Below are 57,671 nucleotides of genomic sequence, written 5' to 3' on the forward strand. Positions count from 1 at the left end.
CCCTACGCGGAAACTTGGAATGGCCTGCTTCTCGTGATTGTCGTAAACCCCTGAGACGGGCTTCTGCAGAAATTCGGCCAGGGCCATCACGGTCCACATCGGTTGGTCCATCGGTGTCCACTTCCATTGGTCTGGAGCGCGACATGTTAGGGATGGATCGCGGCCGTACCAAACGACTCCGTGCGATGGCGCGCCCAGAAGACTGGGACTTGCTGGAACAGGTCGCTGAAATCCCACCCGAATCGCGTTGAGTGAACACCGCGGAGATTCCCGTCGCGCTGTGCATCCTTGGGTGCCCGGCTCGACGGGGCCCGGCGAGTCGTCAATTACGAGCCGGTCGAAGACTCCGGCCTTCTGCCACCGCTCCGACCGCCGCCGGCCCGTCTGCTCGGAACCGAACCCGGGCTTCAGCACCGGGAGTTGCCGGGGATGTCGATGTAGAGGTCGATGTAGAGGACGTACAGGATGCCGTGCAGGCACAGGCGGTCGGGCGCAGGCCGGGCCCGGGTGCCCCGGCGCTTCGGTACCGGCTTTCCCGCTCAAACGTGAACGGGAGCCGCTGACGTTTCCTTTACAGGTGGCGAGATCGCCTATCAAGATCAGATCGGCATCGGGGATTGCAGTAGTTGTGCTGAATGCCGCTAGGTATATTGCTACCCGATTCCTGACTCTGGCGGTATGTGCTGTGCTACACTTTCACCTCAACGTACCCTCGACGAGTCTCGCTTGACCTGAAGAGCGGAACGCCTAACGGAAAGAATTTTCTCGTTCAGGAGGCCGCCATGAATCGAAGAGATTCTCTGGAGCATGACGACTAATAACTTTGGGCAGAAGCTGAGGTCGCTTCGACTCCAGCGGGGTCTCTCTCAAAACGACCTGGCCGAACCGGGGTTGTCCGCAGGTTACATCAGCTTGCTGGAGAATGGAAAGAGGCCGCCGACCTCAGAGGTGATATTGAGGATCGCCGCACGGCTGGACGTCTCCCCGGAAGTTCTGTCCAGCGCCCAAGAAGCCTCGGCGCAGCCGCGCGTACCCGATAGCGCCGAATCTGATTACGCCACTCAAGTAACTCTCTTGCGAGGCGACTTGGCGTTTGCTGACGGCGATATTTCAGCGGCTTGCGACTTGTTCGCGGCGGCGTTGGGGAACGCCGTTCATTCGGCGGCGGACCAAATGGAAGCAGTGCATCGGCTGGCGCACGCTTGTGAACATCTCGGTGAGTTGGACAGGGCGGCCGAACTCTATCGACAGTGGCTCGAGCTCCATCAACAGCAGCACACTTCGGGATGGGCTCACAAATGGCTCGTCTGTGCAACGTCCCTGACGAGGTGCATGCTGGAGCTTGGCAGGCTGGACCAAGCGGTGGCATTCGGTGTTGAGTCCCTGGCGCGGGCACGGACTCTTGGAGTTCATGGCATACCTCCTGCCATTGAACTGGCGAGCAGTGTGCAGTACGCCCATCATTGCCGTGGAGACAACGGCCGGACGGATATCGATTCCGGAGCCGTTGAAGAGGCTGCCACGGGGTTCCTCTCCCGTGACGTTCAGGTGGCGGCGTATTCCGAGGCCGCCGAGGCCGCGGAGGAGAATGGCGATCAGGAGAGCGCTTACGCCCTTCTCGTCGAGGCCTTCCATACGAAGGTCATGGACACCCGTGCAGTTGCCGTCGATCGCGTCGCGGTAACCGCTATGGCGCACATTTCGTACCAGGGTGGGCGGCTTCCGGCGCAGCTGCAGTTGGATGTGCGCCCGGCCGTGCAACGCCTTCAGGAATTCGGCACCGCAGTCGACGCATCGCTCGGCACAGCGGGGTTCGCCAACATCCTGCTGAACAGCGGGGAGTCGGAGGAGGCTCACCGCACGGCCGTCGACGCGCTGGCCACCATGCCCGCGGCATACCGGCTGAGCCGGGCGCAGACGGCATTGACCGTTGGCCGGGCGCTTCGTGATCTGGGCCAGTACAAGCAGGCCCGGGACTCCTACGAGAGCGCATCCACCCAGTTGATCGATATGGGACTCGGCCGGCTGGGAGCGAACGCACTGTTCGAGCTTGCGGAAATGCTGGAACAAGCGGGTGACGCCTCCGGCGCACTGTCGGTCTACCGGACTGCGTCGAAGACGCTGAGAGTCCCCCGCGCTACCTGAACTTCAGCACCGTATTCGCAGGGGACAGATCCGCTTCGCATGACCTATCTGTTCCGCTGTACCTCGAACCGGGATATAACGGTGGCTACCCTGGCCAGGACACTCCCGGACGGAACCATCCCATGCTCGACTTGGCAATCATGGGCTTCCTCGCTGAAGCCCCGCTCCATGGCTATGAGCTGCGCACGCGCGTTGCTCAGCTCACCGGTCACGTGCGCCCGGTCAGCGACGGGTCGCTCTATCCGGCGATCAATCGGCTGGAACGTCTTGGATTCGTGACGCGTCATGTGGAACAGGGATCGAAGGGGAGCGTACGACAGCGGCATACATTGTCGCTGACGAGCCAAGGCAAAGATCAGCTGCTCGAGCAATTGCGGCACCCGGGCGAGAAGTTCATCACGGATCGCAATCGGTTCAATGTGGTACTTGCCTTCCTCGGTCTCGTGCCGGACGTAAGGGAGCAAGCCGCGGTCCTGCAACGTCGCCGGGAGTTCCTCGACCAACCCGCCAGCTACTTCACCCAGGGCGGCAAGCTGGTCCGCGCAGCGGATACCCCTGACAGATACCGGAAGGGCATGCTCAAGATTTCCAGGGAATCGCGGGGGGTCGAAATCGCGTGGCTGGCCAGCACACTTGCCGAACTCTCCAGTGAAGCGAGCGGTGTATGAGCCGCCACGGCCGAGGATTCTCCGCAGCCACCTGAGGCCCGTGCATGGCCGCCATGGAGCCACGATTTCCTGGACGTCGACGTCAGTTCGAGCGGTGCCAGTCCTGGAGGGTCCGTACTTTGGGTTCCGTTGCGCTGGCCTCTTCGATGCCTCGGACGACTGCCTCGGCGCCCTCGATGGTGGTGACGTAGGCGACGCCCCGCGAGACGGCCGCGGTGCGGAGTTCGCTGTCGTCGGCGCGCGAGGGGTGATTGCCATGGGACGTGTCGATGACCAGCTTGATGTCATTTTCCTGAATGCGCCGGGCGTGCTGCTCTTCGCTGTCACCGTCCTTCGCCACGGTGATATCCATCCCGTTGCGGCGCAGGAATGCTGCGGTGCCCTGGGTAGCCAGGATGTGAAAGCCCAGACCGGCGAGGCGCTCGGCGAGGAGGATGCCGAGGCGCTCGTCCCGGCCGGCCAGTGAGAGCACTACGGAGCCCTTCATCGGCATCGCCCCGTGAACCGCGATCTGGCTCTTCGCATAGGCGTGTCCGAAAGTGGTGTCGATGCCCATGACTTCGCCGGTCGATTTCATTTCCGGGCCGAGCAGGGGATCGATGCCGTGACCTTCGGGGGTGCGAAAACGGTGAAACGGCAGGACGGCTTCCTTGACGGCGACCAGGGCACGGGCGGGCAGGGCCGCGCCGTCTCCGGTGGCCGGGAGGACGCCTTCCTCGCGAAGGTCGGCCAGGGTGGCGCCGAGCATGATGCGTGAGGCGGCCTTGGCCAGGGGCACGGCCGTCGCTTTGGACACGAACGGCACGGTGCGGGAAGCGCGCGGGTTGGCCTCCAGGACGTACAGGACGCCGTCCTTGAGGGCGTATTGGACGTTGAGCAGGCCGTGCACACCGATGCCGCGTGCGAGGGCTTCGGTGCAGCGGCGGACCGCTTCCACTTCCTGCCTGCCGAGGGTGGGGGGAGGCAGGACGCAGGCGGAGTCGCCGGAGTGCACGCCGGCCCGTTCGATGTGCTCCATGATGCCGCCGAGGTAGACCTCGCGGCCGTCACAGAGCGCGTCGACGTCGATCTCGATGGCGTTGTCCAAGAAGCGGTCCACCAGCACCGGGTGTTCGGGGGCGATCTCAGTTGCCCGGTTGATATAGCTCTCCAAGGAGGCTTCGTCGTGGACGACTTTCATCCCGCGCCCGCCCAGCACATAGGAGGGGCGTACGAGCACCGGATAGCCGATGTTGTCGGCTATGCGCTTCGCCCCGGCGAAGCTGGTGGCGGTGCCGTACGGGGGAGCGGGCAGCCCGGCGGCGGCCAGGACCTCCGCGAACGCACCACGGTCCTCAGCGAGGTCGATCGCCGTGGGCGGGGTGCCCAGGACCGGTACTCCGGCGTCGGCAAGCCGCTGCGCCAGGCCGAGCGGAGTCTGGCCACCGAGCTGGACGATGACGCCGGCCACGGTGCCCGAGGCCTGTTCGGCGTGCACCACCTCCAGCACGTCCTCGAACGTGAGCGGTTCGAAGTACAGGCGGTCGGAGGTGTCGTAGTCGGTGGAGACCGTTTCGGGATTGCAGTTGACCATCACCGTCTCGTAACCGACCTCGTGCAGCGCCATGGCGGCATGCACGCAGGAGTAGTCGAACTCGATGCCCTGGCCGATGCGGTTGGGCCCGGAGCCGAGGATGATCACCTTGGGCCGCTGCCGCTGCGCGGCGACTTCGCTCTCGGCGGCGGGGTCGGACTCGTAGGCCGAGTAGTGGTACGGAGTCCTGGCGGGGAATTCGGCCGCGCAGGTGTCGACGGTCTTGAACACCGGTCGCACGCCCAGCCGGTGCCGCAGCGACCGTACCCGGTCCTCATCGGCCAACTCGGGGCGCAGCAGCGCGATCTGGCGATCGGAGAGGCCGATGCCCTTGGCGCGGCGCAGTAGCGCGGCATCCAGCACCGGTGCGTGGACGACCTCGGCACGCAGTTCGATCAGGGCGGCGATCTGGTCGAGGAACCATGGGTCGATGCCCGAGGCTTCGTGCACCTGCCGCACGGTGGCGCCCTGCCGCAGGGCTCGTTCGACGGTGTACAGCCGGCCGTCGTGCCCTGTCCGCAGTGCCTCCAGGGTACTTGCGAGCGCGACGCCCTCGGGGTCGGGCTTGGCCCACATCCCCGCGCCCGGGGTGTCCATCGACCGCAGTGCCTTGCCGAGCGCTTCGAGGAAGCTGCGGCCCATCGCCATGGCCTCGCCGACGCTCTTCATCGTTGTGGTCAGGCCCGCATCCGCGCCGGGGAACTTCTCGAACGCGAACCGGGGCACCTTGACGACCACGTAGTCCAGGGTCGGTTCGAAGGAGGCGGGGGTTTCGCCGGTGATGTCGTTGCGTATCTCGTCCAGGCTGTAGCCGATCGCCAGCTTCGCGGCGATCTTGGCGATGGGAAACCCGGTGGCCTTCGACGCCAGCGCCGATGACCGCGACACCCGCGGGTTCATCTCGATGACCACCATCCGCCCGGTTTCGGGTTGAATGGCGAACTGGATGTTGCAGCCGCCGGTGTCGACGCCGACCTCGCGCAGCACCGAGATGCCCATGTCGCGCATCTGCTGGTATTCGCGGTCGGTCAGCGTCATCGCGGGTGCCACCGTCACCGAGTCGCCGGTGTGCACGCCCATCGGGTCGACGTTCTCGATCGAGCAGACCACCACCACGTTGTCCCGGTGGTCGCGCATCAGCTCGAGCTCGTACTCCTTCCAGCCGAGCACGCTCTCCTCGATCAGCACCTCGTGCACCGGGGACTCACTGAGCCCCAGCGCCGCCATGCGCTCCAGCTCCCCGGTGGAGTGCGCCATGCCGGAGCCGAGGCCGCCCATGGTGAACGACGGCCGGATCACCACCGGCAGAGCGTGTTCGGCGACAAAGGCCCGCACCTCGTCCATCGACCGGCACAGCGCCGACTCCGGCACCTGGCCCCTGACGGCGCGCACGATGTCCTTGAACCGCTGCCGGTCCTCGCCCCGCCGGATGGCCTCGATGTCCGCGCCGATCAGCTCCACCCCGTATTTGGCGAGCACCCCGCGCTCGTGCAGCGCCACCGCGGTGTTCAGCGCCGTCTGACCGCCCAGAGTTGCGAGGAGCGCATCCGGGCGTTCCGCCTCGATGACCTTCTCCACAAACTCCGGAGTGATCGGCTCGATATACGTGGCATCGGCGAATTCCGGATCGGTCATAATTGTCGCCGGGTTCGAGTTCACCAGCGATACGCGGATGCCCTCGGCGCGCAGTACTCGGCACGCCTGTGTGCCGGAATAGTCGAATTCGCACGCCTGTCCGATCACGATCGGACCTGAGCCGATGACCAGGATGTGCTTGACGTCGGTCCGCCTAGGCATCCATGTCCCCCTCCATGAGCTGTACGAACAGATCGAACAGCGGCGCGGCGTCGTGCGGGCCGGCAGCGGCCTCCGGGTGGTACTGGACGGAGAACGCCGGACGCTCCAGCAGGCGCAGGCCCTCCACCACTCCGTCATTGGCGCAGTAATGCGAGACCTTCGCCCGGCCGAATGCGGTGGCGAATTCCTCGCCCGGTTCCCCTTCCACGGCGAATCCGTGGTTCTGCGCCGTGATCGACACCCGGCCCGTGGCAGCGTCGATGACGGGAATGTTGATGCCACGATGCCCATAGCGCAGTTTGTAGGTACGGCGCCCCAGAGCGCGCCCCAGAACCTGGTTTCCGAAACAGATCCCGAACAGCGGCAGCCCACGGTCGAGGACCTGCTGCGCCAATGCCACCTGTGCATCGGCGGTCGCCGGATCTCCCGGCCCATTGGACAGGAACACACCGTCCACGCCGAGTGCGAGCACCTCTTCCGGCGTCGCCGTTGTCGGCAGCACATGGACCTCCATACCGCGGGCCGCCATCATCCGCGATGTGCTGGTCTTGATCCCCAGGTCCAGCGCAGACACCGTGAAGCGCTTCCGGCCTTGGGCGGGCACCACGTAGGACGCGTCCGTGGTGACCTCTCCCGAGAGATCCGCGCCGGCCATCGCCTGCCCGGCCCGGACCCGCGCGACCATCTCCGTCGGCGGGGCCAGGGCGGCACCGGAAAACACTCCGCCGCGCATCGCGCCGAACTGCCGCACATGCCGGGTCAGTGAGCGGGTGTCGATTCCGGCGATGCCGACCACTCCCTCGCGGGCCAGTGCGTCTTCGAGAGGGCGACGTGAGCGCCAGTTCGACGGGGCCCGCGCCGGCTCCCGCACCGCGTAACCGGCCACCCAGATGCGCTGCGACTCGTTGTCCTCGTCATTCCACCCCGTATTGCCGATGTGCGGCGCGGTGGCCACCACTATCTGCCGGTGGTACGACGGGTCGGTCAGCGTCTCCTGATATCCCGTCATTCCCGTGGTGAACACGACCTCGCCCAGGCACGACCCCTCGCGTCCGAATGCCTCACCACCAAAGACCCGGCCGTCCTCCAGCACCAGTGCCGCTGCGGCTCTAGCCATTTCCATCCTCTTCACAGACGGGGTTCAAGGAATCTCCATGAGCCATGTGAGATGAGTTACGAGATGCCAGCGCAAACGGCCCTGATACGGGCCTGCGGCGGTCGCGACGTTACGCCGACAGAACAGTGTCGGAGTGGCGTTCTTCGGCCCGCTCCAGAACGCCGTTCTGTCGGCCGTAACGTCTGGGACTAGCTCGACACCTCGACCGGCCGTCGGCCCGGGTGGCTGTCGGGCAGCGAGCGGCCCGGCTTGCTCAGGAGCGTATTACCGAGGTACAGGTAATCGATCTCCGTGTTGAGGAAGGTCCTGATCGCGTCGGCCGGGGTCTCCACGATCGGCTCGCCGGCGTCGTTGTACGACGTATTCAGGACCAGGGGGACGCCGGTGATATCGGCGAAGGCGGAAATCAACGCGTGGTACGCGCTGTTGGTTTCCTTGTGCACCGTCTGCACACGGGCCGTTCCATCGACATGGCACACCGCCGGGATGACGTTCTCCTTGCCCTGCCGCACATGCGGGACGAGCAGCATGAACGGGCTCTCCCGATCGCTGTCGAACCAATCAGAGACCCGTTCGGCCAGCACCGACGGCGCAAACGGCCGGAACAACTCCCGGTGTTTCACCACGTCGTTGAGGTAATCCCGCATTTCCGGGTGCCGCGGATCCGCCACGATGCTTCGGTGTCCCAGCGCCCGGGGGCCGATCTCCGAGCCCGTCTGGAACCAGCCGACCGTGTGGTGCGAGGCGATGAGGCGGGCCACCTCGGATATCTCTGCCTGCCGCGCCTCAACGGCCCCGCCGGCCTCACGCACGGCCTCGTCGATGGCGTTCTGGCCATACGTCCGGCCCATGGACGCGGACTTCACCTGCTGCCGCTTCTCGCCGCCCGCAAGCGCGTAGTAGCCGTAATAGGCCGATCCGATGGCGACGCCGTCGTCGCCCGAAGGGCCGAAGAAATACACCTCGTCGAATCCGCTCTCATTGGCGATCCGCTCATTGGCGACCGAATTGAGCGCAACGCCACCGGTGAAGCACAGCCGCCGCCTGCCCGTGATCTTCCGTGCGTGCCGGGCGAGGTAGAGCAGGGCCTCCTCGGTTTCCTCCTGCACCTTGCGGGCGACGTCCTTCGCGAACGGATGGTCCCAGCTGTCACGCTGACTGCCGTCAAAACCTTCGCCGTCTTCCTTCAGCCAGCGGCGCCAGGCATCCTCCAGGTCCGCAGTACGCGCATTCACCTTGCCCGCGTCCAGCTGGAGCAGCTGCGGCCAGTCCGGACGGTGCTGCCCATAGGGCGCAAGGCCCATGGTCTTCCCGGCCTCCGGGTAACCGCCACACCCGAAGTCCCCGAAGGTGGGATGGCCGTACCGGGTCAGGAAGCTCAGCTTCGATGAGAAGAAGCTGTAGAACAGGCCGATCCCGACCTCGCTGTAATCCTTGGGGAACGAGTCGCCGTACACCCGCTTCATGGAGCGACCCTGCGCGTCGAATATCGTGTGCTTCTCAAATCCCGTGCCGTCCTCGGTGAGGCTGCCGACGCCGTCGACGACGAGGATCGCGGCATCGTCGTACGGCGACGCGAAGTACGCCGAGTAGGCGTGTGCGAGGTGGTGGGAGGGCGCGGGCAGGATCCGCAGCTTGCTCTTGTCCTTGATGGGGAACTCGAGCAGCATGCGCTTCAGGGCATTGTCGTGGATCGACTTGTTTCCGACTACCAGGTCCAGGTCGTCGATGCTCAAGCCCACTGCCTCGAGGCAGTAGTTGATGGACTTCATGGGAAGCACACGGGTGAGGTACTCCGACAGCTCGAGTCGGCCGCCGTAACCGTGCACCAGGAATCCAGGCGAGTGCTTCGACCGGTCGAGACGTTCCTCCTCGACGGCCACCACGATCTCGCCGTCTTTCACTATGCAAGCGGATCGATCGTGCCCGAGGTTGAGCCCCATCACGTACATTGAATTCTCCAACTGGGTTCAAGGACGACGGGTTTGTTCAGTGAACGGCGGTGAGCGCCGGCACATCCGAGCTTCGTCGGTGTTCGCCGATCGCACGCTTGCGGTGCTCACCACTGCGCTGTGCCGAGAGTTCTTGGTTCGGAACGGGGTAGATCCGCGGTACGGAGAGCCCGTCGACGAATGCGTCATGGACGCTTTGGGCCACGTCGGAAAGGTGGCTCTCGCCGATGAGCACCCTGAGCGCGTTGGGCGCGACGACGAGGTCGGTGCCGAGCGCATCGACGGAACGCAGCGCCTGCAGCATCGTCAGTACCGAGTCCGCTTCGCGGCCGAGCCCGATACCGACGACTGACAGCCGCGCGAGGTTGGACGTCCAGTGCAGTTCATCGAGAGTGCCGCGCAGGGCCGCACCGGTGAGTATGGAACGTGCCCTTTCCGAGTCCGCCGCGGACAAGGTGAACGCGACATCGCTGACGCCCTCGGTGCCCAGATTGCCGTACCGGCAGAGCTCCATCTCGATTCCATGCTCGGCAAGCGCGGCGAATGCCCGCCTCGCGGAATCCGCACTGATGCGCCGTAACACACACCGCACCAGGCCGTGTTGACTGGCGACCCCGGCGATCGGCCGACCACTCGGTGCCGCGATCCACGAGTCGTCGGTGCCGCGGACATTGCACGGCCGGGGGTTGCCCACCCAGGTACCGGGGTCCGAGACGGACCGGCACGAGCGCACCTTCAGGTCGACACCATGAGTGCGCGCGTATTCAACAGAGCTCGGCGCGAGGACTTTCGCACCGCTCGTGGCGAGCTCCGCCATTTCCTCGTACGAAAGAGCGGTATGCCGGCGGGCTCCTGCGACCTGGCGGGGATCGGCTGTATACACACCCGATACGTCCGTCACGATCTCGCAGTGATCGGCCGCGAGCGCGGCCGCCAGCGCCACGCCCGTGGTGTCCGATCCGCCCCGGCCGAGCGTCGTCCGCGCTCCGCCGACGCCGGCCTCGCCCTGGAAGCCCGCGACCACCGGTACGACGCCACTCTCCAGTGCGCTGCGCAGCCGCCCCGGTTCGATCTTCTCGATCGAGGCATCACCATGCCATTGATCCGTACGGATGCCCGCCTCGGGGCCACCGAACGAGCGGCTGGCGACGCCCTGCTGGTTCAGGGCGAGGGAAAGCAGCGCGGCCGACTTCGCCTCACCCGTGCACAGCAGGGCGTCCAGTTCGCGGAGATCGGGACGCTCCGACACGGTGGACGCCAGCGCGAGGAGCTCGTCGGTGGCGCCGCCCATGGCCGAGACGACTACGACGACGTCGTGCCCTGCCTCCCGCGTTGTCCGGACCTGCCGCGCCACTTCCACGACCTTCTCGGGGGTGGCGACCGATGTGCCACCGTATTTCTGCACAATGCGTGCCACGTTGTGCACTCTCCTTCGCCACCGGAAACGAGAACACCGAATGTGCGGCCGACGCGATGCGCTTACTGTTCGTACAGAAACTCACGGATGGCGTAGCCGACGTGCCGCTGGTCCGTGAGCGTGTGCCCGAGAATCCTGTCTCCCGGCCGGAGTTCGGTGATGTTGTGAACGCCGGCGCCCGGCCCGAGTGCACGAACGTGCCAGTCGTCCTGTGCCACCACGTCGACGAGCGTTCCGTCGGAGGTACGGGCCTCAATCTGGAGCATCGGGCGGGTTTCCATCTTGATGCGGCCCACAATGACGCGCCGTACATTTCCGTCCGTGCTGACCGCGAGAACCTCGGAGCCGCAGCGGAGCTCCGACAGGTATTGCGTGCGGTTTCCGGGCGTGAGCGTGTAGGAATGAAGTGCCGCCGCATTGACCCGGAACGGCCGTGTCGGCATGTAGGGGAGCGGATGTGTCTCGCTGCTGATGAGCATCAGCCCGGTTGAGTACGAACCGACGAGGATGCCCTCGTTCTGCCTGAGCCGAGTGCAGGTGTCCACGCAGACCCGATCACCGAGCCCGAGATGCGTCAGCTTGACGATCTCGAATTCCTCCATGGCGAGCGAGGCACTGTCCTCATGGCACACGCGCACCAGCTCGGAGACATCACCCACCCGGCGCGGCCGCAGCAGAATGCCATCGGATCCGCGTTCCAGCACACCGAGCGTCACGACGGCGTCCTCGAGGTCCTCGACAAACGTGACGATCGAGCCCGGGGCGCGGTCGGCAGCGGCCAACAGGATCTCCAGCGGAATCTTGCTGGGGTCCTGCTGGAATTCGACGAACGTGAAGTCCGCCTCGTTGGCGATCTTGCAGGCGAGGTTGAGCGTCTCCTCGCCGACCACCTTCACCAGGACACCGGTCTTCAGGTGGGGACGCAGCCCCTGGAACTTCTCGACGATGCTGTGATCGGCGACTAAGAGGTCGACCACGTCGACGAGCTGGTCGATCAGGGTGGTCGGGGTTTCCGGCGCCACGATTGCGACCTTGCGCAGCGTCGGCGGTACGTTTTTGGCGAGTTCCGGATCGTCGACGACGACGCCCTCGACTCCCAGGTGGGCGCTTTCTTCGATGACCGCATTCGCCAGTTCGCCGGTGCAGTCACGGAGATCGACGTAGGCAGACTTCATGTCTTCCCTCAACTCGTGTCCGATTGCCTATGGCTCAGGAAAATGTTGCTTCTCGCTCCATCTGACGTTCCGCCGGCAGGAAGTCCGGCGGGGGAGCGGTATCGTGCACCCGCTGCGCGATGAGGCGTGCCGTTTGCCCCGGGTCGGCGGCGGCGAAGACGTTGCGTCCGACGGCGACGCCGGCGACGCCGGAGGTCATTGCGTCCGTGATGCCGTCGAGGAGCTTCTCTGTTTCCGCGACCAAGCCACCGCCGGCGGTCACGATGGGGATCGGGCTGGCATGGACGACATCGACCATCGTGCTGACCGAACCGGTGTAGGGAAGCTTGACGATATCGGCCCCGAGATCGGCCGCGATATTTGCGGCGTGCGCCAGCAGAGCGGGGTCGGCGGGATTCGTCAGATGGGGGCCGCGCGGATAGACCATGGCCAGCAGCGGTACGCCCCAGTGCGCCGCCTGGTCGGAGACCTTGCCCATGTCGGTGAGTTGTGCGGCTTCGTTGTTGGAACCGATGTTGATGTGCACGCTGACTGCGTCCGCACCGAGTGCCACGGCTTCTTCCACGGAGCCGACGAGAATCTTCGCGTTGGCGTCCGGGGCATAGCGGGTGCTGCCGTTCAAGTGCACGATCAGGCTCAAGTCCCGGAGCAGGTCCGGGGGTAGGAACCGGACCCGCCCTTTGTGGACGATGAGTCCGTCCACTCCGTTGTTGGCCATCGCCTCGACCAGTGAAGCGAAATTCTCGGTATCCGCTACCGGACCATCAGCCAGTGAATGGTCCAGCGGAACCAGGAAGATCGCCCCAGAGCCCGGATGACGAAGGCGCTGTAAACGCCGGTGCTTTCCAGCCCAGCAGTATGCTTCGGCCATCTCTACAACACCTCACCCTTGTAAACGCCTTGGTAGGCGTCTTCGTGATGCATTTGCGGCGTCGCACAACCAAGAAGACCAGAGGCGAGCAGCCTTGTCAACACGCTTACAAACAGAGCTTGTTGAGACTTAACAGCCTGTCTCTACATGCGTCTTGACAGGTTGTCATGCCCGGCGTAGGTTGCTCCATGTTCCGCTCATGCGAGCCGGCCCATCAGAGGGTCGGTGCCACGCCGACTGGCACGAGCAGCATCGGTGGTTGCACCGGACACGGGTCAGCGGATGTGCGGCCGTACAGCAGCGTCCTTCATATGCAGCCCTCCGTTCACACGCAGCCGGAAGGTATTCGCACCATGAAATACGGCATCTCTTTCTTGCCAGACTGCCGTTGCAGTCAGCGTTCTGCGACCGAGTATCTCGACGATGCGCTCGCCCTGTCCTGCCTCGCCGAAGAGCTGGGATTCGACTATGTGAAGATGGTCGAGCATTACCTGCACGAGTACGGCGGGTACAGCCCGCACCCGCTCACCTTTCTGGCCGCGGTGGCCGCCCGGACACAGTCGGTCCGCCTGATGACCGGAGGCATCCAAGCCTCCTTCCACCATCCGGTGCAGATCGCGGCTCAAGCCGCCCAGGTCGACGCCCTCAGCCATGGACGACTCGATGTCGGGTTCGCTCGAGCCTTCCTTCCCTACGAATTCGACACCTTCGGCGTGCCCATGGAAGGAAGCCGGCAGCGGTACAAGGAAACGGTCGAGGCCGTCCTTCGGCTGTGGACCGAGAAAAATGTCTCGGAATCCAGCGAGTTCTTCCAGTACTCCGGTGTCAATTCCCTTCCGTCAGTGACGCAGACACCGCATCCGCCCACCTGGGTCGCCGGCCTGATGTCACCGGAGACCTTTTCCTGGGCAGGTGACCGCGGGCTGAACCTGCTTATGGCGTCTCCGCCGCGTGCTGAGGAATTGCCCAAGGCCCGCGAGAACGTGGAGCTCTACAAGTCGCGGTTCCGGGAGGCCTTAGGGAAGACCGCAGGATCGCCGCGGGTCGCGATGAGCATCCCGCTGATGATCGGCGAGACGGACTCGGACGCGGTGGACAGGGCACTGCCTCGACTCCGGGCGCACTGGCAGGTGTTCGGCGAAGCCGCCGAGTCTCTGCTGCATACCCATTCGTCGGATTACGCGAAGTACCCGCAGGCCGTGAAGAGCATCAAGGAGATGAGCGACGACGATCTCATCGAGACGGCGATCGTCGGTTCACCGGAGACGGTCACGGAGCGGATCGTCGAGTTCCAGCGTGCGCTGTCCGTGGACACGTTCCTGTGGCACATCGACTACGGCGGCCAGGCGTTCAGCGACATGGCCGGTAACCTCCGGCGATTTTGTGAGCAGGTGCTGCCGCGTCTCCCCAAGTGACGCAGCGGGCCTCTGCGTCAGCAGGCAAGTGATGCCGGCGGCTGGGGAGCGGCGCTCGATGGGCCTCCTCTCCGGCGGGTGGCGAACGGGAGCGGCCTGCCCCTTCGCCACCCGGGCGGCGGTGCCTGCACTTCCGCATACCCCTGCTGTCACGCCGTCAGGCTCTCGCTCCGGCAACCGTGTTGGGTGGTACATCGCTTCGAGGTATAGACTTCGAAACATCGCTTCGAGGTATACGATCCGGAAGCTTTTGATGTCACTCAGTAGTCGACGGCCCGGGGCTCGTCGAGCCCCGGGCGATGCTCGACTCGAAATGAGGACGGGAGATTCGTGACAGCAACTACGGGTGTCGAACCGACGGCACGAGTTGGCCATCCGCGTCGGCGCGGAGCTCGCCGCATCGCTTCAGGCGCAGCATTTCTGGTCATGGGAATGGTATCGGTGATGAATCTCGCGATACCGACGATCTCTACCAGCGACCTGCACCCGTCGGCGACCCAGTTATTATGGATCGTCGACGGATACACCATCGTCTTCGCCTGCCTATTGGTTCCGGCGGGCGCGCTCGCGGACCGTTATGGGCGTAAAGGTTTCCTGCTCATCGGCCTCACCGTATATGTCATCGGCTGCTTGGCTTCCGCGCTGGCCCCGACGATTGCAATGCTCCTGGCCGCGCGATGCTTCACCGGGCTGGGAGCAGCGTTTGTGTTTTCGACGACATTGTCGATCATCGTCAACATCCATACGGAGCAGGAACGCCCCAAGGCGGTCACGGGGTGGACGGTCGCTGTCCAGGCCGCCGGCATGGTGGCTGCCACAGCCGGCGGGGCTCTGGTGCAGTTCGGTGGCTGGCGCATGATGTTCCTGGTGTTCGCCGTCCTGGCGTCGTGCGCAACCATCTGTGTCGCGGCGTATGTGCCCCGAACGCAGAATGTGGACATGAAGGTGGATCTCACCGGATCGGCTCTTCTGATCGTCGGTCTGACCAGCCTTCTCTACATGATCATCGAGGGTTCCGAACTGGGCTGGACCTCATCGACCGTCATTGCCTCCGGAATCGTCGGGATCGCGGTCATCGCGTACTACACGGTGCGTAGCTGGGGCAAGAGGCATGCACTCCTCGACACGGCGCTCTTCCGCATTCCGACGCTCCGGGCCGGGACGGTCGGAGTAATGGTCGGCTTCCTGGCAATGTTTGCGCTCTTCTACGTCAATTCCCAGTATTTGCAGTTCGCCAAGGGGTACACACCGCTGGTGGCCGGCCTCGCCACGATTCCCATGCCCCTGTGGAATGCCGTGGTCTCGGCGAAAAGCCTGCGGGTCGCCGACCGTATCGGCGCGCGTGGGACCATCGCGTCGGGTCTGGCGATCCTGGTCATCGGCTTGTCTTTGCTGTCAACATTGACCGCGGCAACGCCGTACGCGGTTCTCATCGTGTACTTGCTGCTGATGGCAACGGGAATCGGGCTCTCCGCGCCGCTGCTGTCCAATGCCATCATCGGTTCCCTGCCCGCGAACCGTGTCGGGGCGGGATCGGGCCTCAACAGCCTTATGCGCGAACTCGGGGCAGCGATTGGCATTGCCACAATGGGGACGATCATCCAGGGGCACTTCTTCGCTCACATCGCGGGTGCCGAGTCGCATTCGTCCGTCTTCTCCAGATTGCTGACCAGCGGCAACACAGACATGGTTGACAAGTTCGTCAACTCGGTGGATCTGGGCTACCGGACGATCGGCATAGTTCTGCTGGTGGTGTCGGTGTTCGTCATCGCTTGGTTCCGGAACGAGAATCCAGCCGAATCCGCATAACCGCTGACCGAGAGCGCCGCGTCAGCTTGTGATGCCGGGCGGATGCTCGTGGCCACCACCCTCGCGATGGACGAGGCAGGAATGGATCTCGCCGTCCCCACCTCACCTCCGCCCGGCATCCGGCCCGAACCTTCACATCGAGGTGGGCGCGAGGCCATGCCCAACGGCGACACCGAGGACACCCCGATTTCCGTCGCCATCGAGACCTCCCGCGGCCCCCTGGCGGCGAAGCCGCGGACCGGGAACGACAGGTCTTCGCGATCAACCCGCTGTCCGCGCCACCCGCCACCGAGACCGCTACAGCGTGCCGCGAACCGGCTCGCCGACCTGTGCCGGCCGTCCACAACGGCCACATCCAACGCCGGCCGCCCCTGTGGCCCGGCATGCCCCCTGCGGCGACCTGGCCCCTGGACGCTTACCACGTCATCGTCCATCTCCCCAGGTCACCGCAGCCGAACCCGACGGCGCCGCTCGCGCCGACTCACCCCACGACATGCAGCAGGCATTTTCCCAGTGGACACGACGACGCCTTCGCCAACGGCCGGCCCTCCGGCCTGGGCAAGCGCGATGGCGGCCGCAGGTCCGACCAGCCCTCCGCATGAGTGTCGCGGTTGCGCCGGCGCGCAGCACCGGGGGCTTGTTGTTCGCTGTTCCCGGCATCGCCTCCTCATCCGAGTTCGGTGAGTTCGGCGAATTCGCCGGGTTCCAGTCGCACGGTGGCCGCGGCGAGGTTGTCTTCGAGGTGCGCGACCTTGGCCGTCCCGGGGATGGGCAGCATGACCGGGGAGGTGGCCAGTAGCCAGGCCAGCGTCACCTGGGCCGGAGTGGCCTGGTGGTTGGCGGCGATGCGGGCGAGCGGGCCGTCGGGGCCGGCGAGCGCGCCCGCGGCGACGGGGGCCCACGGCATGAACCCGATCCCGTTGACCTCGCAGTACTCGAGCACCGCGGCGGAGGAACGGTCGGTGAGGTTGTAGCGGTTCTGCACGGTGGCGATCTCGGTGATGGCGCGGGCCTGTTCGATCTGCTCGACACTTACCTGGGAAAGTCCCACCGCGGCGATCTTGCCCTCGGCTTTGAGCTTGGCGAGCTCGCCGACCTGGTCCTCGAGCGGGATCGCGGGGTCGATCCGGTGCAGCTGGAACAGGTCGATCCGCTCCAGGCGGAGCCGCCGCAGGCTCATTTCCGCTTGCTGGCGCAGGTATTCCGGGCGCCCGACTGGTGGCCAGGCCTTCGGTCCGATGGGGACCGGTCCGTCGCCGGTGTCGATGAGGTCCGGGCCATTGCGGGTCACTCCCGCTTTCGTCGCGATCAGCACATCCTCGGGGTACGGGTGGATCGCCTCGGCGATGATCTCCTCGCTGATGTGCGGGCCGTAGGAGTCCGCGGTGTCGATCAGTTGCACGCCCAGTTCGACCGCCCGTCGCACCACTCGCACGCATTCGGTGCGATCGGCGGGCGGCCCCCACACGCCGCGACCGGTCAGCCGCATGGCGCCAAAGCCGAGCCTGGCGACCGGTTTGCCGCCGATCTCGAATGTCCCCACGGCTTCGGCGGTTTCTCTCTTCACGAACGAGTACTTCCTTTCGCTGCAAGGGTTTCCGCTTCCGCGAGCAGGGCCGGCAGCGCCGGCGCGTCCGCACTCGGGCTGCCGGGTTCCGCCATCAGCACATACGTGATCGCGGCGAACACCGCCTCGTCGTTTTATGGAAGCCCGAGGTCAGATCACGCGCAGGTGTCGTAGATCCGAAAGGTACTTCTCAATCAGCGGCCGGGACAGGCGTGGAATGTCGTTCTCCGCCCCGATTCCGGCGGCTCGTACTGCTTCTTGGAACCGAATGGCGGGGACGACCGACCCGGCCAACGGTGTCGCTGGTTCGCGGTAGGTGTGCAGTAGGGGGAGGAGAGAGCGTTGTCGTTGCTTCTCCGGCAGCGCCCGCAGCGCGGCTTCGAACCGCTCGTGCCACTCCCGGTAGTCCTCGACCCGCTGGATTGATATGCCGGAGTCAGCCAGCCAGTCGACAACAGTGTCCAGCGAGATGCCGTCGTCGTGCGGGTTGACCACATTGAACGTGCGGTAGCCGGCCGCGCCGGCTCCCAGGGTGGCCACCGAGGCGGCGACGAAGTCACCCGGCAAGCCGTCGTAGTGCGCCCGCGGCTGCCGGCCCGAGTCGTCGGTGCGGTAGAACGACTGCGGAGCGATTCCAGTGGCGATCACGCTCAGCACGAGGCGGGTGAACGTGTCCGGCACGTTGAGCTGCCCGGCGTAGCGGCCGTGCGCCAGGATCATGTCCGAACGGAATACGGTTACCGGTAGCCCGCACAGGTCGTGGGCTTCCCGCAGCAGTACCTCCCCGGCCCATTTGCTGATGGCGTAGCCGCCTGCGTGGCTCTGGTCGATCGGTCGCACCGAGCTGGCCACTCTGATGTCGATGTCCTCATCCATCGTGGCTGCTCCGTGCGATGCGACGGCCACGGTGGACAGGTAGTTGATCGGCTTCAGCTGGGTTGTGAGGGCCATGCGGATGAGTTCGGCGGTACCGACGACGTTGGGGCCGAAGAGCTGCCTGTAGGGCAGGACATGGTTGACCAGTGCGGCAGGGTGCACGAGGAGGTCGACTGTGGCGGCCAGTCTTTGCCAAGTCTGCTTGGTCAGGCCCAGGTCGGCCATGCCGATGTCGCCGGCGAGCACCTGCAGCGTTCCGTTGGCGGCCAACTCGGCGAAACGCCGCTGGAGCTCGGTGTCCCCGCTGTCCAGCGCCTGTTCGAGGCGCTGTCGAGCGGCTGTGTTATCGGCGCCGCGTACCAGGCAGATCAGTTTGCCGCCGATCGGGGCCAGCCGCTCCAGCCATTCCAGGCACAGGAAGCGGCCGAGATAGCCATTGGCTCCGGTAAGCAGCACTGTCCTGGGCGTAGCGGTCGGCCGGGGGAGCGCCTTGGCTGCGGTCAGTGTGGCCTGGCCGATGAACTTGTCCAGGGTGAGATCGTCGGCCCGCGCTGCGGTGGCGTATTCGCCGTGCACGTCGGCGAAAGTGGGTCGTTCCGCGGACGGGCTGCGCAGCTGTTCGATGTGATCGGCGATCTGGCGCAGGCTGTTGGCCGGGCCGATGAGCGTGCCGACCGGGACCTCGGTGTCGAAGGTTTCCCGCAGCAGGTTGGACAATGACAACGCCGACAGTGAGTCTCCACCCAGGTCGGTGAAACGAGTCTCTGGGCTCAGCTCGCCCTCGGGCTTTCCGAGCAGCGCCTGCACGGCGCGGCCGACCGTCTCCACTACTGGGCGGCTCTTGTCATGCCGCAACCCGCGCAACTCGTTGGCCTGACCTTGCGCCAGCTCGGCGTAGCGCCGCTCGAGTTGCTCGGCATAGTGGTCTTTCAACCGTGGCCGTATGTGCTTGGTCGAGTCGGACAACAGGCCATTCTCCTGACTGAACGGCTCGGTCTCGATGAGCAGGTCACGTGGTATTTCGTAGGGGTTGAGCTTTGCCTCCTTTGCGATGCGTTGAAGCGACTCGCTGATCGTTGTTTTCAATGCCGTTTCGTCGGATGCCTGATCGATTGCCGTACGAGTCGGCACCACCACCGCGAGCAGATAAGCGCGGGAACTGTTCCCGTACAGGAATATCTGATGCACCAGCGGGCTGGCGGCAAAGACCGATTCCAGCTTCGCCAGTGCCACAAATTCACCCTGGGAAAGCTTGAGCACGTTGTTTCGCCGGTCGATGTAGACCAGCTTGTCCGGCTCGAGCTCGGCCATGATGTCGCCGGTGCGGTAGAACCCGTCCTCGTCGAATACCTCAGCGGTAAGCTCCGGGCGTTGATAGTAGCCGGAGGTGATCAGCTGGGTTTTTACCAGCAATTCTCCACGAGGGTGCGGGGAATCGGTGGCGAAATAGCCGAGCTCGGGAACATCCACGAGCTTGTAATCCAGTACAGGTGGCCGTTGCACGCGATGGTCCAGCATGAGGAACCCGGTTTCGGTGGTGCCGTATCCGTTGTGGAACGGAACCTCCAGACAGGATTCAAGGAAAGCGACCAGCTCCGGTGCAAGCGGGGCCGAACCGCACAGGATTCGGATGATGCGGCCGCCGAACAGTTCGTCCCGGAAGTGCGCAAGCACCTCGGCGTAGTCCGTTTCCCGCAACTCGGCACGCGTTGCCCGCTGGTCAAGCCGACTCCGGTAGCTCTGGAAGAGCATCTCGCAGACTCGTGGCACCACGGTGAGATCGGTCGGCCGTATGAGTGCGAGATCCTCCAGGAAAGTGGACAGATCGCTGTTGGCCACAAAGTAGGCGGTACCGCCTCGGGCGAGGGTCGTGGCCAGGATTCTCCTCGCAACGAGATGGCTTTGCGGGAGAAAGTTGGCTGTGATCACGGGGAACTGGTAATGGGTGTCCCAGTTCGGACGCCACATCAGGGAGACTGTCGACTCCGCGTACATGACGCCCTTGGGACTGCCGGTACTGCCAGAGGTGTAGATCAGTGCCGACAGAGTCTCCCCGGCACGGTCCTTTGACGGCAGGTTCGGCGCAGGGGGCAATGTGCGCCCACAGTCGATGACGTGGGAAAGGAGCTCCAGCGAAATCGGCGAACCGGCCTCGGCCAGCCGTCGGCGTGCGACCGCCACTCGTTCACGGTGCTCGTCGAGCTCGGGGTGGTAGTCGAAGACAATCAGCCGGCGGACGGCAGTGTCCCCGGCCAGCGCTTCGACCACCGTCTCCAACCGCTCCGCGCTCGTGGCGAAGACGCGTGGTGCTGCTTCCGCCACCAGGGGGCGAATATGGGCAACCGTGGAGTTGCTGTGCAGCGGTACGGCGACCGCGCCGACTTGGCTGCAGGCCAGGTCCACGGTGGTGTAGTCGGTGCCGGCAAAGCCAAGGACGGCTACGAAATCGCCGGCGCGCAGTGGGTGCTCGGGGTGGTGATACCAGTCGGCGGCGACCGCACATAACCGCAACCACAACTCGCCGTAGGTGAGGGTGTTGAAATGGGGCAACAGCCGTATCTCAGTGCGTCCGGCTACCGAGACGAACTCCTTGGCGCGCTCTCCGAGCGCGGGTCGGTCGGCGTATCCCGCAAGCGTTCTCTTGATGATCTCGGACAACCGCAGCCCGCGTTCCGCGGTTGCCTCCAAGACTTCTGGTAGCGGATTACGGTCAACGAGCTCCGGTTCAGCCGTCAACAGCTCGGCGATGAGCCGTTTACGGTTGGCTTCGAGTTGCGTGCGTGTGGTGTTGATCTGCGAAGATTTCTCCATTGCTACGCCTTTCCGGCCGTGACCGCTGTCCATTCGTACGTCCTGCCCCTCACTGGGCCTCTGGCTGTGTTCTTGTCAAGGTGAGTCACATTGCGGCGGGGAATCCGTCGATGAGGTCGCTGCGGTTTTGCCCACGGCGGAGCCCGCCTCTGAGTGCGCGGAGTCGACGTTCGGGGTCGGTGAAGGCGTCCGCGAGGGCCGCAGCACGCTCCAGTACGACAGAGCCCCCACGGCCAGCACCGCCGTTGCCACCACAAACGGCGCGTGGAAGGTCCCGCTTACGTCAGCCAACCAGCCGGTGAGTGCCACCCCACCCGCCGTGGCCGCTGTATTGGCGAAGTTCATCAGCCCAGTGGCCGCCCCCACCGCTCCGGTAGGGGCGAACAGGCCCGGCAGGCTCCAGGCGACCGGCGCCGCAATGGCGAGTCCGGCGAGAGAGAGGGACATCCAGCACACAGCGAGGGCGGGGGAACGCACCATCCCCGTGGCACCGACCGTCGCACCGAGCGTCATTCCGCAGATCAGCACGGTCCTGCGGACCAGCATGGGATCGCGGCCGCCACACACCAGTCTGTCGACCAGCCAGCCCCCGAGGAGAAGTTCCGCGACCGTGGCCACGCCCCACGGGACCATCGAATAGATGCCGGAGCTGACCAGCTGGAGGTGAAAATCGCGCTGGAAGAACTCCGGCATCCAGATGAGGACTACATTGACCGTATAGCCGTAGCAGCCAAAGCCGAGCGCGATCATCCAACTCGTACGGGAACGCAGCACTGTGCGCAGCTGCCCGGACTGTCCCCGGTCCGTGTCGCGCGCTCCGCCATGGAGGATGAACTCCCTTTCGGAGGCGCGCAGATTGGGGTGCGCGGACGGGTCCCGATAGCCCCACCACCACACGGCGGCGAACAGCAGGCTGGCCACCGCGGTGAACAGGAAGCCGGCTCGCCAGCCCCAGATGCTCATCACAAAGGCCAAGATGGGGAACGCCACCATGTTGGCGAGCTTGTGGGCTCCGTCGAACAGCGCTGTTGCCATGCCGCGTTCACTGAGCGGAAACCACGCTGCGGTCGCCTTGGAAGCACCGACCATCGACGGCCCCTCTGCCACCCCTAGCAGCAGACGGGCCACGATGACGCCACCAAGCCCACCGGCCACCGCCGTGAGCAGACTGGCGACGGCCCATAAGAGAGAAGCGATCCGGGTGAGGCGCGACACCCCGAACATGTCCACCAGCACACCGGCGGGCAGTTGCACCAAACAGTACGACCACGTGAATGCGGACAGTACAACGCCGAGCTGGCTCAGGTTGAGGCCGAATTCGTCGGCAAGGGGAGAGCTGGCCACCGATAAGGCCGTACGGTCGAGAAAATTGACGAGAATTCCTCCCGCCAGCAGTCCGCCGATTGCCCAGCGGGCGCGTCCGCGCGTTCGCACAGTTCCCCTCTCGTGTAGCGGCCGCGCAGGTGTAGGGGCGTTCCTCGTATCTCCGGGGTGGAGGTCCCACTACAGTGCGCCGCCACTGTGGTTGATATGAAGGCTGACCAGTCTGATCTGCGCGACCACGCACTCTCTCTGGCGTGCGTCAAAAACAACCGCTAAGGGATTGCCTGCTCCTGACGGGGCGCCATCGGGCCAGTCGTCTTCTCTTGCTGGTCCCAACAGAGTTGCAGCGCTACGAATCCCCGCGCGATCATGATGCGGTCCCGGATCCAAGAATCCGAACTCGCCAGGCGTAGGCCCGGGAGGCGTTCGAAGAGGCGGGGGATGGCTATCTGCAGCTGAAGCCTTGCGAGCGGAGCGCCCAGGCAAGCGTGGATGCCCCGTCCGAAGGCCAAGTTGTGCCGTGAAGTCTTGCGCTCGATATCGAAGGAGTCGGGATCGGCGATGACTCGCTCATCACGGTTTGCCGCTCCCCAGTGGACCATGACCCGGTCTCCGCGGCGCAGCCGTGCCCTGCCGAGTTCCGTGTCCGCCGTCACGGTACGGAACAGCCCTTGGACCGGTGATTCAAAGCGAAGGATCTCATCGGCCATCGTCTTTGTGAGCTGCTCGTCCAGCTGAGATTCTCGGACTTCGAGCCGGTGGTCCAGCAGCGTCACGATGCCGTTGCCGATCGCCCGGGTGACCGTCACATGGCCGGCGATGATCAGGTTCATCACCAGCTGCATTACCTGCACGGTGTCCATCGAGGCGTCCTCGGCAGACTGTAGGAGCAGTGAAATCAGATCATCCCCGTCGGCCGCTCCCTTGCCCTGGAACAGGTCCATGATGTAGTGCTGCATCGCAACAACACTGTGCGCATACTTCGCGCGATCCGATATTGCATGCGCCGATTCGGACAGGCGAAGCCAGTCGTAACTCCATTGGTGTAGCTGGGGGACATCGTCCTGCGGTATTCCGAGGATCTGTCCCATGGTGATCAGTGGCAGCGGCCACGCGTACCGCTCAATGACGTCGATGTGCCCGGCGTCGATGAATCCGTCAATCAACTCATCGACGGTCTTGCGGATGAAGGGCTCCAGCTGCGCTACCCTGCCGGGCGTGAAGACGCGGCCAACCATGGCGCGCAGTTGGCGATGTTGCTCGCCGTCGCTCTCGGTCAGGTTCGGCGTCAGTGACCAGCCCTGCTGTAAGACCTCTCTGACCTCATCGGGCTCATCTCCCGCAGAGAGGCGAACCGCACTCTCCGAAGAGTAGGTCTCTGGATCGAGTGCTACCGTCAAGACGTCTTCGTGGCGCGTCACAACCCAGACATTCCTGATCTCGTCAAAGAATATGGGGCACTCATCACGCATCCGCTGGTACACCGGATAAGGATTGTCGAGTTGACTGTCCGACAGGGGATCGTACCGGAATGATGTCATCGTGCAGCCTCCGTGCCGAAAAGAATGAACGCCGGACCCCTTCGAGTCAGGGTAAACGCTGAAATGACGAGCGGTAGTACAGCAGGGGAGAATCCGCTTCGGCCTGGTCCAGGTTGGTGACCTGTCCGATGGCTATGACGTGATCTCCGCCGTCGAACTCCCGGACCAGTGAGCAGTCGATCCACCCCAGAACGCCATCGAGTAAGGGAGATCCGTTGGGTGATTCGGTCCAGCCCACCCCGGAGAACTTGTCTCCACCGGATCGAGCAAATTTCTGGCAGATGCCCTCCTGATGGCCCGCCAGGATATTTACGCAGAACCGATTTTCCTGCCTGATGAGCGGCCACGTAAGTGAGTCGCGCCCAATGCACAGTGCTATGTAGGGAGGATCCAGCGATAGCGAACTGAAGGACTGGCAGGTGAGCCCCACTGGCCTGGCCCGGTGCCGTGCGGTCACGACCGTCACCCCGCTGCAGAACAGCCCGCAAACGGAGCGCAGCTTGGTCTGATCAACGGACACCGTGGAACTGTTCAGTTTCATTGCCGTCTCCAAACAACTGCCGGCGAAAATCGGGCGTTGCTACTCTCCGGGGAACTCGCCTGCTGAGCAGGGCCGATGACCGTGCATCGCGTTGCCCTCTGCTGGGTGCCGTGGTGTCCCTATCCCGTGTGGCGTGAAGTGCCCCGGACATCACGGTCGATGGCGAAATCCCGTGCCACGCGCAGGAGTACCTGGTTTTCCTCCGGTCGTCCTACCGAGACTCGTACACCGCGCTGCGAGTACAGCCGGACGTCGATGCCGGCCTCCCGGCAGGCCACCGCAAAATCCAGGCCGGCCGGGCCGAGCGGGATCCAGAGAAAGTTCGTGCCGCTCTTCGGCGTGCGATACCCATAGTTCGCCAATTCGCGGTGGATGGATTCGCGCTGCTCGATGATCTTCCTGATCCGTAGTTCACGCTGCCGTATGTTGTTGAGTGATGCCGTCGCCGCCGCCTGGGCGATCGTATCGATGGTGAACGGCAGCATGTATTCATGGATCTTGTGCACCAGCGGTGGCTTGGCTATCACATATCCCGCCGGCAGGCCGGCCAGTCCGTCCGCCGCCGAGAACGACCGCAGCACGATCAGATTCGGATGGTGCCGTTGCAGGCTTGTCACATCGACGTCCGGTCGTTCGTCGGCGAAGTCCGCGTACGTCTGGTCGATGAGCACAGTGGTCGTCGCGGGTAACTGGTGCAGCAGTTTTTCGATGAGTCGGCGTTCAAGAACCACACCGGTTGGTTCGTTGGGATTGCAGAGGTACACCAGTCTGGTTCGGCTCGATGCCAGGTCGCCGATGTTTTGTAGGTCCAGTGCACATTCGTCGGTGAGTGGTACGGAGAGCTGGCTCATGCGTGCGATCCGTGCCGAGGTGGAGATGCCTTCCAGGGTGGGGGACAGGTAGATGATTTCCGATTCGGCTTCGTCGGCGGCTGCGGCCAGAGCGACTCCGGTGGCCAGTGCCAGCCGGCCGGGCCCGACGACGATGTCGTCCGGCGCGCTGCCATGGTGCCGTGCGATCGCCTGAACCAACTGTGCGCACGTCGGGTCCGGATGGCGGTTGATGTCCGGCAGGACCGAGTCAATTTCACGGAGCACGCTGGAAGGGATGGGGTACGAAATCCCGTTGGGGGAGAGGCGCCCGCTTCGGGTGCTGCCCATCGCTGTGTGCAGCGGGGTTGGCCCAGGTAACGCCGGAGCACCGTCGTTCGCTAGCGTCGACTGCATGTCTGCTTCCCTACGTCTGCTTCCCTCGAGTCTGTCTCAAGGGCTTCGCACCCATCCGTGGGCCTGCCGTGCCGGATTCCGGCGTGCAGTGCGGATGTGCTGACTTCATCCGGCATCTGGATTCGCCCCCGTCTCGCCCGAGAAAACATCAGCAGAAAGCTCAACAGCGGTACGGGGGCGCGGGAGTTCTTGTTCAGGGCGTACCTCGGAAGGAATCCCCGCTCAACGGGATGCCATCCGGGGTTCCTTCACCTCAGGTGACACCACGCTGGTGAGACGGCCTGCGTCGCAGTTCCCGCACGCTTCGAAGCGAACCGAAACGGCGGGAGATTCACACTTCTGCAATGGCCTGCCGACGTAATCCATGGAAGGTGATGGCGTGGGAATACGTCAAGGGTCATTCTCGATCGCCTCCGGTCCGGCCCTTTTCCATGGAATCAAATCCGGCCTTGCGCGGTGGCTGATGAGCGGCTCTCCCGCCGTCCGGCAATCAGGCCGCCACCTGCGCCGACACGGCTGCCGGCAGTATCGGACCGGGCTGCCTCAGCGATGATTTTCGGCTGCGAAACAGACCGGCTGGAAGGTCGAGGCTGGCCGAGAAAGGTCCGTAGATACGTACCTCTAGACGTATGGGCAACCGGAACCCTCTTGACCTCGCGCTGGGCGGCGTTTGATGATGTCTGCCATGGATGGGTTAGCAGTTGTTGACGTTGCGTCACAGCATCGGGTGCAGCACCGGCGCGGCCGGTACGAAGCAACGCGTCGCTCCCTCCTCTCGGACTTGTCCGATCGATGTTCCGCTCCGTGACCTCGCGGGTGGAGAGCGGGGCACACCGCCTGCTGAAACCTTTTTGTCCTCAGGCCTCCTCCTTCGTGCACTGTGGTTGCGCTCCCACCGGGGGCGAGCGCGGGCCTCGGTGTGCGTCCACCTTGGGAAGGGCATGCGAATCCCGTCGAGAAACCAGCTTGTGGCGTTGTTGCTCGTCGCAGCCGCCGGACTCATGGCGTGTTCCCGCTCCGGGAGCGCTGCCGAGGACATAGGACCCTTAGGCCCTCCACGTCGGGGTGGCACGCTGACGGTGGCGGCGGACAAGGAACCCGACTGCTACGACCCGCAGGTGAGCCCCGCCGACGTCACTGCTTCCCTGATGCGCAACGTCTACGACTCGCTGATCGCCCAGCGCCCCGGCGGCTCCTTCGCCCCGTGGCTCGCGACCGGATGGAAGCTCTCCGGCGACGGCACCGTCTACACCTTCCGATTACGCAGGGGCGTGACCTTCACCGACGGCACCCCGTTCGACGCAACAGCGGTCAAGATGAATCTCGACCGGGTCGCCGCTCCCGCCACGAAGTCGGAGTACGCCGCCTCCCTCATCGAGCCCTATCGGTCCACGACCGTCGTGGACCGGCACACGGTACGCATCCGGCTCAGCCGGCCCTTCGCTCCGTTTCTGAGCGCCCTCAGCACGACCTACCTGGGATTTCATTCGCCGCGCTCGCTGCATGCCGCCCCGGGGGCGCTGTGTGCGGGCGGGCCTTCCGCCGTGGGGACAGGGCCGTTCCGCTTCGTTTCGCACACCAAGGGACAGCAGGCCGAGTTCGTCCGCAACCCTCGCTACGCGTGGGCGCCACAGGGAGCCGCCCATCAAGGCCCCGCCTACGTCGACAAGTTGGTGTTCCGCTTCCTGCCCGTCGGCTTTGTGCGGATCGGAGCGCTGCTCAGTGGACAGGCGGATGTGGCGGACGGTGTCCCGCCCCAGCACACCCGGACCGTACGCGCGGATCGACGGATGCGCCTGCTGAGCCAGGTGCCGCCGGGTGTCGGATACACCTACTTCCTCAACACCCGCCGGGCCCCCTTCGCCGACCAGCGGATCCGGTTGGCGGCAGCCTGCGCGCTCGACCGCCACGCCCTGCTGGAATCCGTGTACTTCGGACAGCGACGGCCTGCGGACAGCGTGCTCAGCCCCTCCACTCCCGGACATCACCCGTCGCCCGGTGCGGAGCGGCCCGATCGCGGCCGCGCCGCACGGCTGCTGGACGCGGCCGGCTGGAACCACCGCGACCAGGAGGGCTACCGAACCCGGCATGGTCACCGGCTGAGCGTCGACCTCCCGTTCGTCGCCGACTTCACGCCTCCGGAACAACGCACGCTGGACGAAGGCGTGCGCGCCGACCTCGGAAAGGTGGGAATCGAGGTGCGGCTCATCCGGCTGGCCGCCAATGACTTTCTGCCGCGCCGGAATGCGGGGCGGTACGACATGGTGGCCTTCCACTGGCCGGCCGCCGACGCCGATGTGCTGCGTACCCTCTTCGGCGCGGGACAGACGTTCACACAGGGTGGCTACAACGCCTCCCGCACTTCGGACCGGGTGCTCGACGCATGGCTGCGGACGGCATCCGCCGTCGGAGACCGGACACGCCGGGACGCGCTGTACGCACGTATCCAGCGCCGCATCGCCGATCACGGCTACGCCCTGCCGACCGCCGTGGACCAACGGGTGCTGGGCGCGCACAGGCGGGTTCGCGGGCTGACGTTCGACGCGCACACATGGCCGCTGTTCCAGGGCGCGTGGCTTGCGGGGGCACAGTGAGGTCCGGCATTCCCCGGTATGTCCTGCGCAGGAGCATTGCCGCACTGGCCGTGGTGTGGGGTTCCGTGACGGTCGCGTTCGCCGCGCTGCACCTCATCGGCGGGTCCCCGGTGGACTCCGTCGTCGGCCCCACGGTGAGCGCCACGCCGGGACTGCGTCAGCAGATCATTCGCGCGTACGACTTCGACCGGCCGCTGGTGGTGCAGTACGGGATGTGGCTCGGCAAGCTGCTCACCGGTGACCTGGGCTACTCGTACCAGTTGAACGAGCCCGTACCGCGGGTGCTTGCCGACCAGTTGGGTCCGACATGCCAACTGGCCCTGGCCGCCGTGGGGGTGGCCGTAGTGGTGGCACTGGCCACCGCGCTGCTCGCGGCCGGCCGGGGACGGGTCATCAGAGCGCTGGTGTCGGCGGGCGAGATGGCCGCGGTGTCCGTACCGCAGTTCTGGTTCGGCCTGCTGGCGCTCTCGGTGGTGTCGTTCCGCTGGCGGCTGCTGCCGATTGCGGGTGACCAGGGGGTGGCCTCGCTGGTCCTGCCGGCCGTGACACTCGCCCTACCGGTGGCGGGGACGCTCGCGCAGGTGGTGCGGGCGGGACTGGAGGAGGCCCTCGCCCAGCCGTTCGCGCTGACCGTGCGGGCACGAGGCGTGCCGGAGTCCATGCTGCTGGTGCGGCACGCGCTGCGCCACGCGGCGCTGCCCGCGCTGAACTTGGCGGGATGGCTCGCGGGCAGCCTGCTGAGCGGTGCGGTGCTGGTGGAAACGGTGTTTGCCAGGCCAGGGGTGGGGCGAGTTCTGATCACCGCGGTCACCGCCAAGGACACGCCCGTCGTGATGGCCGTCGTGATGCTGTCCGCCACCACCTTCACCGTGATCAACCTGCTGGTGGATCTGGTGGTGCCCCTTCTCGACCCCCGCCTGCGCGACGGACGGGCGATGAAGGAGGCGATGGCATGACATGCGGCCGCATGCCCTCCGTCCGCCATGCGCTGACCGCGGCCCGGAAGGCCATCGGGAGTGCGTGCCCGAGGGTTCCTCTCGGCAGCGGACTGTCCACCGTTCCGGTTGCGCTGGTGCTCACCGTGACACTGCTTGCCGCCGTCCGCCCGGAGCTGCTCACCCAGCACGCGCCGGATGCGACGTCCGCGCAGACCCTCCGGCCTCCGGGCAGCGGCCATCTCCTCGGCACCGACGAGCTCGGCCGGGATGTCTTCTCCCGCCTTGTGCACGGCACTCGGCTGTCTCTGCTGATCGGTGCCGGGGCCACGGTCATCGGTGCCACCGTGGGTACGCTGATCGGCCTCGCAGCGGGCCTCTTCGGGCACGCCGTGGACGGGGTGCTGATGCGCTGCACCGAAGTCCTGATGGCCTTTCCCGAGCTGTTGCTCGCGCTGCTGGTCATCACGGTGACCGGACCGGGGACGGCGAACATGGTCCTCTCCGTCGGCATCGCCGGGGCACCGGGGTATGCGCGCGTCGCACGGGCCCGGGTGCTCGCGGTACGCAGCGCGGGATTCGTGGAGGCCGGCATCGTGCTGGGCCTGCGGCGCCGTCACGTGGTGACCCGGCACATACTGCCGAACACGCTCGGCCCGCTGCTCGTCCTCGCCACGGTCGGCTTCGGCGGTGCCATGGTGTCCGGCGCCGCGCTCAGCTATCTCGGGCTCGGTCCCCAGCCGCCGTCGACCGATTGGGGGACGCTGCTGGCCGAGGGCCAGGAGTACCTGCAGCTCGCCTGGTGGCCCACGGCCTTCCCCGGCTGTGCGGTGACTGTCCTGGCGATGTCCGTGACCGCCCTCGGCCGTCGGCTCGGCGGCAGCATCATCGGGGTGGGCCGATGACCAGCAGCGCACAGACGTATTCCCCGTTGGTCGAATGCGACGGGCTCACGGTGGACTTCGCCGGCTCCGGCGGCCGGCTACCGGCCGTCAACGGCGTGACGCTGGCCATCGCTCCCGGCGAGTGCCTGGCACTCGTCGGGCAGTCCGGATCGGGGAAAAGCGTCACCGCCCGGGCGCTGGTCGGGCTCGCCGGTCAGGGTGCGCGGGTCACTGCCCGGCGCTGGACGGTCGAGGGGCGCGACGCTTCGCGCTGGGGGCCGCGGGCCTGGCGCCGGGTACGCGGGCGTCGAATCGGCTTGGTGCTCCAGGATGCGCTGGTGTCGCTCGACGGAATGCGCAGCGTCGGCGCCGAGGTGGCCGAACCGCTGCGTGCCCACCGGATCGTGCCGCGCGCCGAGACCGCGGACCGGGTGGTGCAGCTGCTGTCCGATGCTGGCATACCGGATCCTGTGCGGCGTGCCGCGCAGTACCCCCACCAGCTCTCCGGCGGTCTGCGCCAGCGTGCGCTGTTGGCCGCCGGGCTCGCCGCCGGACCTGCCCTCCTCATCGCCGACGAGCCGACGACGGCCCTGGACCTCACCGTGCAGGCGAAGGTTCTCGGCCTGCTGGGCCGGTTGCGTGACGCCGGCATGGGGCTGCTGCTGATCAGCCATGATCTGGCGGCCGTGGCCACAGTGGCGGACCGGGTGGCGGTGCTGCACGACGGTAGCGTCGTGGAACAGGGACCGGCCGAACGGGTGCTGTCCGATCCGCTCCACGACCGCACCAGGGAACTGCTGGCAGCCGTCCCGTCGGTCGCTTTGCGCCGGTCGGCCGGGACGACCCGGCCGGACACCGGATGTCCTGCCGCCCTGCCGGGTACCGCCGCCGCGTTCCCCACAGAGCAGACCGCCGCGCGCGAGACCCCGTTCGGCGGAGCGCGTCCCACCGACGGGGTCCTGCTGGATGTCAGGTCCGTGACCAAGCGCTACCCGGGCCCGCACGGGGAGCGCCGAGCGGCGGTACACGAGGTGTCCTTCCAGCTTCGCGCCGGCCGCACTCTCGGCATCGTCGGTGAGTCCGGGTCCGGCAAGAGCACCACGGCCCGCCTCGTCCTGGGCCTGGAGACCCCGGACTTCGGATCGGTGCACTTCGGCGGCGAGCCCTGGAGCAGCCTGGCGGAGCGGCGGCGCCGTCCCCTGCGCAGGCATGTCCAGCTCGTCCAGCAGGACCCGCTGAGTTCCCTCGACCCGCGGTGGACCGTTGGCCGGCTGCTGGGCGAGGCGCTGAGCGTGCGGGGCGTGCCCAGCGGTAGCGCGCGTCGTGCCGAGGCGGTGCAGCTGCTGGAACAGGTCGGGCTCGATGCGGCCCACCTGGCACGGCGGCCCGCGCAGCTTTCGGGTGGACAGCGGCAGCGGGTCGCCCTCGCCCGTGCCCTGGCGCCCCGGCCCCGCCTGCTCGTCTGCGACGAACCCGTCTCCGCGCTGGATACCACTGTCCAGGCCCAGATCCTCGGCCTGCTCGCCGGACTGCGCCGACGGTACGGACTCACCCTGCTGTTCATCTCCCACGACCTGTGGGCCGTCCGCCAACTCTGCGATCACGTCATGGTCATGCGGGACGGCCAGATCGTGGAACACGGCAGGACCGCAGGGGTCTTCGACCGGCCGCAACACCCCTACACCCAGGCCCTGCTCGACGCGCTCCCCGGCTGGGAGCCCCCGCTCACCACACGGGCAGAAGGCACTCGGCCGCCCTGTGCGAGGCAGACCGGGCGTTCGCCGGGCACGACGAGTTCGCCGAGCTGGTGAAGGACCTGACCAGGTGCCGCACGCCGTCGGACGGCACTTGGTCCAGCTGACAACGACGGCGGGAAAGGTGGACCGAGATGGCAGCGGAGCAGACGACGGCCAGGCTTCCGGGGCAGCGCTCCGGCGGGGATGCGCCTGTCGACGGCGGGTATGCGGCCGGCATCTTCACGATGAGTGACGCCGAGCGGGTGGCGCTGTGGAAGCAACGCCTCTTCGAGGCCGAAGCGGGCATGACGAAGTACCTCGTGGAACAGCAGGCCGGCACGGCACTGGGGGAGTGGTTCGAGATTCAGGCAGCCATCTTCGACGGCCTCCCGGCCCAGGACCCGCCCGTCCCCACCGACTGGCAACGCGTCTTCTTCCGGGCCCAGGCCCTCATCGAGCGCTTCCTGATCAGCCGCTTCGGATACGGCGAGCTGACGGCCTGGGCACGCGCCAACGCAGCGGTGCACGGCGCCGTGGAGCGTGCCGACGGCCGTGGCGCGGCCGATGCCATAGGGCGGGTGGCCAGGCAGGCCGAACTGTACGGGTCCGAGATGCGGCTGCTCGAGGCATCGCGGGAGCGGGCGGAACTGCTCATCACGCACTGCGGCATCTGGGACTACCGGGAGCGCGCCCGCGCCCGTGGCGTACCGCTCACCCTGAAGTCCCCGTGCGAGTTCTGCACCGCGGCCATCTCGGCCAATATCGCCGCGCGCGGTTACCGGCCCGCCTTCGAGCTGATCGAGGACGGCGACGACCACGGTTGCCGCTGGCAGGCGAGCGCTCCCCGGAAGGCGGACCGTTGAACGCCCCGCCGCAGCGGAAGCCGCTGCTGCACTGTCTGAACGGGCCGCACGGGCGGTTGGCGTATGTGGACGAGGGGCCGAGCCGCGCGACGGCCGACCCGCTCGTCCTCATCCACGGATGGGGCGCAGACCTCCACGACTGGGACGCGACGGTGGCGCGCTTCCGGACCCGGCGCCGAGTGATCGCCCTCGATCTTCGCGGTCACGGGAATTCCGGACCCTCGCCCAGTGACTACCGGTCGGCGACTTTCGCCTCGGATGTCGTCCGGCTGCTGGACGAGCGCGGGGTGGACGCCCCGGCCGTTCTGGTCGGCCACTCACTCGGCGCCGTCGTCGCCTCCGTCGTCGCCGCGGAAGCCGGCGACCGGGTAGCGGGCCTGCTGGTTCTCGACCCCGCCTACGGACGTCCAAAGGGCCACCGCGACCGTGTGCAGCCGTGGCTCGAGCAGCTGAGCACCGGGACAACCGACCTCGCCGCCGATCTCGTCGCCGGTTCGGTCGACCGCACGCGACACCCGGAGCTGCGCGCGTATCTTCACGACCGGGTGCGGCGGACCGACCCGGAGGTGATGCGGCGAACGCTGGCCGATCTGCATATGCCCGCCGAATCCTTCTCCAGCGAGCCCGCCTCCTCCCGGTACCTGGTGCGCCGCACTCAGCCGGTCCTTGCCCTCAACCGTGACCGGAACCGCGCACGCTGGGAAGCCGGTGTCCTGGCCGGCCCGCCGTCGCGCAGTCTGGTCTGGGAGGACTGCGGTCACTTCCTCCACCTGGAGGCCCCGGAACGCTTCCGTACCCTGCTCGAACAGTGGCTGGCCCTGCTGGAAGGCGCCGGCGAAGAGAGCTTCACCTTCGGATCCGATGTGGTGGGGGCCGGAGGCGGGACATGACGGGCACGGGTGGGCGGAGTCCGTCCGACATCGATGCCGGAACGCCGGACGTCCCGGGAGTGGCGGAGGCGGCGCGGCTGGTACGCGAGCGTCACCTCTCGCCCCTTGAGCTGCTGGAGCAGTGCCTGCGGGGCATCGAACGCGAAGATCCCTGGCTACGGGCCTTCGACCGCGTCGATGCGGAAGACGCCAGGCGGGCGGCCCGGGAGGCCGAGCGCCAAGCGATGAGCGGCAAACGGCTGGGGCCGCTGCACGGGGTACCGCTGGCATGCAAGACGTTGCTGGAGACGGGTGCCACGGGGCGGGCTCCGGCTCAGGCCGTTGCGGCCCTGCGCTCTGCGGGCGCGGTCATCGTCGGCACCACGCGGGCTCCCGCACTGTTCACGTTCGACTGCGAAACCCGCAATCCGCTTGATCCCGCCCATACGCCGGGGTGGTCCAGCGCCGGGTCCGCGGCGGCGGTCGCGGCCGGTCTGGTTCCCGCGGCGCTGGGGAGCGACACCGTCGGCTCGGTGCGCATTCCCGCAGCCCTGTGCGGCGTGGCCGGGCTGCGTCCCAGTGCGGGACTGGTCGGGCGGCGCGGGCTGACCCCCATGTCCGAGACCTTTGATGAAGTCGGCCCCATCGCAAGGAATGTGACGGATATTCAGCTACTCTTCTCCGCCCTTGCCGCTGGGCAGCCGAGAACCGTGCCGGACGACGCCGGGCAGCCGGACGTACGAGGGCTGCGGATCGCCGTCCCGGGCGGCTTCTTCTATGACGGCTGTGTGCCACGCGCCGTACAGGCCGTGGAGGCAGCGGCCGAGACACTGTGCTCCCTCGGCGCACAGCGCCACCATGTCAGCGTCGGCGCCGAGTACTTCGACAGGGAACTGACCGCATCTCTCACGCTCTGGGAGACGGCCTGCCGCTTCCCCGGCACACTCCCTGCCGAACCGGGGATCGCCGCGGCGGTACGGGACGGCCGGCGGATCGGTGCCGAGCGGGCCGCGCAGCTGTTCCGGCGTATCGGCCGGCTGCGGGAACGCTGGCGTGCGCTGTTCCGCGAGGCCGAGGTGGATGTGCTGCTCGTTCCCACCGTCCCGGCGCCGGCCGCGGAGCGGGAAGCCACCCACCGCACACGCCCGGACGGCGCACGGGAACCACTTGCCGCGGCCTACCCACGGCTGTGCCGGCCCGCGTCCGTGACCGGTGCGCCCGCCCTTACGGTGCCTGCCGCCGAACCGGTCGGCCAGGGGCTCCCGTTGGGTGTGCAGTTCCTGGGGGCGCCCGGAAGCGACCGGCAAGTATTCCGGGCCGGGGCCGCCTATGAGGCGGCAGGCACACCGCCGAACGGAGGCCACCGATGACCGCGATGCACTCCACCCGGTACCCGACGCCGGAGAATCCCGCCGACCGGCCGGCCCGGTACACAGAAGAACTGCATGCGGACTTCGTGGTCGTGGGCGGCGGACTGGCCGGCCTGTGCATGGCGCTGGCCGCCGCACGCGAAGGTGCCGACACGGTCCTGGTACACGACCGGCCGGTCCTGGGCGGCAACTCCTCCAGCGAGGTACGTGTGGTGCCCGCGGGTACGGCGCACTTCTCGGCGTGGGCACGGGAGACCGGCATCGTCGAGGACCTGCTGCTGGAGGACAGGGCCACCAACCATGCACAGTTCTGGGAGGGCGGGCTGACCAACTCCGGCTGGGATCTGACGCTGTGGAACGCGGTACGGCAGCAGCCACGGCTGCGTACGGTGCTCAACGCCAGCGTCCGCACCGTACACGTCGAAGGCAGCGACGCGGACGGGGCACAGAGCGCCGGCCGGGGGATCACCATCAGCCGGGTCGATGCCGTCCAGCTGACCACGGAGAAGGAACTGCGGCTGAGTGCCCGCCAGTTCGCAGACTGTACGGGAAACGGAACCGTGGGCTATCTCGCGGGCGCCGACTGGGACTACGGCCGGGAGGCCCGTCACGAGTACGGGGAGCCGCTGGCCCCGGCGGTCCGGGACTTCTCCACCTCCGGCAGCACCATCACCCTGCGAGCCCGTGACACCGGCCGTCCGGTCCTCTACAAGCCTCCGGCGTGGGCCGAACCGTATGACGCCCAGCATCCGATCGGTCCGTTCCGCGAACTGCGCAATATCCACCGGAAGGAGTTCGGCGGTTTCTGGTGGCTGGAGATCGGCTACCCCTTCCATCAGGTGACCGGTGCCGAGGAAGTCCGTGACGAACTGCTGCGCCACGCATTGGGCGTATGGAGCTACCTCAAGAACCACCATCCCCGGCGAAGAACACTGGCCAACTACGCGCTGGAGTGGATCGGTTCGCTGCCCGGACGCCGGGAGAGCAGACGGTTGCTGGGCGACGTGGTGCTCAGCGAGTGGGACTGCCATGAGGACGGGGTCTGGCCCGACCGCATCGCCTCCGTCGGCTGGTATCTGGACCTGCATGCCAAGGGAGGGCTGCTGAACAAGTCCGAGCCCGGAGAACCGTCCAAGGCCGACACCGACTACCGGCACTGGACACGGGTACCGCCCTTCAGCGTGCCGCTGCGCGCCTGCTACAGCCGCAATGTGACCAACCTCTGGCTGGGCGGCCGATGCCTGAGCGCCACGCATGTGGCACTGGGCGCGCTGCGGGTCCAGCAGATCCTCGGCATGCTCGGGCAGGCGACCGGCATCGCCGCCGCCTACGCCCTGGTCAGCGGTCTGACTCCCCAGCAGACCGCCGACCCCGACGACAAGCACATCGACCGCGTACAGCAACGCCTGCTCCGTTCGGACGTCCGCATCCACGGGATGCGGGAGCGGCCCGTCACCGGGCTGGAGGCGGCGGTGACCGCCGACAGTCAGGCGCCGCTCGACTTCGGCGCGCCGGATCCCGGAGGCACCCGCCGCCTGGATGTTCCCCAGGCCCTGGTCTTCCCGGTGAGTACCGGGCATCTGCACACGGCGGCGGTCCGGCTGCGCAACGACGGCCGCGCGACGACGATCGGGTGGCACCTCGCGGAGGTCCCCACGCTGTGGACCCGTACGGCGGGGGAACCGGTCGCCCACGGCACGGTGGACGTGCCACCCGGCACAGCCGAGGTCACCCTGCCGCTGGAGGCCGTGGTACGCCCCGGCCGTCTCCATCGGCTCTCCCTGAGCCCGCTTGCCGGACAGGCCGCACCGGATGCGGCGGCCGTCCACTGGATCGCCGCCACCGACCAGCCGCCCGGCACCACGGCGCAGTACCTGCACACCACGGACGGCGGCCCCGCCCCGGAGGCGCACTCCTACGGTGTCCTGGCCGCCGGTGAGATCGCACTGCCCGCCTACCGGCACTGGTGCCAGGACAAGTGGACCGCCCTCACCCTGCGCACCGATCCCGTGCAGTACCCCTACGGCCCGGAGAATGCGGTCACCGGCCGGCACTGGCCCGAGACGGGGCCGCAGCTGTGGATGTCCGACCCGCAGGCACCACTGCCGCAGGGCCTGGAGCTCAGCTACCCCCGGCCCGTCACCTTCGACGAGGTGCGGCTCCGGTTCGACACCGACCTCAACGCCCGGATCAGCAGCGCTCCGGGCCTGTGGCGGCCCCCGCAGTGCGTCTCCGCATACCGTCTGCTGAGCCGTCCCGGACCGCACCAACCGTGGCGGGAGCTGCACCGCGCCGAGGACAACTACCTCCGCCTCAACGTCATCCGCCTGCCCGGCCCGGTCCGCGACCGGCAGATACGCGTCGAGGTCCTGGCCGTCGGGCCGCCCGAACCGCGGCGTTTCACCGAGGAAGAGACGGCCTGCTGGCGTGAGGACGGACGGCGGGCCGCCCGGTCCGCCCTCCCGCCCGGCTGCCGCATCTACAGCGTGGGCCTCTACCACGAGGACGCTCTGCTCTGACTTCCCGCCCACCCCGCGAACCGCGGTGGCGCGCTCTCCCGCGCCACCGCGCCTGCCCCAAGTCCGAGAACCCACGAAAGGACCCACCCACCCCCATGTGCGGTATCACCGGCTGGACCGACACCGGGCGTGACCTGGCCTCGCCCGAACACATCGCGACGGCGCGGAACATGACCGACACCATGTCCTGCCGCGGCCCGGACGCCTCCGGACTGTGGCGGTCCACCCGCGCGATGCTCGGCCACCGCAGGCTGTCGGTGATCGACCTGGCCGGCGGAGCACAGCCGATGACGGCCGCCCCGGAACGGGAGGACCTCGTCATCGCCTACAGCGGAGAGGTCTACAACTTCCGTGAACTGCGCACCGAACTCATCGCGCGCGGCCACCACTTCCGTACCCGCTCGGACACCGAAGTGGTGCTGCGCGGGTGCCTGGAGTGGGGAGCCGAAAGTCTCGCCCCTCGCCTGAACGGCATGTACGCCTTCGCCGTCTGGGACGCGCGCGCCGGCACACTGTGGCTGGTCCGGGACCGGCTCGGCATCAAACCCCTCTACTTCCACACCTATACGGGCGGGCTGCTGTTCGGGTCGGAACCCAAGGCACTGCTGGCCAACCCGCTCTTCGACGCGGCACTCGACGACTCCGGAATCGCCGAACTCTTCGCCGTGCCCAGCGCTCCCACCCCCGGGCACGGTGTGTACCGCGGTCTGCGGCAGGTCCGCGCGGGAGGCATCGTCCGGGTCCAGGGCGACACACTGCGCGAGATCCGCTACTGGACACCCCCGGCCCGTCCCCACACGGACGGGCCCGCCGAGACCACCGTCCGGGTGCGGGAACTGCTCGAAGACACCGTGGAACGCCAGCTCATATCCGACGTTCCCCTGTGTTCGCTGCTCTCGGGCGGGGTGGACTCCAGCGCGATCTCCGCACTCGCCGCGCGTTCGCTGGCCCGGACCGGGAAGAAGCTGTCCACCTATTCGGTGGACTTCCCAGGAGCCGAGAGCGCCTTCCGCCGCACCGCCTGGCACGACAGCCGCGACGAGCCGTACGCACAGGCCGCCGCCGCGCACATGGGCACCCGGCACACCACGATCCTTGTGGACTCCGACGAGCAGCGGACCCACGAGGAGACCGCACTGCGCGCCAGGGACCTGCCCGGCTGGGGTGAGATGGACGTCTCCCTGCACCTGCTCTTCGCCCGGGTCAGTCGGCACTCCACGGTCGCCCTGTCCGGGGAAGCCGCCGATGAAGTCTTCGGCGGATACCTCTATTTCCGGGACGAGGCCGCGCTGGCCGCCGACACCTTCCCCTGGCTGCACGGCCGTACCGCACCCGCTGCCCTGCTGCGCGAGGAGGTCCGCGCTCGCGTACGGCCCGAGGAGTACCTGCAGGACCGCTACGCCGATGCCGTGGCCGAGACCCAGCGGCTGGAGGGTGAGCGGGGGCGCGACGCACGCATACGCGAGGTCTCCCACCTCGCACTCACCCGCTGGCTGCCCGCTCTCCTGGACCGCAAGGACCGGATGAGCATGGCCACGGGCCTCGAGGTACGGGTGCCGTTCTGCGACCACCGGCTGGTGGAATACGTCATCAATGTGCCGTGGTCCCTGCGAGAAGCCGGAGGCCAGGAGAAGTACCTGCTGCGCCGGGCCGTCGCCGACCTGCTGCCCGCCTCGGTGGTGAACCGTCGTAAAAGCGCCTTTCCCGCCAACCCCAGCCCGGGGTTCGCGCAGGCGCTGCGCAGACGCGTACACGACCTGCTCGCAGACACCCGGGCACCGGTCTTCGACCTGGTCGACCGGGCGGCCGCCCGCCGTCTCGTCGAGCGGGGCCAGGCATTGCCCAGCCCCCGCGCCGCCGGCAGTTCCATAGCGGGCCTGAGCTATCTGCTGAGCGTGGACACCTGGCTCCGCACCTATCGCGTCGCCATCCGCTGACCCCGAGCGGCCGCCCCGACACCCCGATCACTCGACGCGGCTGTCCCACAAGAAAGATGCAGAAAGGAAACGAACCAGCATGTGCGGCATCACGGGATGGGTGGACCACCACCGTTTCCCGCCCGCCCGGGCGGTCCATGACACCGGCCGTGACCTCGAGGCGGAGCGGCTGCTGAACGCCATGACCGCGACGATGGCCTGCCGCGGCCCCGATGACGCGGGCACCCTGCTCCGGAGCCCGGTGGCACTGGGACACAGGCGGCTCGCCGTCATCGACCTGGAAGGCAGCGTCCAGCCGATGACCAGAGGGAGCGACGGCCGGGAATTCTCCCTCGTCTACAGCGGAGAGCTGTACAACTACCGTGACCTGCGCAGCGAACTGGCCACCCATGGACACCGATTCCGCACCACCGGCGACACCGAGGTCGTCCTCGCCGCCTGGCAGGAATGGGGCCCGGCTGCCGCCGAACGCTTCAACGGCATGTATGCCTTCGCCGTCTGGGACGCACCCGCACGGGAACTGTGGCTCGTCCGCGACCGGTTGGGCATCAAGCCGCTCTACTATCTGCCGCTGCCGGGCGGCGTCGCCTTCGGGTCCGAGCCCAAGGCGCTGCTCGCACACCCGGCGGCCGCGCCCCGCGTGGACGGTGAGGGCCTGGCGCAGCTCCTGCTGCCCCTGCTGAAGGTACCCGGCCGCACTCCCTACGCCGCATTACGTGAACTGCCACCCGGCCATCTGCTGCGCGTCCGGGCGGACGGCAGCCACGGGGAGCGGCGTTACTGGGCGGCCCGGCCCGAGGAACACGGCGACGACCCCGGCAAGAGCGCCGCCCACGTGCGCGAACTGCTCGAGGACATCGTGGCCCGACAGCTCATCGCCGATGTCCCCGTATGCACCCTGCTGTCCGGCGGGCTGGACTCCTCGACCCTCACCGCCCTCGCCGCCGGCCGCGCCGGTGAGCGGACCCGCTCCTTCTCCGTCTCCTTCACCGGTAGTCCGACCCCCACCGAGGACGGGCCGTATGTGCGTCAGGCCGCCGCGCATCTGCACACCGACCACCGGGAGATCGTCCTGCCGGGCGAGCGGCTCGCCGACCCCGCGGTACGCCGCGACAGCGTGCTCGCGCGCGACCTCCCCAACGGCATCGGCGATCTCGACCTGAGCCTGCACCAGCTCTTCGCCGCGGTCGGCGAGCATGCCACCGTTGCCCTGTCCGGGGAGTCGGCCGACGAAGTCTTCGGTGGCTACCGCTGGTTCCACCACCCGGACGCCATCGCGGCCGACACCTTCCCATGGCTGGCCGACACCCCTGCCCACGGGCGGCTGCACCAGCGCGTCCTCGCCCTGTTCCGCAAGGACCTGCGCGAACGGCTTGCGATCGACGAATACGTCGCCGACCAGTACCGCACTGCTCTCGCAGAAGTGCCGCACACCCCGGCCGCCGACCCACTGGAACGCCGGATGCGCGAGATATCCCACCTCGCCCTGACCCGTTTCCTGCCGACCCTGCTCGACCGCAAGGACCGGCTCAGCATGGCCGTCGGCCTGGAAGTGCGCGTGCCGTTCTGCGACCACCGGCTCGTGGAATACGTCCAGGGCCTCTCCTGGCGCAACCGGACCCATGACGGCCGGGAGAAGAGCACACTGCGCGCGGCCGTCCGCGACCTGCTGCCGGACTCCGTACTGGACCGGCCCAAGGTTCCCTATCCCTCGACTCCCGACCCCCGCTATGCCCAGGCGATCCGCCGGCAGTTGGCCTCCCGCCTGGCGGATCCGCACTGCCGGCTCCCCGAGCTCTTCGACGAGTGCGCCCTGCGCAAAGCCGTCACCGCATCCGAACAGGGCAGCCTCATCAGCAACCTCGGCGCGGAACTCGCCCTGAACTTCGATGTCTGGCTGCGCACCTACAACCCGGAGCTGCCCTGATGGAAACCCCCCTGCCCGCCACCGATGCCGGCGCCGCCCGGGCCCAGGGCACCAGTTCCGCTCCGCCTCGCCTCCCGCGGCTGCTCCTGGGCTACGTACCGCTCTATCTCTTCCTCTTCCTGGTGGGCGCCGAGATGTATCTCGTGGCACCACTTCTGCCCACGGTCGCCGCCGACATCGGTGTCCCGGTTGCCGGCGCCGCGCATCTGGTCACCGCCTATGTCCTGGTCCAGGCGGTGACCGGGCCACCGCTCGGCCTGGCCAACTCCCGCTGGGGACCACGAACCATGGTCGGCATCGGCGCCTCGCTGTTCATCGCGGGCAATGCGACCGCCGCGCTGAGCGGAGACTACGGCGTGCTGATCGCTTCCCGTGCCGCCGCCGGATTCGGGGTGGCCATGGCAGGCCCGGCCATCTGGGCCTGGATCGCCGCCACCGCCCCCGAGGCCGTACGGGGCACGGCCATGGGCGCCGGGATGGGCGCCTTCGCGCTCGGCCAGGTGCTCGGCGTGCCCATCGGCGGTTTCGCCGCCGATCTCGCCGGCTGGCACAGCCCGTTCGCGCTTCTGGGCACGGCAGCCCTGGCAGCACTTCCCTTGATGCTCTACGGACTGCGGCACAGCGGTGAACACCACCGGCAGCAACGGGCACAGGACACGGGGGCGCGGGTCCTGTTGAGGGTGTGGACCTGCGCCCGGCTGCGCCGCGCCCTGATCGTCACCTTCCTCTTCCATGCGGCGAGCCTGGGGGCGTACACCTACCTGCCGGACATCCTGGGTTCCCGGTACGAGCTGTCCGCGTCCGCCCTGGGTGCCGTCGGACTGCTCAGCGGCCTGGGCATGTTCATCGGGGCGTCGCTCGGCGGCCGGTTCGGCGATGCCGTGCGGGCCCGCGGCCGAGGTGAAGCGGTGCTGCTTCCGCTGTGGACGACCACGCTGCTGGTGACACTGACGGTCGCGGTCGGCGTCAGGCCGTTGTGGCTCAACTTGGCCGCCGTACTGGTGTGGTTCATCGCCGCCGGAGCCTTCGACACCAACCAGCAGACATTGGTCGCCTCGCATTCGGACGGTTTCACCACCGTCGCTCTGTCCTGGAACCTCGCCGTCCTGTATGCGGCTGCCTCCTGGGGCGTGTGGCTGATGGGCGTCCACGGCGTGAGCGCCACGGCGGTCATCGGGGCGGGAACCGTGATGGCGGCGTTGGCCGCCGTCATCGCCGTACTGGGAGCCCGGCGTGCAAGGTGAGATACTGCGCCGCACGAACGCGCCCCTCTTTCAGGCCGAGCCCGGATACCGCATGATCACTCACTCCTCCCCGATCCCGCTCTATCACCAGATTGCGAGCGTGCTGCGCCAGCGGATTCTTGACGGCACCTACCCAGCCCACCATCAACTGGCGCCCGAGCAGGACCTGGCGCGTGAATTCGGCGTCAGCCGGGCGACGGTGCGGCAGGCCCTTCTCGACCTCGTCGAAAGCGGCCTGCTGGCACGGCAGCATGGCCGCGGCACCTTCGTTCTCGACGTCGCCCGCAAGACGATGCGCTATGTCTTCAAGGGCGATATGAACGATCTGTTGACGGCGGCTTCGGCCAACGCCCACGCCGTACGGGAGATCTCCATCCTGCACCGGAGGCGACTCCCGGAAAAGGTCGCCGCAGAACTCGGCCTGCCGGAAGGGCGCGGCACGATCGTCGAGCGCTTGATGTTCGCCGGGGATGCCCCCTTCGCCTTCCACCGCAACTACCTCTGTGACACCCACGGCAAGCTGCTGACCAAGCGGGGCCTGAAGTCGGCCGGCGTATTGCATATCCTCCAGCAGGCCGGGGTCCATCTGACGAGCGCGCGACAGACCATCCTGGCCCGGCCCGCCGATCTGGATATCGGCGAGAAACTGGGCATCGGCCGAGGCGGCGTAGTCCTGCAAACGCAGCGCACGGCACGCTTGGCAACCGGCGCGCCGGCGGAGGTCTCGCACTCCTGGTATCCCGCCGACATGTACGGCTACACCGTCGAGTTCAGCGTCTGACCGACACGCCGGCCACCAGCCGGTGCTCCCTCCTGTTCAGGGAATCAGGCATATACAGCAGACATTGAGCGGCCCTGCGACGGTTGCGGAAAGTGCCTTGCAGGGCTGCGCCGACCGTCCCGCTCCTCCGACGCGTCATCCAGCCGGCCGAGCAGCGGGGCCAGGCCACGCCTACCCGCCAACACCCCCGACTGCGAAGAGCCGATGAACGTCGCCGATCAGCAAACGTAGACGTACTGATTGAGGACGTTGATCGAAGGCGACGGATGGCTCTTGGTGGTGCCGTTGGGGTGCACCCAACGCGACAGATGTGTCGCAGGCGTGGGGCCCACTTGGATGTACCGAGGTGACGATCACTCCGCTGATCCGGGGTTTTTGCGCTGGTTGGCATTGAAGCGCGCTTTCTTCTGACGATTCCCGCACGTGTTCATGTCACACCATTTGCGGGTGCGGCTTTGGCTGGTGTCGAAGAAGGCGGCTTGGCAGGTTGGTGATGCACACAAGGCCAATTTTCCGTCTCGTTCGCCTGCGATGATGCTGATCGCGTCGGCGGCGATCACGCTGAGGGCATCTTCCACGCAGGAAGCCGAGCCGAGCCGCCATCGCCGCTTACCCTCGGGCGTCAGGATCGCCGCGGCCCGACCCTGAGCGCTGCAGTCATTGATGACTTGGACAGCAGACGCAGGGAGAGCGTCCTGGATCGCGGCCGCTGTCGCGGCGGCGTGAATCGACTCCCTCAGTTCCCGAGCGAGGTCGAGCTGGGCAGTGGTGCAGGAGTCCACGGCGAGACCGTTCACTGCCAGCCAGTCGATGAGTCGGTGCGGCGCCGGAATGCGCTCCACAGCGTCGCCATGACGCTCCGACAGAGTCCCCGTGAAGCTGGTCGCCAGCACGTTACCGAGGCGGAAGTCAGGGAAGCCAGCACGCATGGAACCACCTTAGCCGGTTGCTCGCCGACAGGAAGACATGCCATGCTGGAACCGTCTTAGCCGGTTCGCACTGGTTCGCAGCCGGTTCCGCGATGGCCAGGAGGTCTCATGCCCCGTCCAACCAGCGACGTGCAAGCATTTGAAGCCCACGCAACTGATGCCGACCTCGACGATCTGCGCGCGCGACTGGCCGCGGCGCGACTACCGGAGGCCGAGACGGTCCATCGCGCCGCGCCCGACCCTCGCCGATGGGAACAGGGCGTTCCTCTCGCCGACCTCGTCGATGTCGTGAACTACTGGCGCACCGGGTACGACTGGCGGTCGTTCGAAGAGCGCCTTAACCGCATCGGCCAGTTCCGCACGACCATTGATGATCTGGGAATCCACTTCCTGCACCGCCGATCCGCGCGCGCAGATGCCACTCCTTTGATCTTGACGCACGGCTGGCCGGGCAGCATTGCCGAGTTCACCGATGTAGTGGACGAGCTGGCAGATCCGAAAGATGCAGACGCGCCGGCGTTCCACGTCGTGGTCCCGTCGCTACCAGGCTTTGGTTACAGCGACAAGCCGGCCACCACCGGGTGGGGAACCGAAAAGATCGCGGCCGCATGGGTGGAACTGATGGGAAGGCTCGGCTACAGCAAGTTCGTAGCCCACGGCGGCGACTGGGGAGGCAATATCACCACGGTTCTCGGCGGCAGGTTCCCGGCGCACGTTCTCGGCATCCACACGTTGTTCGCGGAGGCGCCGCCCGGGTTGACAACGGACGGGCTGACGGCGGTCGAGCGCAAGTGGACCGAGGAAACCCGCGATTTCTGGCGCCATCGCGCGGCGTACGCGAAGCAGCAGGCGACCCGACCGCAGACCATCGGCTACTCGCTCGTCGACTCACCGGTCGGGCTTCTTGCCTGGATCCTTGACAAGTTCGCCGAGTGGTCGGACACCGAAGACAGCCCGTTCGAGAGGATTTCCATAGACCGCGTTCTTGACGACGTCACCCTGTATTGGCTGACGCGGACCGGCGCATCGGCGGCCCGCATTTACTACGAAAGCCACAACTCGCTCGATCCCGAACTTCGGGTCGACGTCCCGTCAGCAATCACTATGTATCCCCGCGACATCGAGAAGAGTCCGCGCCCCTGGGCACAGGAGCGGTACCGGCAGATCGTCCGATGGAGGTCGCCCGAAATCGGGGGACATTTCCCGTCGCTGGAGGTTCCCGAGTATTTCGTCAAAGATCTACAAGAGGGCCTCGCGGCAGTGCTGGCCGCTCGTCGGTGAACGCGGCTGGGTGCCGGCACTCGATCACCGCCTGATCCGGCTCAAGGCGTTGCCCGACGGCTTCCGGACCGAGTTCACCGAGACGGCAGAACGTGGCCAGACAGGGCGCGGCGAAGAGAGCGTGGAGCAAGTCGAGGTCTTCCGGATGGCAGACCTCGACGCGTACCCGCCAACACCCCCGACTGCACCCTCAACTGCGAAGAGCCACGAAACGTTCGCCCTCCGGAGCTGAGGCGTGTCCCGGGACGGGGCCAAGTGTTATCCGCACGAGCTGGCCGAAACCTTTCGCTGTCGAGCAGAATGTGGGGCATGACGGAGGGCGCGCCCGAGGAAGACATCATCGAAGCCGCATGGCGGAAGCTGCTTGCTTCCCGTCGGGTGGACGGCCGGTTGCTACGCGCCGCCCACGCCGAGCCCCGACTACGGCAGCTGTTCCCCTGGGTCGGCATGGGCGAGTTGCACTTCAGCCGGTGCACAGAGCTGCGTTGGACCTGGGACGTCCCCTTCATCGCCCCGACGATGGGCGGCGGTTTCCTCGTCGGCGGGCCCTCACGCTCCCAGAGCGTCGGCCCCGCCCCGACCGCGGAGGCCGCCATCGCGATGGTGGTCGAACGACTCCCGCCAGGCTGCGGTCGCGCCTTCGTCGGCACGCCGGAGGAACTGGCCGAAAAGGAACAGTCGGAGTAGTCGGAGCGGATGCTCCTTTCGGGGGCTTGGGTGATGTCGGCCTTCAAGACCTGGTGGTGAACTTGAAGGCCTGCTTTGTTCCCCCGATGGACCGGAACGGGCGCCGGCGGAAGTCAGCACGAAGTCGGCGCGAAGTCGGCACGGTGGAAGTTCCCGGGCCGCCGGGCGGGGCCACGGTGTTAGCGAAGTACAAGTTCGCCAACCCCTTCGGCTCGGTGAAGGACCGCACCGCCTACTCCCTCGTCTGTGCCGCTGTGAACGCCGTCCAGGACCCCGCGGAGAAGCTGCGGATACTCGACGCCTCGGGCGGCAACATGGCCCGCGCGCTCGCCAAACTCGGCGGGCTGATGGGGGTTCCCGTCCGGGTCGTGGTCCCCGGATCGGTACCGCCCAGCCTGCTGGCGGAACTACGGGCGGAGGGCGCCGAGGTGGAATTGGCCGACCCCGATGAATTCCTGGTCGGCATCATCCGCAAGAGCGAGGAGATCGCCGCGCGCGAGCCAGGCTGGACACTGCTCTCGCAGTACCGCAATCCCGGTCCTGGTCGTCATGGTCTTGCCGACTCGTCGGGTGCCAAAAAGGTGGCCTCGCTGACCTGACGGCCACGTTTGCTGCCGTCGAGGGTGAGGTGGCCGTACCGGTCCACCGTGATCTTGATCGAGCTGTGGCCCATCCACCGCGACACCTCGTGGATGGGCACACCGTTGCTCAGGGGCACGGTGGCCCAGCGCCGAGCAGGTCCTGAGAGGGTTCTCGAGCTGCCAGGACCTATCCGCGGGCCGTCTGAACCACCGGCTCCGCCTGCATCCAGTGGCCGACGGTGCTCCAGCCAAGGAAACGGCGGGCCCGGCCGTCCTGCGCGGTGCCTGCGTCGTCGAACGCGCCGCCGTCGGCGACCAGGCGCAGCCCAGCGACCGCAGGCGCCAGCCGGGCGGCGACGTGGCCGGGCTGCCAAGTCGCCTCGTCCTCGAGCCAGGACACCACGGCAGCCGCCTCCTTGGGACTGCACAGCGACAGATAGAAGACCAGGTGTCGCCAGCCGTAGGCCGCGTCCTTGATGGCGTTCAGCGGTCGTGGGTTGTGGTGCACACGGGCCGTCAGGCCGCAGACCGCGGTGAAGCAGCGGCAGGCGAGGTCGGCCCAGCCAGGGGCTGGGGCGACACCCATTTTATGAACCAGCGTGGCCAGGTTGTGGCTCGTGAGGATGTGGGCCTGCTCGATGACCATCCCGTTGGCCGCCAATGACCAGCTGCGATGGGCATCCGCGCGCTTGTGACACAGGTCTGCGAACGCCTGGGACGGGGGCTCGCCGTATCGCTTGGTCTTGGTGGTGGCATCGATCGCGGCGATGGTTCGGTAGTCGATGCCGTAGTAGCGCTCGTAGAGCGTGCCGCGGAGCACATCGCCCGCGATCTTCGCTGCCGCGAGGAACTTACGGGAGAACGTGCCCATGAAAATGTCAACGGCCAGCTCCTCGACGAGCGGCACCTCGATGCCGGCCTCCCGAGCGAGTGCGCCCACCTCGCGGATGAGCGGGTTGGGCAGGATCGTTGCCGGGAAGCCCTGAAGGGCCAGTTCACCCAACTGCACCAGTGCGGCGCCCGCACTGTGCCGGGCCTCGTTGCCGCCGCGGCGATGCCCGGCCACCGCTCGGACCCACGGCAGCTCCTCGATCCTCACCTGGTGCTCCAGGTTGAGCAGCAGCAGCGAGCGGCGCTTACGGAAGGCCCGGTAATGGGCGGCCATCAGCGAACGCAGCGCCTCATCGCCGTAGGCCAGTGCGGTGGTGGAGGCGACGAGCTGCGGTACGAGTTCGGCCAGGACCTCGGCGGAGGGCACCACGCCCCGCTCGATGAGGGTGCCGATCGGGGCGCTCAGCGCTCCCTCGACAGGGCCCCGGATCGCCTCCGGAATCCGGGCGCCCACGGGCAGGCCGGACAGCTCACGCTCCTCTTCGGTGACCGGCCGAAGGAGCGCTTCCACCTCGGGCGTCCCCGACTGCTGTGGGAGGTCGGACAGCCGGCGGACCACCAGCTGTGCCAGGGCGTGGAGTGAGGGGCACGCGGCAACGGCTGCCTGCCGCCCGCGGAGGGCGGCATGCTGCTGCGAGCCGGGCAGGCCACGGCGGCGCACCATCGAGTCGATCGCATGCTGGAGCAGGCCCCTTTGACGTGCGCTCAGGGGGCGGCGGGCTGTCACCTGCTCCAGCGCAGTGCGGAGGATGGCCAGGTTCTCCTTCGGCTTGCGGTGCTTGCCGCAGCGGGTGTGGGCGGAGGCCAGCTGCCGGTAGCGCTTCAGCAGCGCGGTGCCGCGGACATACCAGCTCCTGTCCGGGGTACGCGCCAGGACCTGGCCGGACTCGAGGGTCTCCAGCCAGTGAGTGAGCAGCTCGTCAGCGAAGGGGTTCCAGACCGCCAGCGCTTCGTTCATCGCCTCGACGGCCGGGTTGGGGCGGCGGCCGGCGACCGCCTCGCGTGCCTCGCCGACCGTACGGCGGTACGCCATCTGTGCCCTCGGCGCGGGGAGGCCCGTGGGCTCGGGTGCGAACCGGAGGCGGTCGGCGAACGGCTGGAGGACATCGAGGAGTTCCAGCGCGCCGAGCCGATCTCCCGAGCGCACCAGCCATGCGACGATCAACAGCGCGGCCTCTTCGGGGACGGCTATGTCGTAGCTGCCGCTGTCGAGCATGGCGGTCAGTTCGGCGAGGCCTGCGTCGGTCAGACAGTGCGCGAAGAGCGCGCGGCGGCTCTTGGGGATGCCCGCCTTACGGGCCGCCTCGACCTCATACGGTTGGAGGGGCCCGCCGGCGCTTGCGGCGCCGGTGGCGAACCCACCGCGTACGACCTCGGGCGTCACCCAGGCGGGGAGACCGGCGGCGGGTGTTCGTGAGCCAATGGTCAACGTGCCGTCAGCCATGCCGGCCAGCACGCTGCGCCAGCGACTGATGCGGCCCTCGGCGCGGCGGCGGGTGTCGGCATCCTCGTGGATCACCGCGGTGGTGAAGGCTCGGGCCAACTGGTGTACTGCGTAGCCGGGATGCTGGAGCACGGCGTGACGCTGCTCATCGTGGTCGTTCATAGCCAGCGTGGCGGGTTCCGCCCCCGCGCCCTCCGGGTCTCAAGCCCGGTGCTCTGCTGCTGAGCTACACGCTGATGCGGTCAAGGCTAGGCGGAGCCAGGGTAGACACGCAAACATCTTTTCGAAAGGCGGGCCGGGCTGCCGTACGACCCGGGTCCGCGTTCAGACGCAGGCGGAGGGCCATGGCCCAGGCTTCGACGTCCGCACCGAGATGTTCTGCCGTCAACTCCTGGGCCCCGGCGCACGGTTGTGCCCACGCAGACGTAGATTCGCACCCGCTCCGCCGGTGTGATGTTCCTGCAGTGCGCGTACGGCCGTGCGTTGACCCCGGGTTCGTCGACGTCGAGGAGTGCTTCCCGCTCCTCGACGGGCAGGGACGAGGCGGAGGCGTGCGCCTCCAGGGCCGCAGTGCCGCAGCAGGGAGAGGACGTCGGTCCGCCACGGCTCCTGCTGCGGGCACTGGTGTGCGATCTGTCGTACGGTTCTGCGTCGCGGCACCTGACGGTGCATGGAGGGGGAACGGCATGACGGCAGAGGCGGGGCCGCTCATCGGCCACGGGGCGGCGATCCGTGGGCTCGCGGAGCGGTGGCTGGAGGTGGTGGCCGGCGATGAGGTCGTACGCTCCGGCGGCGGGGACTTCGCCTGCTCGCCTGCCGGGCTATGGCTCGCCCTGTCGGCCGTCGCCGCAGGCGCGAACGGCGATACGGCGCAGGAGCTGCAGGGCCTGCTCGGCACGGCAGGTGAGGAAGCCGCGAGTGCCATCACCGAGGTGGCCCGCGCGCTGGCGCGTACGGACGCCCTCGCCGTCGCCACGGGGGCATGGGCGTGTGCGCCCGTCTACCGGGCCTTCCGCGAGGCACTGCCGGACATCGGCTTCGGGAACCTCGATCTCGACGATCTCTCCGCCATCGACGCCTGGGTCAAGGAAGCGACCGGCGGCCTGATCGAGAAGCTGCCTGCCGAGCCGGACGAGGAGACACTGCTTCTGCTGGTCAACGCGCTTGCCTTGAAGGCTCGTTGGGCGTCGCCGTTCGCCGCGCGCCATACGAAGCCGCGAGATTTCACGGATGCGGCCGGCCGGACGCACCAGGTCGCGACGATGTACCGGCTGATCCCGGTCGCCGATGCCTGGACCGTACCGTCCGCGGACGGCCGGGCCACCACGGTGGTGGAGCTGCGGTGCGCGGCGGCCCACGACGGCAAGCTCCCCGCGACGGTCCGCTTCGTCCTCGGCCCGCAGGACGCGCCCGCCGAACACGTCCTGCCCGCATCCTGGGCCCCGCACGAGGCACGCACCGCGTTCGACGCCGACGATGTGAGCCTCGCCCTCCCGCGACTCGAACTCCGTATGAACCTCGCTGTGACACCGCACCTGGAGGCATTGGGCATACGGGAGGCCACCGGCGACGATGCCGACTTCTCCGCGATGTCCCCGGAGCCGCTGAAGATCGACGAGGTGGTGCAGGAGTGCCTGGTGCGGGTCGCGGAGAAGGGCGTCGAGGCCGCGGCGGTCACGATGGTGCCGATGGCGAACCCGGGAGGACCGCCGCGCCCGCGCCGTATCCACCGCATCGCCTTCGACCGGCCCTTCGGCCTCGTCGTCCTGGACGGGAGCGGCGAGGTTCCCCTCTTCACCGCCTGGCAGGCGACCGCACCGCGCGATGTGCCCGCGGCCCGCGATGCCGCTTCGCGCCCGGCGGGCCGCGCTCTGCGACGACCGGTCATCGGACGACGGCCGCTGCCGTGAAACTCCGGAAGCGGGCGCAGGGTCACAGCCCTTGATCACGGACGGGCCTGGCCGGGGTGATCGGCGACCGCACCTGCCCGCCAGCAGCCAATGGCGCAGGTCGCTGATATTGACGTGTCGCAGCAGGTCGATGAGCCGCGGGTCCACGGGGACCTGCCCGCCGCGCCGGCCGATGCCCGCGAGGATCCGCACACGTTCTTTGTGCGCGAGGTCGCCGTACTCGAACAGTCCGGCGTTGACGCCGGGTTCGTCGAGGTCGAGAAGGGCTTCCCGCTCGGCATTCGGCAGGTCGCGGCGGGATGCGTGGACCTCGAGGGCGGCACTGCCGTGGACGGCTACGACTTCGTCGTGGACCCCAGGTGAGGGCTTGCCGTAGGCAAGGAGACGGTGGACTGCCCGCATATCGAGGTAGGGCACGAGGGCAATCTGAACCTCTTCGGGGGCGCAGACGTAAAGGTGCAGGAATACCGCTCGGGAACCCGTGGGTTCGGGGGCGGGGAAGACGGCGTCCAAGGGCTTCGGCCATGTGGTGATGCGTTCGCCGGATGTGCGGGCCTCGGTAACGAGTTGCGCGGCTGTGCCGGCGAAACGCGACAGGAGGGCGTACAGCGTCAGCCACGCGGTCGGGTCGGCGCCGAGCGGAGCGAGCAGGTCGGCGACGGCCTTACGGGTCGGCTCATGGTCGTACGGGAGGCCGGCGAGGAATCGACGGGCGGGTGCCGCCTCCGTCAGGATGCACTCGATCGGCAGCCATCCGCTGGTGACGCCGCGCCCGATGAGGGCGTCGAGGTCGAACGCCTCGTGAGGGACCTCGGTGCCGAGAAGCGCCTCCTTGGGCAACCGCGCTGCGTGTTCCGCTGCCCGCCGTGGATCGGCCCGGAAGCCCGCCATGACCAGATCCTCGACGAGCCCACCGGGCGCGTACCAACCCGGATCGGCGGGGTCTGCGGCCGCCGGCACCGCCGGCCGTATCCGGGGTCTTCCGTCCGGGTGCGCCGACCAGTACAGGGCGGATCCGGTATCGGGGTCGCCGAGCGCGGCGAGCCGCCGCTGAGCGGCTTCGATGCGCTCGCCACCCCCGGAGCGGTTACTCGCGAGCGCCTTGCGCAGCTCGCTGTCGCCGGATTCGACGACGGCATCCAGCAGCCGGTGCGGCAGCTCCACGCCATGGCGCAGCAGCCACCGGACCTCGGCCCGCATCCGCGCGATGAGCAGGGCGGCAAGGGACCGGTCGGCCAGCCGGAAGGCCGGCGTGATGGCGGTCTGCTCGTCGTATCTCACCTATCGGTGTCCTCTGATCAACTCTGCGACGGGCAAACCAGCTTGGCACTCGCCCCGGGCCTCAAAGGAACGATCCACGACACGGTGGCGCCCCGAACCGGCTCCGCCGGCACCTCAAGGGTCCGGGGCGGTGGCGGTCCGGGTCCTTGTGCCGGGGGTGTGGTCGTGTGCGGTCCGGGGCGAGGCTAGACTTGCTAGGTACAAGCAATATGTTTATCGGACCGACAGTGGGTCGACGGTGGGCCGGCAGGGCTGCCGACAGACGTACCGGGGGAGCATGGCGATGGGTAACGGCACGGGGCACCCCTGTGACCGGACGGGGCCGCGGGTCACGGCCGAGTCGGGACTGGCCGAGGCGGCCGCCGGGCTGGGTACGGAGATCGTCCGCTTCTCGCGGCTGATCGCGGCGTGGAAGCAGCGCGCCAAGAATGACACCGGCGCGGCCGACCGGGTGCTGCTGGCCAGGCTCGTGGTCGGCGGCGACCGCAGGGCGACCGATCTGGCCGCGGACGCCTTCTTGGACCTCTCGACGGTCAGCCGTCAGGTGCGCTCACTGGTGGAGCGGGGTCTGGTCGCCCGGCGTCCGGATCCGGAGGACCGGCGCGGGACGCTGCTGGCCGCCACCGACGCGGGGCGGGCGGCCTTCGAACAGTACCGGCGGCAGCGCGACGCCGAACTGGCCGCGCTGCTCGATCCGTGGCCGCCGCAGGACCGGGCGGATCTGATCCGGCTGCTGGGCCGGCTCAACGAGGACTTGGCAGAACAACACGCACGGCAGATCCCCGGAGGCGACCAGGGCGCCGCCGTGGAGCAGGGAGACACACACGCATGAGCACATCGACGTCGCCGCCCGCGGCGGACTCCAAGGCGATAGCGGACTCGGGGGGACTGAGCCACCGGCAGATCCTCACCATCCTCAGCGGTCTGATGCTGGGGATGTTCCTTGCCGCACTCGACCAGACCATCGTCAGCACCTCGATCCGGACCATCGCCGACGATCTGCACGGCCTCAGCCAGCAGGCGTGGGCCACCACGGCGTACCTGATCACCTCGACGATCGCCACGCCGCTGTACGGCAAGCTGTCCGACCTGTACGGCCGCAAGCCGTACTACCTGGCCGCGATCAGCATCTTCGTCGCGGGCTCGGTGCTGTGCACCTTCTCCACCTCGATGACCGAACTGGCCTCGTTCCGGGCGGTGCAGGGTCTGGGCGCCGGCGGTCTGATGTCGCTGGCGCTGGCGATCATCGGTGACATCGTCCCGCCGCGGGAACGCGCCCGCTACCAGGGCTACATGCTCGGTACCTTCGCCACCTCCAGCGTGGCCGGACCGCTGATCGGCGGGGCGCTGGCCGGCCAGGACCAGCTGATGGGCGTCACCGGCTGGCGCTGGGTCTTCCTGGTCAACGTGCCGATCGGCATCATCGCGCTGTTCGTCGTCGCCAAGGTGCTCAACATCCCGCACACCCGGCGCGACCACCGCATCGACTGGTGGGGCGCGCTCACCATCGCCATCGGCGTCGTACCGCTGCTGCTCGTCGCGGAGCAGGGTCGCGAGTGGGGCTGGGACTCGACCAAGTCGATCGTCTGCTACGCCGTCGGTGCCGTCGGCATCATCGCCTGGATCTTCGTCGAGCGGTGGATCGGCGACGACGCGCTGATCCCGATGCGGCTGTTCCGCAACGGCACCTTCAGCATGACCAGCCTGCTGTCCGTGCTGATCGGTATGGGCATGTTCGGCGGGATGCTGATGATCCCGCAGTACCTCCAGATCGTGAAGGGCGCCAGCCCCACCAAGTCCGGCCTGGAAATGCTGCCGTTGATGGCGGGCATGCTGATCGCCTCCATCGCCTCCGGTCAGATCACCGCCAAGACCGGCCGCTACAAGATCTTCCCGATCATCGGTACTGCGCTGATGATCGCCGCGATGATGCTCTTCCACTACCGGGTCCAGTGGGACACGCCGCTGTGGGAGACCATGATCTACATGCTCGTCTTCGGCCTCGGCCTGGGCGGCTGTATGCAGACCCTGGTGCTGGCGGTGCAGAACGCGGTGCCGCCGAGGGACATGGGTGTGGCGACCGCCTCCTCCACGTTCTTCCGGCAGATGGGTGCCACCGCCGGTACCGCGATCTTCCTGTCGGTGCTCTTCAGCACGGTCGGCGACAAGATCTCCTCGGCGTTCAAGGACGCCGTACACACCGACCGCTTCCAGGCCGCCCTGCACGACCCGTCGGTGCTGCACGACCCGGCCAACAAGCCGGTGCTGAACATGCTCAAGGGCCCCGGCGGCGGCAACTCCTCCGGGGTGCTCAGCGACTCGTCGTTCATCCAGCACCTCGACCCGCGGCTGGCCGAGCCGTTCAAGCGCGGTTTCGCCGACTCGATGCACACCGTCTTCCTGATGGGTGCGCTCGTCGTCGCGCTGGCCTTCTTGCTGGTGCTGTTCGTCAAGGAGGTGCCGCTGCGGCAGATCTCCGGTCTGCAGGCGCGTGCGCAGGCGGATGCGGAGGCCGGCGGCGAGGCGCCGGGCGCGGGCAGCGCGGAGGGAGCGGCCGCGGAGGTGGCGGTGGCTGAGGCCGCGGTCGCCGACACCGTCGTCCAGGCTCCCGCCGAAGCGGTCCCCGTCGGGGACGTGGCGGGCGGTCCCCTCATCCAGGGTTCCGTACGGGACGGCAACGGCAGCCCGGTGGCGCAGGCCGTGGTCACCCTGATCGACGTCGGCGGCCGGCAGCTCGGCCGCGCCTCGACCGCGGCCGACGGCGGCTACGCACTGCCCGTACCGGGCCCCGGCACCTATGTGCTGATCGGCTCCGCGGGATCCCGGCAGCCGCAGGCGGCGACCGTCGTCGTGGCGGATGAGCCGGTGCGGTTCGAGCTGACCCTGAGCGGTTCGGCGGGGCTGTCCGGCGAGGTCCGCGAGGAGAAGGGCGACGATCCGGTGCCCGGCGCGCTGGTCGTGGCCACCGATGTACGGGGTGAGGTCGTGGCCTCGGGCCTGGCCGGCCAGGACGGCGGCTTCGCCTTCGGTGAACTGGTCCCCGGCAGCTACACGCTGGCCGTCAGCGCCGACAGTCACCGCCCGTCCGCGCTCCAGGTGGAGGTCGTCTCCGGCGCCCGTAACTGGTACGAGGTCCGGCTGACGCACGGCGCGCGGGTGCGTGGCGTGGTGCGTACGGCGAACGGCGGCGCGGTGGAAGACGCCCGGGTGACCCTGCTCGATCCGGCCGGCAACGTCGTGGGCACCGCCACCACCGGCCGCGACGGCGAGTACGTCTTCACCGACCTCGACAGCGGCGAGTTCACGGTGATCGCCAGCGGCTACCCGCCGGCCGCCAGGCCGCTGCGGCTGGAGGGCACCGGACGCAGCGAGTTCGACATCGAGCTGGGGCATGACCCGGTGATCTGACGGCTCAGCCGAGCAGATGGTGCGAGCGCCCGGCCGGGGTTTCCCGGCCGGGCGCTCGCGCGTGGGCGGGGCCGGTTCAGCCGGCCGCGGGCCCGGTGGTGTGGCCGACGGCCGGTATGAACGTGACGACGATGTAGTGGCCGCCGACGGTGATCAGGAAGGCGCCGGAGGCCGGCAGCCAGGTCCGCCACGCATCGCGCACCACGGCCACGGCCGGAGTCTCCCGTTGCTACGCCTGGTCCAATCGCCTGCCGGCGGCCGGCACCGCCTTCATCACCCCGAGCGTCTGGGAGGGCGAGACCGTCGCCCGCCTCGCGTTCCCGCACCCCAAGATCACCCGGAGACCGTACGCGGCATCCTCGACTCCCTCGCCGCCGGCGGCCGACCCGCCGCCTCAGCCCTCGGCCTCGGCGCCCTCGCCCGCGCCGAGGCCGAGCTCCCGCGCGAGCGCCTCGTCGACCCAGCGCTGCATGGTGCGGCGCGGCAGCGCACCCTCGTACGTGATCGTCTGTACGGCGAAACCGTCGAGCAGCGCGGTCAGCCGCCACGCCGCGCCCTTGGGGTCCGCGCACACGAACTCGCCCGCCGCCGCGCCCTGCCCGATGACCTCGGCGAGCGCCGCCTTCCACTGCCGGTCGAGGTCCTGCGCCACCTCGCGCAGCACCGGCTCGCGCAGCGATGCGGCCCAGCCCTCGATCCACAGCTTCCAGCCCTTGGCCTGGCCGGTGGGGGAGTACCAGCGCAGCGCCGCCCGCAGCCGGCGCAGGGCGCTGCCCCGCCGCTCCAGCAGCGACCGCAGACGGTCCAGATCGGCCTCGGCCGCGTAGTGGAAGGCCGCCGCGACCAGCTTCTCCTTGGTCGCGAAGTGATAGAGCACCAGGGCGTTGCTCACGTTGAGTTCGGCGGCGACATCGGCCACCCGCAGGGCCGCGACCCCACGCCGCTCGATCTGCCCGACCGCCGCGCGCAGCAGTTCCTCGCGCCGCTCCGCCACGCTCAACCGTACTCTCGCCACGCCGTCACCCTACTCAGTGGCCCGGACGCCGTCGCGGCCGTCCGGACGAAACCTGGTGACGACCTCTTGACCGGTTCCCACGGCACCCCCCACCCGCCCGCCGCTGCCGACACCGCCGAAGACGCCAACTCCCCGGATCTGTACGCCGGTTGGCGTGCCCAGCGGACCCGCCTCCGCAAGGACCTGTGCCGCCTCTCCTCTCCGTGGGCCTGGTCTTCGTGGCGGTCGGGGCGCGCGGCCGGCGGCGTCAGCCCGGTTCGGCAGGGACCCGGCCCGCGCGGACCGCGTCCACCAGCGCCTGATGGTCCCGCTCGTTCTGGTCGGCGTAGCGCTCCGCGAACCGTGCCAGCGCCCGGTCGAAGACGTCACCCCGGCCGAGATACGCGGCGAGGGCGATCCGGTCGCCGCTGCGCGCGTGCGCCCGCGCCAGCGTGGCCCCGCACAGCGCGGCGAACCGGCGCATGCCCCGGGGAACCATGATCCCGGTCTCCACCACGCCCTTCCAGTCCCTCAACTGCCGTATGTAGAAGTCCCGTTGACGGCCGTCGAAGCCGGTGGCCCGCTCCCAGCCGAGGAAGATGTCGCTGGCGGCCTGCATCAACCGCTGCCCCGCCACGACCCGTTCGCCCTGATGGAGGTGGCGGCTGGGCGTGGTGTACGCGGCGAGCACGGACTCACCGGCCTCCTTCGCCTGGAGCAGGAGAGGGTCATCGGCATCCCTGCCGAGCAGCAGAACGACCCAGCAGCGGGTCCCCACACTG

At 67.7% G+C, this 57,671-nt stretch carries 42 protein-coding genes and 1 tRNA gene (2 of these 43 cut by a window edge); 24 read left to right on the forward strand and 19 right to left on the reverse strand.

Features of this window, described 5'->3' with window-relative positions; translation table 11 throughout:
* Positions 1-111, reverse strand: partial view of a hypothetical protein gene (locus ACZ4S3_RS35695; RefSeq protein WP_467942188.1) — the 5' portion only. The gene continues 81 nt to the left of window position 1, outside the view; only the first 111 of its 192 coding nucleotides appear in the window; it begins with the start codon at positions 109-111; its stop codon lies beyond the left edge, outside the window.
* Between the two features lie 696 nt (positions 112-807).
* Between ACZ4S3_RS35695 and ACZ4S3_RS35700 the strand changes: the two genes are divergently transcribed.
* Together ACZ4S3_RS35700 and ACZ4S3_RS35705 are read left to right on the forward strand one after the other, a co-directional pair.
* Positions 808-2,145 carry a helix-turn-helix domain-containing protein gene (locus ACZ4S3_RS35700; protein WP_467942191.1) on the forward strand — a complete coding sequence of 446 codons (1,338 nt, stop codon included), beginning with the start codon at positions 808-810 and terminating at the stop codon, positions 2,143-2,145.
* A 122-nt stretch (positions 2,146-2,267) separates the two neighbouring features.
* Complete coding sequence (locus ACZ4S3_RS35705; protein ID WP_467942193.1) at positions 2,268-2,813, forward strand: PadR family transcriptional regulator; 546 nt, start codon at positions 2,268-2,270, stop codon at positions 2,811-2,813.
* Between the two features lie 82 nt (positions 2,814-2,895).
* On the opposite strand, the gene carB is transcribed toward ACZ4S3_RS35705, so the two are convergent.
* From carB to ACZ4S3_RS35735, 6 genes are all read right to left on the reverse strand, one after another.
* Positions 2,896-6,183 (reverse strand): carbamoyl-phosphate synthase large subunit, encoded by a 3,288-nt coding sequence (gene carB / locus ACZ4S3_RS35710; RefSeq protein ID WP_467942197.1) that lies wholly within the window; start codon positions 6,181-6,183, stop codon positions 2,896-2,898.
* Positions 6,176-7,300: a glutamine-hydrolyzing carbamoyl-phosphate synthase small subunit gene (gene carA / locus ACZ4S3_RS35715; RefSeq protein WP_467942202.1), complete on the reverse strand. Its 1,125-nt coding sequence runs from the start codon at positions 7,298-7,300 to the stop codon at positions 6,176-6,178. The genes carB and carA overlap by 8 nt, the downstream gene beginning before the upstream one ends.
* A gap of 188 nt (positions 7,301-7,488) precedes the next feature.
* On the reverse strand, positions 7,489-9,243 hold the full coding sequence (locus tag ACZ4S3_RS35720) for a carbamoyltransferase family protein (RefSeq protein ID WP_467942205.1): 1,755 nt from the start codon (positions 9,241-9,243) through the stop codon (positions 7,489-7,491).
* A 46-nt stretch (positions 9,244-9,289) separates the two neighbouring features.
* Positions 9,290-10,669: an aspartate kinase gene (locus ACZ4S3_RS35725; RefSeq protein ID WP_467942209.1), complete on the reverse strand. Its 1,380-nt coding sequence runs from the start codon at positions 10,667-10,669 to the stop codon at positions 9,290-9,292.
* 62 nt (positions 10,670-10,731) lie between these two features.
* On the reverse strand, positions 10,732-11,844 hold the full coding sequence (locus ACZ4S3_RS35730; RefSeq protein WP_467942213.1) for a 3-dehydroquinate synthase II family protein: 1,113 nt from the start codon (positions 11,842-11,844) through the stop codon (positions 10,732-10,734).
* Positions 11,845-11,878: 34 nt separating this feature from the next.
* The gene (locus ACZ4S3_RS35735; protein WP_467942217.1) at positions 11,879-12,715 is read right to left on the reverse strand and encodes a 2-amino-3,7-dideoxy-D-threo-hept-6-ulosonate synthase; all 837 of its coding nucleotides are present in this window, start codon (positions 12,713-12,715) and stop codon (positions 11,879-11,881) included.
* Positions 12,716-13,068: 353 nt separating this feature from the next.
* Here ACZ4S3_RS35735 and ACZ4S3_RS35740 point away from each other — a divergent pair, with 353 nt between their 5' ends.
* Both ACZ4S3_RS35740 and ACZ4S3_RS35745 read left to right on the forward strand, forming a co-directional pair.
* Positions 13,069-14,130: an LLM class flavin-dependent oxidoreductase gene (locus ACZ4S3_RS35740; RefSeq protein ID WP_467942221.1), complete on the forward strand. Its 1,062-nt coding sequence runs from the start codon at positions 13,069-13,071 to the stop codon at positions 14,128-14,130.
* A gap of 330 nt (positions 14,131-14,460) precedes the next feature.
* A complete protein-coding gene (locus ACZ4S3_RS35745; protein WP_467942224.1) occupies positions 14,461-15,939 on the forward strand; it encodes an MFS transporter in 1,479 nt (492 codons plus the stop codon).
* Between the two features lie 667 nt (positions 15,940-16,606).
* On the opposite strand, the gene ACZ4S3_RS35750 is transcribed toward ACZ4S3_RS35745, so the two are convergent.
* From ACZ4S3_RS35750 to ACZ4S3_RS35775, 6 genes are all read right to left on the reverse strand, one after another.
* Positions 16,607-17,506 (reverse strand): aldo/keto reductase, encoded by a 900-nt coding sequence (locus ACZ4S3_RS35750; RefSeq protein ID WP_467942227.1) that lies wholly within the window; start codon positions 17,504-17,506, stop codon positions 16,607-16,609.
* Positions 17,507-17,656: 150 nt separating this feature from the next.
* On the reverse strand, positions 17,657-21,193 hold the full coding sequence (gene car / locus ACZ4S3_RS35755) for a carboxylic acid reductase (RefSeq protein ID WP_467942230.1): 3,537 nt from the start codon (positions 21,191-21,193) through the stop codon (positions 17,657-17,659).
* A 75-nt stretch (positions 21,194-21,268) separates the two neighbouring features.
* Positions 21,269-22,627, reverse strand: a complete 1,359-nt coding sequence (locus tag ACZ4S3_RS35760) for an MFS transporter (protein WP_467942234.1) — start codon at positions 22,625-22,627, stop codon at positions 21,269-21,271.
* Positions 22,628-22,788: 161 nt separating this feature from the next.
* Positions 22,789-24,057: a cytochrome P450 gene (locus ACZ4S3_RS35765; RefSeq protein ID WP_467942236.1), complete on the reverse strand. Its 1,269-nt coding sequence runs from the start codon at positions 24,055-24,057 to the stop codon at positions 22,789-22,791.
* A gap of 46 nt (positions 24,058-24,103) precedes the next feature.
* Positions 24,104-24,598 (reverse strand): flavin reductase family protein, encoded by a 495-nt coding sequence (locus tag ACZ4S3_RS35770; RefSeq protein WP_467942239.1) that lies wholly within the window; start codon positions 24,596-24,598, stop codon positions 24,104-24,106.
* Positions 24,599-24,717: 119 nt separating this feature from the next.
* Positions 24,718-25,695: a pyridoxal phosphate-dependent aminotransferase gene (locus ACZ4S3_RS35775; RefSeq protein ID WP_467942242.1), complete on the reverse strand. Its 978-nt coding sequence runs from the start codon at positions 25,693-25,695 to the stop codon at positions 24,718-24,720.
* Between the two features lie 1,208 nt (positions 25,696-26,903).
* Between ACZ4S3_RS35775 and ACZ4S3_RS35780 the strand changes: the two genes are divergently transcribed.
* The 12 genes from ACZ4S3_RS35780 (at position 26,904) to ACZ4S3_RS35835 (ending at position 43,483) form a co-directional block, all read left to right on the forward strand.
* Positions 26,904-28,418 (forward strand): ABC transporter substrate-binding protein, encoded by a 1,515-nt coding sequence (locus ACZ4S3_RS35780; protein WP_467942245.1) that lies wholly within the window; start codon positions 26,904-26,906, stop codon positions 28,416-28,418.
* 65 nt (positions 28,419-28,483) lie between these two features.
* Complete coding sequence (locus ACZ4S3_RS35785; protein ID WP_467942249.1) at positions 28,484-29,374, forward strand: ABC transporter permease; 891 nt, start codon at positions 28,484-28,486, stop codon at positions 29,372-29,374.
* Positions 29,371-30,258: an ABC transporter permease gene (locus ACZ4S3_RS35790; protein ID WP_467942253.1), complete on the forward strand. Its 888-nt coding sequence runs from the start codon at positions 29,371-29,373 to the stop codon at positions 30,256-30,258. Before ACZ4S3_RS35785 ends, ACZ4S3_RS35790 begins: the two co-directional genes overlap by 4 nt.
* Entirely contained in the window at positions 30,255-32,048 is a 1,794-nt protein-coding gene (locus ACZ4S3_RS35795) for a dipeptide ABC transporter ATP-binding protein (RefSeq protein ID WP_467942256.1), read from the forward strand. The genes ACZ4S3_RS35790 and ACZ4S3_RS35795 overlap by 4 nt, the downstream gene beginning before the upstream one ends.
* A gap of 77 nt (positions 32,049-32,125) precedes the next feature.
* The gene (locus ACZ4S3_RS35800) at positions 32,126-32,836 is read left to right on the forward strand and encodes a hypothetical protein (protein ID WP_467942260.1); all 711 of its coding nucleotides are present in this window, start codon (positions 32,126-32,128) and stop codon (positions 32,834-32,836) included.
* Positions 32,833-33,726 (forward strand): alpha/beta fold hydrolase, encoded by an 894-nt coding sequence (locus ACZ4S3_RS35805; protein ID WP_467942264.1) that lies wholly within the window; start codon positions 32,833-32,835, stop codon positions 33,724-33,726. The genes ACZ4S3_RS35800 and ACZ4S3_RS35805 overlap by 4 nt, the downstream gene beginning before the upstream one ends.
* Positions 33,723-35,075 (forward strand): amidase, encoded by a 1,353-nt coding sequence (locus ACZ4S3_RS35810; RefSeq protein ID WP_467942267.1) that lies wholly within the window; start codon positions 33,723-33,725, stop codon positions 35,073-35,075. The genes ACZ4S3_RS35805 and ACZ4S3_RS35810 overlap by 4 nt, the downstream gene beginning before the upstream one ends.
* Entirely contained in the window at positions 35,072-37,594 is a 2,523-nt protein-coding gene (locus ACZ4S3_RS35815; protein ID WP_467942271.1) for an FAD-dependent oxidoreductase, read from the forward strand. Before ACZ4S3_RS35810 ends, ACZ4S3_RS35815 begins: the two co-directional genes overlap by 4 nt.
* A gap of 95 nt (positions 37,595-37,689) precedes the next feature.
* The gene (asnB, locus tag ACZ4S3_RS35820; RefSeq protein ID WP_467942274.1) at positions 37,690-39,531 is read left to right on the forward strand and encodes an asparagine synthase (glutamine-hydrolyzing); all 1,842 of its coding nucleotides are present in this window, start codon (positions 37,690-37,692) and stop codon (positions 39,529-39,531) included.
* A 79-nt stretch (positions 39,532-39,610) separates the two neighbouring features.
* Entirely contained in the window at positions 39,611-41,458 is a 1,848-nt protein-coding gene (gene asnB / locus ACZ4S3_RS35825) for an asparagine synthase (glutamine-hydrolyzing) (RefSeq protein WP_467942278.1), read from the forward strand.
* Positions 41,458-42,702, forward strand: a complete 1,245-nt coding sequence (locus ACZ4S3_RS35830) for an MFS transporter (RefSeq protein ID WP_467942282.1) — start codon at positions 41,458-41,460, stop codon at positions 42,700-42,702. The genes asnB (ACZ4S3_RS35825) and ACZ4S3_RS35830 overlap by 1 nt, the downstream gene beginning before the upstream one ends.
* The gene (locus tag ACZ4S3_RS35835) at positions 42,692-43,483 is read left to right on the forward strand and encodes a GntR family transcriptional regulator (RefSeq protein WP_467942286.1); all 792 of its coding nucleotides are present in this window, start codon (positions 42,692-42,694) and stop codon (positions 43,481-43,483) included. The genes ACZ4S3_RS35830 and ACZ4S3_RS35835 overlap by 11 nt, the downstream gene beginning before the upstream one ends.
* A gap of 353 nt (positions 43,484-43,836) precedes the next feature.
* Here the strand turns inward: ACZ4S3_RS35835 and ACZ4S3_RS35840 are convergent, their stop codons facing one another.
* Positions 43,837-44,412, reverse strand: a complete 576-nt coding sequence (locus tag ACZ4S3_RS35840; protein ID WP_467942288.1) for a CGNR zinc finger domain-containing protein — start codon at positions 44,410-44,412, stop codon at positions 43,837-43,839.
* Positions 44,413-44,520: 108 nt separating this feature from the next.
* On the opposite strand from ACZ4S3_RS35840, the gene ACZ4S3_RS35845 reads away from it, so the two are divergent.
* The 3 genes from ACZ4S3_RS35845 to ACZ4S3_RS35855 all read left to right on the forward strand — a co-directional run bounded on the left by ACZ4S3_RS35845 (position 44,521) and on the right by ACZ4S3_RS35855 (position 46,979).
* Positions 44,521-45,693, forward strand: a complete 1,173-nt coding sequence (locus ACZ4S3_RS35845; RefSeq protein WP_467942290.1) for an epoxide hydrolase family protein — start codon at positions 44,521-44,523, stop codon at positions 45,691-45,693.
* Between the two features lie 309 nt (positions 45,694-46,002).
* Positions 46,003-46,380: a DUF6193 family natural product biosynthesis protein gene (locus tag ACZ4S3_RS35850; protein ID WP_467942293.1), complete on the forward strand. Its 378-nt coding sequence runs from the start codon at positions 46,003-46,005 to the stop codon at positions 46,378-46,380.
* Positions 46,381-46,556: 176 nt separating this feature from the next.
* A complete protein-coding gene (locus ACZ4S3_RS35855) occupies positions 46,557-46,979 on the forward strand; it encodes a pyridoxal-phosphate dependent enzyme (protein WP_467942297.1) in 423 nt (140 codons plus the stop codon).
* 169 nt (positions 46,980-47,148) lie between these two features.
* On the opposite strand, the gene ACZ4S3_RS35860 is transcribed toward ACZ4S3_RS35855, so the two are convergent.
* Positions 47,149-49,458 carry a hypothetical protein gene (locus ACZ4S3_RS35860; RefSeq protein ID WP_467942300.1) on the reverse strand — a complete coding sequence of 770 codons (2,310 nt, stop codon included), beginning with the start codon at positions 49,456-49,458 and terminating at the stop codon, positions 47,149-47,151.
* 2 nt (positions 49,459-49,460) lie between these two features.
* Positions 49,461-49,532 (reverse strand) — tRNA-Ser (locus ACZ4S3_RS35865).
* Between the two features lie 450 nt (positions 49,533-49,982).
* Between ACZ4S3_RS35865 and ACZ4S3_RS35870 the strand changes: the two genes are divergently transcribed.
* From ACZ4S3_RS35870 to ACZ4S3_RS35890, 5 genes are all read left to right on the forward strand, one after another.
* Positions 49,983-51,206, forward strand: coding sequence for a serpin family protein (locus ACZ4S3_RS35870; protein ID WP_467942305.1), 1,224 nt, complete (start codon positions 49,983-49,985; stop codon positions 51,204-51,206).
* Positions 51,207-51,320: 114 nt separating this feature from the next.
* The gene (locus tag ACZ4S3_RS35875; protein WP_467942307.1) at positions 51,321-51,569 is read left to right on the forward strand and encodes a hypothetical protein; all 249 of its coding nucleotides are present in this window, start codon (positions 51,321-51,323) and stop codon (positions 51,567-51,569) included.
* Between the two features lie 315 nt (positions 51,570-51,884).
* On the forward strand, positions 51,885-52,676 hold the full coding sequence (locus tag ACZ4S3_RS35880) for a hypothetical protein (protein ID WP_467942310.1): 792 nt from the start codon (positions 51,885-51,887) through the stop codon (positions 52,674-52,676).
* 94 nt (positions 52,677-52,770) lie between these two features.
* On the forward strand, positions 52,771-53,319 hold the full coding sequence (locus ACZ4S3_RS35885) for a MarR family winged helix-turn-helix transcriptional regulator (protein WP_467942313.1): 549 nt from the start codon (positions 52,771-52,773) through the stop codon (positions 53,317-53,319).
* Positions 53,316-55,895 (forward strand): MFS transporter, encoded by a 2,580-nt coding sequence (locus tag ACZ4S3_RS35890; RefSeq protein WP_467942316.1) that lies wholly within the window; start codon positions 53,316-53,318, stop codon positions 55,893-55,895. Before ACZ4S3_RS35885 ends, ACZ4S3_RS35890 begins: the two co-directional genes overlap by 4 nt.
* 76 nt (positions 55,896-55,971) lie before the next feature.
* Here the strand turns inward: ACZ4S3_RS35890 and ACZ4S3_RS35895 are convergent, their stop codons facing one another.
* The 3 genes from ACZ4S3_RS35895 to ACZ4S3_RS35905 form a co-directional block, all read right to left on the reverse strand.
* The gene (locus ACZ4S3_RS35895; RefSeq protein WP_467942319.1) at positions 55,972-56,106 is read right to left on the reverse strand and encodes a hypothetical protein; all 135 of its coding nucleotides are present in this window, start codon (positions 56,104-56,106) and stop codon (positions 55,972-55,974) included.
* 183 nt (positions 56,107-56,289) lie between these two features.
* Positions 56,290-56,910, reverse strand: a complete 621-nt coding sequence (locus ACZ4S3_RS35900) for a TetR/AcrR family transcriptional regulator (RefSeq protein ID WP_467942323.1) — start codon at positions 56,908-56,910, stop codon at positions 56,290-56,292.
* 247 nt (positions 56,911-57,157) lie between these two features.
* Positions 57,158-57,671 carry the final stretch of a DUF2252 domain-containing protein gene (locus ACZ4S3_RS35905; protein WP_467942327.1) on the reverse strand. Its footprint extends 887 nt past the window's final position, so 514 of the gene's 1,401 nt are visible here — the last part of the coding sequence; its start codon lies off the right edge, out of view — the gene reads right to left on this strand; the stop codon is at positions 57,158-57,160.

The sequence above is a fragment of the Streptomyces sp. NPDC028368 genome, from assembly GCF_055565615.1.

Bases quoted from the DNA above. Each gene is read 5' to 3' on its own strand.
- ACZ4S3_RS35890 (WP_467942316.1), top strand. From the start codon at position 53,316: ATGAGCACATCGACGTCGCCGCCCGCGGCGGACTCCAAGGCGATAGCG.
- asnB (WP_467942274.1), top strand. From the start codon at position 37,690: ATGTGCGGTATCACCGGCTGGACCGACACCGGGCGTGACCTGGCCTCG.
- ACZ4S3_RS35845 (WP_467942290.1), top strand. From the start codon at position 44,521: ATGCCCCGTCCAACCAGCGACGTGCAAGCATTTGAAGCCCACGCAACT.
- ACZ4S3_RS35730 (WP_467942213.1), bottom strand. From the start codon at position 11,844: ATGAAGTCTGCCTACGTCGATCTCCGTGACTGCACCGGCGAACTGGCG.
- ACZ4S3_RS35765 (WP_467942236.1), bottom strand. From the start codon at position 24,057: ATGACATCATTCCGGTACGATCCCCTGTCGGACAGTCAACTCGACAAT.
- ACZ4S3_RS35790 (WP_467942253.1), top strand. From the start codon at position 29,371: ATGACATGCGGCCGCATGCCCTCCGTCCGCCATGCGCTGACCGCGGCC.
- ACZ4S3_RS35705 (WP_467942193.1), top strand. From the start codon at position 2,268: ATGCTCGACTTGGCAATCATGGGCTTCCTCGCTGAAGCCCCGCTCCAT.
- ACZ4S3_RS35700 (WP_467942191.1), top strand. From the start codon at position 808: ATGACGACTAATAACTTTGGGCAGAAGCTGAGGTCGCTTCGACTCCAG.
- ACZ4S3_RS35810 (WP_467942267.1), top strand. From the start codon at position 33,723: ATGACGGGCACGGGTGGGCGGAGTCCGTCCGACATCGATGCCGGAACG.
- ACZ4S3_RS35880 (WP_467942310.1), top strand. From the start codon at position 51,885: ATGGTCGTACGGGAGGCCGGCGAGGAATCGACGGGCGGGTGCCGCCTC.
- ACZ4S3_RS35870 (WP_467942305.1), top strand. From the start codon at position 49,983: ATGACGGCAGAGGCGGGGCCGCTCATCGGCCACGGGGCGGCGATCCGT.
- ACZ4S3_RS35840 (WP_467942288.1), bottom strand. From the start codon at position 44,412: ATGCGTGCTGGCTTCCCTGACTTCCGCCTCGGTAACGTGCTGGCGACC.
- ACZ4S3_RS35735 (WP_467942217.1), bottom strand. From the start codon at position 12,715: ATGGCCGAAGCATACTGCTGGGCTGGAAAGCACCGGCGTTTACAGCGC.
- ACZ4S3_RS35885 (WP_467942313.1), top strand. From the start codon at position 52,771: ATGGGTAACGGCACGGGGCACCCCTGTGACCGGACGGGGCCGCGGGTC.
- ACZ4S3_RS35850 (WP_467942293.1), top strand. From the start codon at position 46,003: ATGACGGAGGGCGCGCCCGAGGAAGACATCATCGAAGCCGCATGGCGG.
- ACZ4S3_RS35770 (WP_467942239.1), bottom strand. From the start codon at position 24,598: ATGAAACTGAACAGTTCCACGGTGTCCGTTGATCAGACCAAGCTGCGC.
- carA (WP_467942202.1), bottom strand. From the start codon at position 7,300: ATGGCTAGAGCCGCAGCGGCACTGGTGCTGGAGGACGGCCGGGTCTTT.
- asnB (WP_467942278.1), top strand. From the start codon at position 39,611: ATGTGCGGCATCACGGGATGGGTGGACCACCACCGTTTCCCGCCCGCC.
- ACZ4S3_RS35740 (WP_467942221.1), top strand. From the start codon at position 13,069: ATGAAATACGGCATCTCTTTCTTGCCAGACTGCCGTTGCAGTCAGCGT.
- ACZ4S3_RS35795 (WP_467942256.1), top strand. From the start codon at position 30,255: ATGACCAGCAGCGCACAGACGTATTCCCCGTTGGTCGAATGCGACGGG.
- ACZ4S3_RS35830 (WP_467942282.1), top strand. From the start codon at position 41,458: ATGGAAACCCCCCTGCCCGCCACCGATGCCGGCGCCGCCCGGGCCCAG.
- car (WP_467942230.1), bottom strand. From the start codon at position 21,193: ATGGAGAAATCTTCGCAGATCAACACCACACGCACGCAACTCGAAGCC.
- ACZ4S3_RS35815 (WP_467942271.1), top strand. From the start codon at position 35,072: ATGACCGCGATGCACTCCACCCGGTACCCGACGCCGGAGAATCCCGCC.
- ACZ4S3_RS35720 (WP_467942205.1), bottom strand. From the start codon at position 9,243: ATGGGGCTCAACCTCGGGCACGATCGATCCGCTTGCATAGTGAAAGAC.
- carB (WP_467942197.1), bottom strand. From the start codon at position 6,183: ATGCCTAGGCGGACCGACGTCAAGCACATCCTGGTCATCGGCTCAGGT.
- ACZ4S3_RS35860 (WP_467942300.1), bottom strand. From the start codon at position 49,458: ATGAACGACCACGATGAGCAGCGTCACGCCGTGCTCCAGCATCCCGGC.
- ACZ4S3_RS35800 (WP_467942260.1), top strand. From the start codon at position 32,126: ATGGCAGCGGAGCAGACGACGGCCAGGCTTCCGGGGCAGCGCTCCGGC.